This is a genomic window from Marinobacter sp. NFXS11 (assembly GCF_040148675.1).
In the GTDB taxonomy this organism is placed as follows: domain Bacteria; phylum Pseudomonadota; class Gammaproteobacteria; order Pseudomonadales; family Oleiphilaceae; genus Marinobacter.
The window spans coordinates 57272-114942 of record NZ_JAGDDV010000003.1 but is presented as its reverse complement, the minus strand read 5'-3'; the positions used below and the strand labels follow the sequence as shown (position 1 = coordinate 114942).

General features: G+C 56.4%; 50 protein-coding genes and 1 tRNA gene (1 of these 51 cut by a window edge). 36 read left to right on the top strand and 15 right to left on the bottom strand.

The window, feature by feature from the left end:
• Nucleotides 1-276, bottom strand: the 5' portion of a protein-coding gene (locus J3362_RS16220; RefSeq protein WP_349521122.1) for an ATP-dependent zinc protease family protein. The gene continues 423 nt to the left of window position 1, outside the view; only the first 276 of its 699 coding nucleotides appear in the window; its start codon is at nt 274-276; its stop codon lies off the left edge, out of view.
• 245 nt (nt 277-521) lie between these two features.
• Nucleotides 522-911, bottom strand: coding sequence for a hypothetical protein (locus J3362_RS16215; RefSeq protein WP_349521121.1), 390 nt, complete (start codon nt 909-911; stop codon nt 522-524).
• Nucleotides 912-1197: 286 nt separating this feature from the next.
• On the opposite strand from J3362_RS16215, the gene J3362_RS16210 reads away from it, so the two are divergent.
• Both J3362_RS16210 and J3362_RS16205 read left to right on the top strand, forming a co-directional pair.
• A complete protein-coding gene (locus tag J3362_RS16210) occupies nt 1198-2673 on the top strand; it encodes a DNA recombination protein RmuC (protein WP_349521120.1) in 1476 nt (491 codons plus the stop codon).
• Nucleotides 2674-2678: 5 nt separating this feature from the next.
• Entirely contained in the window at nt 2679-3533 is an 855-nt protein-coding gene (locus tag J3362_RS16205) for a hypothetical protein (RefSeq protein ID WP_349521118.1), read from the top strand.
• A 1-nt stretch (nt 3534) separates the two neighbouring features.
• On the opposite strand, the gene J3362_RS16200 is transcribed toward J3362_RS16205, so the two are convergent.
• Nucleotides 3535-4554: an AraC family transcriptional regulator gene (locus J3362_RS16200; protein ID WP_349521116.1), complete on the bottom strand. Its 1020-nt coding sequence runs from the start codon at nt 4552-4554 to the stop codon at nt 3535-3537.
• A gap of 195 nt (nt 4555-4749) precedes the next feature.
• On the opposite strand from J3362_RS16200, the gene J3362_RS16195 reads away from it, so the two are divergent.
• Together J3362_RS16195 and J3362_RS16190 are read left to right on the top strand one after the other, a co-directional pair.
• Entirely contained in the window at nt 4750-5871 is a 1122-nt protein-coding gene (locus J3362_RS16195) for a CaiB/BaiF CoA transferase family protein (protein WP_349521115.1), read from the top strand.
• A 117-nt stretch (nt 5872-5988) separates the two neighbouring features.
• A complete protein-coding gene (locus tag J3362_RS16190; RefSeq protein ID WP_349521113.1) occupies nt 5989-8661 on the top strand; it encodes a penicillin acylase family protein in 2673 nt (890 codons plus the stop codon).
• 349 nt (nt 8662-9010) lie between these two features.
• On the opposite strand, the gene J3362_RS16185 is transcribed toward J3362_RS16190, so the two are convergent.
• The gene (locus J3362_RS16185; protein WP_349521111.1) at nt 9011-11869 is read right to left on the bottom strand and encodes an MECDP-synthase; all 2859 of its coding nucleotides are present in this window, start codon (nt 11867-11869) and stop codon (nt 9011-9013) included.
• 306 nt (nt 11870-12175) lie between these two features.
• Nucleotides 12176-12949: an enoyl-CoA hydratase gene (locus J3362_RS16180; RefSeq protein ID WP_349521110.1), complete on the bottom strand. Its 774-nt coding sequence runs from the start codon at nt 12947-12949 to the stop codon at nt 12176-12178.
• Between the two features lie 183 nt (nt 12950-13132).
• Between J3362_RS16180 and J3362_RS16175 the strand changes: the two genes are divergently transcribed.
• Complete coding sequence (locus J3362_RS16175; RefSeq protein ID WP_349521109.1) at nt 13133-14647, top strand: fumarate hydratase; 1515 nt, start codon at nt 13133-13135, stop codon at nt 14645-14647.
• A gap of 70 nt (nt 14648-14717) precedes the next feature.
• Here J3362_RS16175 and J3362_RS16170 read toward each other — a convergent pair whose 3' ends face one another.
• On the bottom strand, nt 14718-16172 hold the full coding sequence (locus tag J3362_RS16170) for a protein adenylyltransferase SelO (RefSeq protein WP_349521108.1): 1455 nt from the start codon (nt 16170-16172) through the stop codon (nt 14718-14720).
• Between the two features lie 75 nt (nt 16173-16247).
• On the opposite strand from J3362_RS16170, the gene J3362_RS16165 reads away from it, so the two are divergent.
• The 5 genes from J3362_RS16165 to J3362_RS16145 all read left to right on the top strand — a co-directional run bounded on the left by J3362_RS16165 (nt 16248) and on the right by J3362_RS16145 (nt 22060).
• Nucleotides 16248-17186 (top strand): hypothetical protein, encoded by a 939-nt coding sequence (locus tag J3362_RS16165; RefSeq protein ID WP_349521107.1) that lies wholly within the window; start codon nt 16248-16250, stop codon nt 17184-17186.
• Nucleotides 17187-17198: 12 nt separating this feature from the next.
• Nucleotides 17199-18014 carry an HAD-IIB family hydrolase gene (locus tag J3362_RS16160; protein ID WP_349521105.1) on the top strand — a complete coding sequence of 272 codons (816 nt, stop codon included), beginning with the start codon at nt 17199-17201 and terminating at the stop codon, nt 18012-18014.
• A 36-nt stretch (nt 18015-18050) separates the two neighbouring features.
• Nucleotides 18051-19274 carry a glycosyltransferase family protein gene (locus J3362_RS16155; RefSeq protein WP_349521103.1) on the top strand — a complete coding sequence of 408 codons (1224 nt, stop codon included), beginning with the start codon at nt 18051-18053 and terminating at the stop codon, nt 19272-19274.
• Complete coding sequence (locus tag J3362_RS16150) at nt 19271-21010, top strand: sugar phosphorylase (protein WP_349521102.1); 1740 nt, start codon at nt 19271-19273, stop codon at nt 21008-21010. Before J3362_RS16155 ends, J3362_RS16150 begins: the two co-directional genes overlap by 4 nt.
• Nucleotides 21011-21091: 81 nt before the next feature.
• A complete protein-coding gene (locus J3362_RS16145; RefSeq protein WP_349521101.1) occupies nt 21092-22060 on the top strand; it encodes an NAD(P)H-quinone oxidoreductase in 969 nt (322 codons plus the stop codon).
• A 34-nt stretch (nt 22061-22094) separates the two neighbouring features.
• On the opposite strand, the gene J3362_RS16140 is transcribed toward J3362_RS16145, so the two are convergent.
• Nucleotides 22095-23120, bottom strand: a complete 1026-nt coding sequence (locus tag J3362_RS16140; protein ID WP_349521100.1) for an NADP-dependent oxidoreductase — start codon at nt 23118-23120, stop codon at nt 22095-22097.
• 180 nt (nt 23121-23300) lie between these two features.
• On the opposite strand from J3362_RS16140, the gene J3362_RS16135 reads away from it, so the two are divergent.
• The 6 genes from J3362_RS16135 to J3362_RS16110 all read left to right on the top strand — a co-directional run bounded on the left by J3362_RS16135 (nt 23301) and on the right by J3362_RS16110 (nt 30919).
• Nucleotides 23301-25418: a type VI secretion system Vgr family protein gene (locus J3362_RS16135; protein WP_349521099.1), complete on the top strand. Its 2118-nt coding sequence runs from the start codon at nt 23301-23303 to the stop codon at nt 25416-25418.
• Nucleotides 25415-27562, top strand: coding sequence for a hypothetical protein (locus J3362_RS16130; protein WP_349521098.1), 2148 nt, complete (start codon nt 25415-25417; stop codon nt 27560-27562). Before J3362_RS16135 ends, J3362_RS16130 begins: the two co-directional genes overlap by 4 nt.
• The gene (locus J3362_RS16125; protein WP_349521096.1) at nt 27519-28778 is read left to right on the top strand and encodes a hypothetical protein; all 1260 of its coding nucleotides are present in this window, start codon (nt 27519-27521) and stop codon (nt 28776-28778) included. Before J3362_RS16130 ends, J3362_RS16125 begins: the two co-directional genes overlap by 44 nt.
• A gap of 2 nt (nt 28779-28780) precedes the next feature.
• The gene (locus J3362_RS16120; RefSeq protein WP_349521094.1) at nt 28781-29851 is read left to right on the top strand and encodes a hypothetical protein; all 1071 of its coding nucleotides are present in this window, start codon (nt 28781-28783) and stop codon (nt 29849-29851) included.
• A 92-nt stretch (nt 29852-29943) separates the two neighbouring features.
• Nucleotides 29944-30357: a TA system antitoxin ParD family protein gene (locus tag J3362_RS16115; protein ID WP_349521093.1), complete on the top strand. Its 414-nt coding sequence runs from the start codon at nt 29944-29946 to the stop codon at nt 30355-30357.
• Nucleotides 30341-30919 (top strand): ATPase, encoded by a 579-nt coding sequence (locus J3362_RS16110; protein WP_349521091.1) that lies wholly within the window; start codon nt 30341-30343, stop codon nt 30917-30919. The genes J3362_RS16115 and J3362_RS16110 overlap by 17 nt, the downstream gene beginning before the upstream one ends.
• A gap of 4 nt (nt 30920-30923) precedes the next feature.
• Here the strand turns inward: J3362_RS16110 and J3362_RS16105 are convergent, their stop codons facing one another.
• On the bottom strand, nt 30924-31823 hold the full coding sequence (locus J3362_RS16105) for a DUF1853 family protein (protein ID WP_349521089.1): 900 nt from the start codon (nt 31821-31823) through the stop codon (nt 30924-30926).
• Between the two features lie 64 nt (nt 31824-31887).
• Here J3362_RS16105 and J3362_RS16100 point away from each other — a divergent pair, with 64 nt between their 5' ends.
• From J3362_RS16100 to J3362_RS16090, 3 genes are all read left to right on the top strand, one after another.
• On the top strand, nt 31888-32328 hold the full coding sequence (locus tag J3362_RS16100; protein ID WP_349521088.1) for a VOC family protein: 441 nt from the start codon (nt 31888-31890) through the stop codon (nt 32326-32328).
• A gap of 99 nt (nt 32329-32427) precedes the next feature.
• Nucleotides 32428-33852: a hypothetical protein gene (locus J3362_RS16095; protein WP_349521086.1), complete on the top strand. Its 1425-nt coding sequence runs from the start codon at nt 32428-32430 to the stop codon at nt 33850-33852.
• Nucleotides 33824-34198 carry a hypothetical protein gene (locus J3362_RS16090; protein ID WP_349521084.1) on the top strand — a complete coding sequence of 125 codons (375 nt, stop codon included), beginning with the start codon at nt 33824-33826 and terminating at the stop codon, nt 34196-34198. The genes J3362_RS16095 and J3362_RS16090 overlap by 29 nt, the downstream gene beginning before the upstream one ends.
• Before the next feature lie 43 nt (nt 34199-34241).
• Here J3362_RS16090 and J3362_RS16085 read toward each other — a convergent pair whose 3' ends face one another.
• A complete protein-coding gene (locus J3362_RS16085; protein ID WP_349521082.1) occupies nt 34242-34769 on the bottom strand; it encodes a cold-shock protein in 528 nt (175 codons plus the stop codon).
• A gap of 223 nt (nt 34770-34992) precedes the next feature.
• On the opposite strand from J3362_RS16085, the gene J3362_RS16080 reads away from it, so the two are divergent.
• On the top strand, nt 34993-35211 hold the full coding sequence (locus J3362_RS16080) for a SlyX family protein (RefSeq protein WP_008170396.1): 219 nt from the start codon (nt 34993-34995) through the stop codon (nt 35209-35211).
• A gap of 73 nt (nt 35212-35284) precedes the next feature.
• Here J3362_RS16080 and dapE read toward each other — a convergent pair whose 3' ends face one another.
• From dapE to map, 6 genes are all read right to left on the bottom strand, one after another.
• Nucleotides 35285-36421 carry a succinyl-diaminopimelate desuccinylase gene (gene dapE / locus J3362_RS16075; RefSeq protein ID WP_349521079.1) on the bottom strand — a complete coding sequence of 379 codons (1137 nt, stop codon included), beginning with the start codon at nt 36419-36421 and terminating at the stop codon, nt 35285-35287.
• Nucleotides 36408-37436 carry a 2,3,4,5-tetrahydropyridine-2,6-dicarboxylate N-succinyltransferase gene (gene dapD, locus J3362_RS16070; RefSeq protein ID WP_349521076.1) on the bottom strand — a complete coding sequence of 343 codons (1029 nt, stop codon included), beginning with the start codon at nt 37434-37436 and terminating at the stop codon, nt 36408-36410. The genes dapE and dapD overlap by 14 nt, the downstream gene beginning before the upstream one ends.
• Before the next feature lie 86 nt (nt 37437-37522).
• The gene (locus J3362_RS16065) at nt 37523-37864 is read right to left on the bottom strand and encodes an ArsC family reductase (RefSeq protein WP_349521075.1); all 342 of its coding nucleotides are present in this window, start codon (nt 37862-37864) and stop codon (nt 37523-37525) included.
• On the bottom strand, nt 37861-39063 hold the full coding sequence (gene dapC, locus J3362_RS16060) for a succinyldiaminopimelate transaminase (RefSeq protein WP_349521074.1): 1203 nt from the start codon (nt 39061-39063) through the stop codon (nt 37861-37863). The genes J3362_RS16065 and dapC overlap by 4 nt, the downstream gene beginning before the upstream one ends.
• Nucleotides 39060-41705 carry a [protein-PII] uridylyltransferase gene (locus J3362_RS16055; RefSeq protein WP_349521073.1) on the bottom strand — a complete coding sequence of 882 codons (2646 nt, stop codon included), beginning with the start codon at nt 41703-41705 and terminating at the stop codon, nt 39060-39062. Before J3362_RS16055 ends, dapC begins: the two co-directional genes overlap by 4 nt.
• Nucleotides 41706-42476 (bottom strand): type I methionyl aminopeptidase, encoded by a 771-nt coding sequence (gene map / locus J3362_RS16050; protein ID WP_349521072.1) that lies wholly within the window; start codon nt 42474-42476, stop codon nt 41706-41708.
• A 252-nt stretch (nt 42477-42728) separates the two neighbouring features.
• Here map and rpsB point away from each other — a divergent pair, with 252 nt between their 5' ends.
• The 16 genes from rpsB (at nt 42729) to J3362_RS15970 (ending at nt 57529) form a co-directional block, all read left to right on the top strand.
• Nucleotides 42729-43481, top strand: coding sequence for a 30S ribosomal protein S2 (gene rpsB / locus J3362_RS16045; RefSeq protein ID WP_349521071.1), 753 nt, complete (start codon nt 42729-42731; stop codon nt 43479-43481).
• Between the two features lie 92 nt (nt 43482-43573).
• Entirely contained in the window at nt 43574-44443 is an 870-nt protein-coding gene (tsf, locus tag J3362_RS16040) for a translation elongation factor Ts (RefSeq protein ID WP_349521069.1), read from the top strand.
• Nucleotides 44444-44628: 185 nt separating this feature from the next.
• Nucleotides 44629-45357, top strand: a complete 729-nt coding sequence (gene pyrH, locus J3362_RS16035) for a UMP kinase (RefSeq protein ID WP_088828826.1) — start codon at nt 44629-44631, stop codon at nt 45355-45357.
• A 74-nt stretch (nt 45358-45431) separates the two neighbouring features.
• On the top strand, nt 45432-45989 hold the full coding sequence (frr, locus tag J3362_RS16030) for a ribosome recycling factor (protein WP_349521068.1): 558 nt from the start codon (nt 45432-45434) through the stop codon (nt 45987-45989).
• Between the two features lie 71 nt (nt 45990-46060).
• The gene (gene uppS, locus J3362_RS16025) at nt 46061-46831 is read left to right on the top strand and encodes a polyprenyl diphosphate synthase (RefSeq protein ID WP_349521066.1); all 771 of its coding nucleotides are present in this window, start codon (nt 46061-46063) and stop codon (nt 46829-46831) included.
• Between the two features lie 21 nt (nt 46832-46852).
• Nucleotides 46853-47692, top strand: a complete 840-nt coding sequence (locus tag J3362_RS16020) for a phosphatidate cytidylyltransferase (RefSeq protein ID WP_349521065.1) — start codon at nt 46853-46855, stop codon at nt 47690-47692.
• Between the two features lie 2 nt (nt 47693-47694).
• Complete coding sequence (gene ispC, locus J3362_RS16015; protein WP_349521730.1) at nt 47695-48879, top strand: 1-deoxy-D-xylulose-5-phosphate reductoisomerase; 1185 nt, start codon at nt 47695-47697, stop codon at nt 48877-48879.
• Nucleotides 48880-48928: 49 nt separating this feature from the next.
• Nucleotides 48929-50278 carry an RIP metalloprotease RseP gene (gene rseP, locus J3362_RS16010; RefSeq protein ID WP_349521063.1) on the top strand — a complete coding sequence of 450 codons (1350 nt, stop codon included), beginning with the start codon at nt 48929-48931 and terminating at the stop codon, nt 50276-50278.
• A gap of 44 nt (nt 50279-50322) precedes the next feature.
• A complete protein-coding gene (bamA, locus tag J3362_RS16005; RefSeq protein ID WP_349521061.1) occupies nt 50323-52641 on the top strand; it encodes an outer membrane protein assembly factor BamA in 2319 nt (772 codons plus the stop codon).
• A 45-nt stretch (nt 52642-52686) separates the two neighbouring features.
• Nucleotides 52687-53184: an OmpH/Skp family outer membrane protein gene (locus J3362_RS16000; protein WP_349521060.1), complete on the top strand. Its 498-nt coding sequence runs from the start codon at nt 52687-52689 to the stop codon at nt 53182-53184.
• A 47-nt stretch (nt 53185-53231) separates the two neighbouring features.
• Nucleotides 53232-54257, top strand: a complete 1026-nt coding sequence (lpxD, locus tag J3362_RS15995; RefSeq protein WP_349521059.1) for a UDP-3-O-(3-hydroxymyristoyl)glucosamine N-acyltransferase — start codon at nt 53232-53234, stop codon at nt 54255-54257.
• Nucleotides 54258-54268: 11 nt separating this feature from the next.
• Nucleotides 54269-54706, top strand: a complete 438-nt coding sequence (fabZ, locus tag J3362_RS15990; protein WP_008170365.1) for a 3-hydroxyacyl-ACP dehydratase FabZ — start codon at nt 54269-54271, stop codon at nt 54704-54706.
• Nucleotides 54706-55497: an acyl-ACP--UDP-N-acetylglucosamine O-acyltransferase gene (gene lpxA, locus J3362_RS15985; protein WP_349521057.1), complete on the top strand. Its 792-nt coding sequence runs from the start codon at nt 54706-54708 to the stop codon at nt 55495-55497. Before fabZ ends, lpxA begins: the two co-directional genes overlap by 1 nt.
• 18 nt (nt 55498-55515) lie before the next feature.
• Nucleotides 55516-56697: a lipid-A-disaccharide synthase gene (gene lpxB / locus J3362_RS15980; protein ID WP_349521056.1), complete on the top strand. Its 1182-nt coding sequence runs from the start codon at nt 55516-55518 to the stop codon at nt 56695-56697.
• Nucleotides 56697-57383, top strand: a complete 687-nt coding sequence (rnhB, locus tag J3362_RS15975; RefSeq protein ID WP_349521054.1) for a ribonuclease HII — start codon at nt 56697-56699, stop codon at nt 57381-57383. Before lpxB ends, rnhB begins: the two co-directional genes overlap by 1 nt.
• A gap of 69 nt (nt 57384-57452) precedes the next feature.
• Nucleotides 57453-57529, top strand: a tRNA-Met gene (locus J3362_RS15970).
• Nucleotides 57530-57671 lie beyond the last annotated feature (142 nt).

Sequence of the window (57671 nt, the reverse complement as noted above, 5' to 3'; positions counted from 1 at the left end):
ATTCTCTACCTCGCCGACAATGACTTTCCCCTTGAGGCGATCTGCGCGGCCTTTCGAGTTGTCTGTTGCGGGACACTGCTTCTGGACCTGAACGGGCGGACATTCGGGCTTTTCTACCTGGGTAGCGATCGCGTCCAGGATGGTTTGAGTCGATGAGCGAGTCTGTGCAACGGCTTGCTCGTGTCGAGTCGCTGCATTTTCTTCCATGGTAACGAGAGTCGCACGCTGGCTCTTGACGGATCCCTGAACCTCATTGAGGTCTGCTTTGGGAACCATGAAATAACGGTCTGCCGAACATCCCGTTAGCGTGAGAATGCCTGCGAGTGCGATGAAGGAAGGTTTAGGCAGTCCAGCCCGAAAACATTTCAAACCCATGAATAACCCCTGAGCTGGCAGCCTGTCACACCCGAGTAGGAACGGTGAGGACGGTCTGTGCATGTGAAACCGGATACAAACGGAACGGAAGTATACAACATCCAACCTGTGTGGTTGATTTACAGATGGTTAAGGGGCAGTAGTGTTTACCGTGACAGGAGATGTCCCTCACCCAGCACGGTTTCAGCACGCAGGTATTCCTGAATTACGGGGGAGCAATTGAGGTAGAAAAGCAGCAGTTCGCGCTGCACATCCTGATCCTGAATTCGGGTGGCAAAACTGATCAGCTCCCGGATGTTCTCGTCGCTTTCGGCGCTGCTGGAAGGCATACCGAAACTCTTTCCGTACCGGGTTTTGAGCAGGCTGGTGAGGCGCTCGAGGTGAAACTCGCCAGTGTGGGTAATGTGCGGCAGGATTCTGAATGCTTCCTTGTTGCTGGACGCGCCTGTGCCGAACAATCCGGATTGGCTGTCCTGACTGGAGCCGTCATCGTGGAGAAACTCCGCCCCCAGCTTTCGCCACAATTCTTTCAGCATGATCTGTTATCCATTTCTTATCCCGTTCTTGCCCGTCATACGGTTACCAAAGGGTAATAACCACTCTGCGGGTGAACATTTTACCCTTTTAGACGATATTACGTTGGGCGTCCAGAGGTAGATGCCCGGGCTTCAAATTATTGCCAAACAGTCGTGGTCCTTACCGGCAGCATCAGGCAGATTGACGGTGCGCCGGGCAAAAGGTTCCCTGCGTGGGTTAGACTGTATTCAAGAAGAATCGTACCGATCATTCATCTGAAAAGAGTTTTAACAGGAGTATTGCCAGGTGCCTGAAGCCATCATGGAACAGATGTTGTCCCGTCCTGATCTGATGGCGGCGCTGATGGTTGTTTTGATTCTTTTGGTCATTCTGAAAGGGCTTCGGGGCAGGAATGGTCGACTTGAGCAGGACGTCGAACATTGGAGGCAGCATGCCGCAAGCCTCGAGAACCGACTGGCCGGGCTTGAGTCGGAGCTAGAGAGTCGGAAAGAGCGCTTTGCTCAGGTGGAGAGTGAACGTCAGACCTTAAGGGCAAAGGCGGATGAGCTTTCCGAAGCGCTGGGTGAAGCCCGTATGTCGCTCCGGGAGCAGGAAGTGACCATTGATAAAGAGCGCCGTTCCGCCAATGAAAAACTGGAACTGCTTGAGCGCAACCGCGACACTCTGAAGCAGGAGTTCGAGAATCTTGCCAACAAGATTTTCGAGCAGAAGAGCGAGCGCTTCAGCCAGCAGACCCGCACCAGTCTCGACACTCTTCTCAACCCGTTCAGGGACCAGCTACAGGATTTCCGCAAACGGGTTGAGGATGTGTACACCACCGAAACCCGGGACCGTCAGGCCCTGCGCAGTGAGATCAAATCACTACAGGACCTGAACCGACAGATTACCGAAGAAGCCGCCAATCTGACCAGGGCACTGAAAGGCGACAAGAAAATCCAGGGCAACTGGGGTGAGCTGATTCTTGAGCGTGTACTGGAAAAGTCCGGCCTCCGTAAGGGCGTTGAATACGACACCCAGGGCAGTTATCGGGACAGTGATCATCAGCTTTATCGGCCGGATGTCATCGTGCATCTGCCAGACAACCGTAACCTGATCATTGATTCCAAGGTGTCGTTGGTGGCTTACCAGCAGTGGGTCACGGAAGACGAAGATTCCGTGGTCAGGGAAGAGTCTTTGAAGCAGCATGTTGAGGCCGTTCGAAATCACATCCGTACGTTGAGTGAAAAGGACTACAGCCAACTGCATGGCCTTCATTCGCCGGATTTCGTGCTTTTGTTTATGCCAATCGAGCCTGCCTTTGTGGCGGCGTTTCAACAGGACGAGAACCTTTTCGCAGAAGCCTTTGAGCGAAAGATTATTGTGGTAACTCCAACAACCTTGTTGGCAACATTGAGAACAATCGAAAATATCTGGCGTTATGAACGCCAGAGCCAGAATGCCCGACGAATCGCCGAGCGGGCAGGCGCGGTTTATGACAAACTCAGGGTGTTCGTGGAAGCGATGGAACGCCTAGGCACCCAGTTGCATACCGCCCAGGGAACCTACGACTCGGCCATGAACACCCTGACCCGCGGGCGGGGTAACCTGATCTCGCAGGCCAATCGCTTTGTTGAGCTGGGTGTTCGGGTCAAGAAAGAATTGCCCAAGGGAATCATGGATCAGGCGGAAGTGGACGATTCCGACGAATTCCCTCATTCCCAGGACGACGACCGGCCTGATTCTGAGGAGCAGGCGATTGGTGCAGATAACGAGCAGGAGTAGATGCCATGGCAGTATTATTTGGAACAGGTCGCTGTTTTGTTCTGGGGGCCGCTTTGGCTTCCGTGCTCCTGGCGGGGCCGGCGCGGGCGCTGGCGCCCGAACATGAAACCCGCAGGCTGATGCTTGCTACGGAAGAGGCCGTTGTTGCGGAGAACTGGGGGGAGGCTGCGGAATACCTCAACCGGTTGCAGCAACTGGAGGGGGAAAAGCCGGAAGACTACTATTTTTATCGGGGCCGGGTGATGCTCCAGTCCTCTCATTTGAACGAGGCCCAGTCGGCCCTTGAGACCTACGTAAGCCGGGCGGGTGCGGAGGGTGCCCACTATCAGGAGTCTCTTCAGCTGATCACCTCTATCGAGAAGACCAGGCGGCAGAACGCCATTGCACCACAGGCTGCTGGCGAAAGTGAACCGGTTGCGGTTATTGAACCGGCGGGTGAGGGCAGGGTTGAGTCCCTGCGCAAGCTCTATCTGGCGGATTCAGATCGTGAAGCCTTGACCCTCCATATCAACAGCCTTCTTGATCTCGCAGGCTGGCGCCGGGATCAGGCAGTGGTGCGCCTGGACCGACCAGCAGATGTGGAGTATCGCCTGGGAACCCAGGGAGATGAGATTCAGGTGCAGGAAATCAGGCGGGCCGAAGATGGCCGTATACTGAGGAGCACCGAGCCGATGTCGGTGTTTGGCATTAATCCCCAGGTTGAATGGCGTTGTGAAGCGGCTGTTTCGACCTGCTGGGTTTACGATCCGAGGGACGGTTCCCGCCTGCTTCAACTGGCCGCGAACCGTGAGCGGGTTCAGGAGATTGCTGAGACGTTGGGGCAGTTGATCCGGACACTTCAGTTACCGTCCGGATCCTGATTCAGTCGGGGAGGTTGCCTCGTTCGCCCTCCCGGTATGCGCCGGGCGTTACCCCCGTCCACTTCTTGAAAGCCCTGTGGAAGGTTGAGGGCTCGGTGAAGCCAACCTTGGCCGCGATGTCGTTGATGGGTAGGTCCTGCCGGCTCAGGTAGTAAATCGCCATATCCCGTCGTAGCAGATCCTTGATTTCCTGAAACGAGGTATTTTCCTGCTTCAGCCGGCGACGCAGCGTTTGCGGGCTGGTGTGCAGTTCTGCGGCAATCCATTCGAAATCCGGTAACGGCTTTGAGAAATCTCGCCCGATCAGCGCGCGGATGCGTCCCGTGAAGGTATTGCTTTCATCTGGCCGGGATAGCAGGTCTGCCGGGGAGGTCTTCAGGAATTGCCGCATCTCCGGCTTGTCCCGTATCACTGGCGCCGACAGGAAGCGCTTGTCGAAGGTGAGGGCGATTTTGTCGGACTCGAACGCCAATGGGCAGTGGAATATGTGTCGATACTCGTCGCCGTGGGCCGGTCGCGGGTAATCGAATTCGGCTTTCTCCAGCTCGACAGGCTGCCCGATCAGCCAACTTCCCAGCCGGTGCCAGATTACCAGGATGCTTTCGCGCAGAAAAAAGCTGGGATCGTTAATGTCGCCTTCCATTCGCGCAACCAACTGAGCTTTGTCCTCGCCGATCTCAAGTTCCATCGACACCATGGGCTCAAACAGCCGGGAAAACTGGAAAGCCTGCCGATACACCGATTCCAGGTTGGGGCAATCGATCACCAGCGCGCACATGGTTGCAAAGGTACCGGTCCGGGCACGTCTTGGCCCCAGCCCCATGAACTCGTCGCCCATCCGATTCCACAGTACCTGCATAAGATGGCTGAATTGGTCACTGCTTACCCGGGCCATTTCAATACGCAGAAGATCGGGAGAGATTTCTGCTTCCCTGAGCATTTCGCGGGTATCAAAACCAAGTCTCTCGGCACCCTCAAGGGCTGCCTGAACAAAGTGCTTTGAAACCGTCAGATTGGACATCACGCTCGCCATTCCATAAAAACGAAACCCATCATAAAACCCCCGCAGAACAATGCAACCGAAGCCGAATGGCGGATCTGGTAGAAACGGCCAATTGGAATGACGGAACCGGCAGTTGGCCAAACTGGCAAAACCGGGCAGCATGAAGGAAACGAACGATGTTCGGACAACTCTGACAATAAAAAGGAGATCATCATGGCGGGTCCTCTGACTTCGCTGAAAGTCCTGGATTTCAGTACCTTGTTGCCCGGCCCCTACGCCACCATGCTGCTGGCAGACATGGGGGCAGATGTATTGCGTGTGGAAGCACCGGACCGGGTGGATCTGACCCGCGTGATGCCCCCCCATGATGCGGGGGTTAGCACGGCTCATGGTTTTCTGAATCGAGGCAAGAAGTCGCTCGGTCTCAACCTCAAAGAGCAGGGGAGTCGGGAGAAAGTCCTGGAGCTGGTCAAAGATCACGACATTGTTGTCGAGCAGTTTCGCCCGGGAGTCATGGACCGGCTGGGCATTGGCTACGAGGCCCTCAAGGCGGTAAACCCTCGTCTCATCTATTGCTCCATTACCGGTTATGGCCAGACCGGCCCCTACAAGGACCGCGCGGGCCATGACATCAATTATCTCTCTCTTGCGGGCGTCAGCAGCCACTGCGGCCGAGCCGACAGCGGCCCGCCACCCATGGGTATACAGATTGCGGATGTAGCTGGTGGTTCTCACCATGCCGTGATGGGCATCCTGGCTGCGGTAATTCACCGGCAGGAAACCGGAGAAGGGCAGTTTGTTGATATCAGCATGACCGATGCCGCGTTCGCGCTGAACGCCATGGCCGGGGCGGCCTGCCTCGCCGGTGGCCAGGAGCAGAAGCCGGAACGCGCGCTGCTGAACGGTGGCTCCTTTTACGACTACTACCAGACCCGCGACGGTCGCTGGCTTTCGGTTGGCAGTCTCGAGCCCCAGTTCGCCTCCCGTCTGTTCCACACCCTGGGGATCTCTGAGGTAACCAGCCTCGCCATGAGCCAGAATCCTGAGCATCAGCAACACCTGAAAGCGGTTCTGAAAGAAAAGATTGCTGAGAAACCCTTGGCGGAGTGGCAGGAGATTTTTGCCGACGAGGATGCCTGTGTGGAGCCGGTTCTGACCATTTCGGAGGCCGCCGAGCACCCACAGCTGAAGGCCAGGGACATGGTGATTGGTGTTGATAGGGGGGATGGCACTCAACAACCGCAGATCGGATTCCCGATCAAGTTCGAGAAAACGCCATCGGAAACGTCCCGGATCGGGAAAATGCTCGGAGCTGATAACGATCAGTTTCTTTAGAAGAAAATAACGTGAATAAGTGTTCAGTTTTGTCTGGCTGAAAAGGAGGGCTCTGCTAGTTTTATAAATGTCACCGGAAACGGTGAAACCGTAGTGAACAATTACAAGGAAAACACTATGAACCTCAGGAAAACCCCGAGTGGCAGACATGCCCTCAGTCTCACCGTCGCCCTGCTTGGCAGTACGTTGCTGGCGGGCTGTTTTGATAGCGACAACGACTCTTCCGGCCCCTCACAGGCTGAGGTGGATCCCAATCTTTTTCCGTCTGATGGTCAGCTAGAGGCGACCATTCGTCGAACTACGGGCGGTGTTCCTCACATCGTCGCTGACGACCTGAAATCTGCGGCTTTCGGGCATGGCTATGCGCAAGCGCAGGACAATGTTTGTATGCTGGCCGAGGCGGTTGTGAAGGCTCGGAGCGAACGGGCGAAGTATTTTGGGCCGGGACCCGATGGGGGATTTGGCGTTGGTATCAATGTCGTTAATGACTTCAGCTACAAAGCCCAAAAGATTTATTCTGGCGCTGAAGCCGAGTTTCCTAATCTGAGCCCTGAGAGTCGAGCGCTAATTGAAGGCTTTACAGAGGGTTATAACCGCTACGTCAATGAAACTGATGCCTCTCAGTTCCCTGTAGAATGTGCGGATCAGGATTGGGTTAAACCGATAACGCCGGTTGATCTGCTGGCTCACTATCGCATTGTTGGTCAGTACGCTAGCGGTGCGCTGTTCGCCACAGGGGCGGTTTTCCTCGCAGTTCCTCCTGGAGAGACTCCGGCACCGACACCGGTGAGTTCGGTAACCAATGCTGACGAGGTCAATCAGCTTCTCAAAAGCGTTGTGGCAACTGCAGAGGCTGGCGCGAAATCACAGACCAATTTCGCGGATATGGGTCTCGCCAGTAACGCCTGGGGTATTGGTAGCGAGTTGACTCAGCAGGGCCGTGGTGCACTCTTGGCAAACCCGCACTTCCCGTACACAGGGCATCGGCGTCTCTATGAGGTTCAGATGACCGTGCCAGGCTACCTTAACGTCCACGGTGCTGGGCTGCTTGGAACGGCGATTCCTCTGATTAATTTCAACGAAAACCTGGCCTGGTCCCACACGGTGACCACCAGTCGCCGATTTACCTGGTATGAGCTGGTGCTCAAGGATGGAGATAATCTCACCTACGTCAAAGATGGAGTTGAGAAGCCGATTACAACCGAGACCTATCAAATCGAGGTCGATTTGGGGCCCCAGACAGTTGTACTGGAAAGAACCTTCTATTTCTCCGAGTATGGCCCGATGATCGCCGCGAACGCTGTGAGTAGTCAGCTGCCGGCCTGGGGCGACAATGGTGCGCTGAACACTTCCTCGATGGTGGCTCACACCTATCGTGATGCCAATGCCAATACTGGGGGGCTTCTGGACACCTGGTTGGGCATGAGTAGAGCCAGCAACCTTGAAGAGTTCCAGGGTGTCTTCCAGAACTGCGGCTCAACCCTTTGGACCAACACCACCTACGCGGATGACCAAGGTAACGCGTTCTACATCGACAGCAGTTCGGTACCGAACCTCTCCGAGAAAGCCATCGCGCTTGTGAACTTCAGAAGGGCAGGCAGCGCAGCCTATGCCGGCCTCTTTGACCAGGGCGTAACCCTGCTTGATGGCAGACTGTCCCAAGAAGACTGGGTCGAGACCGCATGTGGTCCGCTGACGACTTATGATCAGAAGCCAAAACTTGTGAGATCGGATTGGGTGCAAAACTCCAACAGCAGTTACTGGTCCACGAATCCGGATCAGTTTCTGACCGGTTTCTCGCCGCTTTTCGGTGATGAAAAGGCGCCCATTAATGCCCGAACCCGTCTTGGAATCAAGATGCTTCAGAATCTGATGGATCCTGGCGTCCCGGGTGCGCCGCTGCCGGCTGGCGACGATGGGCTGTTTACTGCGAAAGAACTGATCGGTGTGATCTGGAACAATCGTGCCTGGTACGCCGAACAGTTCCTGCCGGAGCTTCAGCAGCGCTGTACCGCCATTGGTAGCACCGAAGTGAACGGCATTGATCTATCGTCCTGGTGTCAATCCCTGAGCAACTGGGATGCCCTCTACAATCGGGATAGCGTGGGCGCCCATATCTTCAGGGTGTTCATGGCCAACTATATTGAAGACCTTGAGTCTGACCTCACCACTCCGTTCAGTCCAGCAGATCCCGTTGGCACGCCTGCGAATCCATCCGACGAGAATGCAGGTACAGCGAGCGACACGATGCTCCTGGCGCTTGCCGATGGTGTGGCCGCGTTGCAGTCTCAAAGCATTTTGCCGACCGATGCGCTCGGAACCCTGCAGTATTACCGTGCTTCAGGCGGTGTTGTTCCTGGTTCTGGTGGGACGCCAACCTTCTACAACAATCAGCCAGCAATCCCCTGGCACGGTGGTGATGGCAGTATCGATGGGGCGTTCAATGCGATCGGTGTTGTAACGGACCCGTTCCTTGAAGATACCCGTTTTCCGAGGATTGCACCGTCAACTATCGATAACACTGCTGGGCTATCAGACGGCTCTGATGGCATCGACGGTTGGCTCATGGCCAGGGGTACTAGCTGGCACTTCGGGCTGGAATTTACGGACAATGGGCCGGAGGCTTATGGCCTCGTGAGTTATTCGCAGTCTACCGATGCCATGTCGCCATTCTTTAGTGATCAGAGCGAGCAGTATTCCAATAAGGAGTACCGCCAGTTGTTCTTTACTGAGGAAGATATTCAGGCAAACCTGTTGCCGCAGGGCGAGACTGTTATTTCTTCAGATTAATACTCAAACCAGTATGAAAACGCCGCGCTCTAACGAGTGCGGCGTTTTTTGTTGCTATTGGTTATGCCGTTGAGCTCAAATAAAAACGCCATCTAGCCACTTGTAAAGCGGGAAAGTCCCTGCTTTTTAGCCACCTTTCCTCGCTACACGCCTGTCCCTTTGGCTATCTGAGCGCCGTCAAACATCTTCATAATTTATGGTTGTCCCAATAATGTGTGCGGCTGCATTGCTGCAAGAGTCCTGGGGTTTGGAGGCTCTTCGATATGTTAATTGTTCGTCTCTGACCCAGGTCGGGCTCGCCAAAAAAAAGCCCCGGCGATGCCGGGGCTTGGTAGGCAGAAGCTAGTCCTTAAGGAGCAGCTTGCTCATCCTGGTCAAGCGCGTTCGCCAGAGTTGGACTGGTTCCCAGAGCATCAATGTTGCTCGGAGTTGCCGGCACCGACAGACCGCTTAAGGCCCGGGCGGTCTGGGTCACCATCACGCTGAAGGCGGCGCTGGTGTTTGCTACACCTCCGCACGCTTCGTTGGGAACGATTGGCGCAACAAAGGTTCCGTGATTGGCAGTTGTGCAAGGGTTGCTGCCATCGAAGAACACAGCCACTGGGGTGGGTGATCCTGAGGTGTCACCCGCTTGCAGCAGGTTCAGGTCATTACCATCAGCGAGGTTGCTGCCGCCAGCGCCCAGATCAAGTAGCGCCATCAGAGGCTCAGTGCCTGTCAGCGGTGCAGAGAACGCCGGGCTGAGCGGATTGACGTTGGCTTCGTTGGGAACCGTGGTGTCGCCAACAACTTCTGTGACCAAAATGTTTTCGGTAGAAGCACCAAGGCCTTTCGCAAAGTTCACCGGATCGCCGGCATCTGAGATTGACTGAAAGACGTAGAAGAAGCTCTCGAAATCAGAGGTTCCCTGAGTGACACCGGCATTAGCCAGCCCACCAAGAACTTGGCCGGAGAAGGCCGGAGAGTTCTCGATCAGGCGAGTAACTTGGCCGCTGGTGTTGTGCAGAACGACCGAGTTAAGCGTCGGGAATGTGAAGTTTGAAAGAGGAACTCCGGCTTGCGCATACGTGCCGTTGAGAGTGCCGTTCAAGGTCGCGTCGTTTGCCAGAGAGGCAAAGACAGTTCCGGAGATGCCTCCAAGAGAGTGGCCAATAAAGTTCACCGGTACATCAGCCAGGTCGCCCGGTGCGAAGTCCTTATTGATGTCAAAGGTTTGAATTGATGCCGCAACGTTAAGCAGATCGACAACGCCCTGACGCAGGTTGTCGCGACTGTTCATCATATTGAGCGGGTTGATAAACAGACTACCTGATGAGATATCGGCCAACGGCGCCTGAACTGGCTGTAGGGAGGCATTAGCGGTGTATCCGAAATGACGCTCACCAATGTAGTCAGCCGAAATCAGTGCGTTGAGCTGGGCAATAACTGCTGCTTGGTTTGGGTTATTGGGATCAAGCAGATTGATAGCAGCTTCTACATCTGTGGTAAGTGCGTCCGCATCAAGAGCAGATAGTCCTGCTACAGTGCCCGTTGAAGCACCTGCGAGGCCATGAAGTGGCTGGTCGATCGCCACGACAGTCTGACATGCACTTTGTGCCAGAAGGATAGCGGGTAGCATGGAAACACTGCGATCTACCGTGATGCCATGTTGGAAAATGGTTACCCCTTCGGGTTTTCCGGCTCCATTGGTTCCCATGCACGCCGCCGGCTGAGCTGGGCTTCCATCGAGAACCGGGCTGAACACCACCACAGGGACAGTCGTGGTTGCGTTCTGCTCTGGGAATGGGAAATACCCGTTCACGTTCAGCGTGCCGTCAATGTCGCGAAGGAATGAGAAAATGGTCTGGCCAGGTGCCAGGTTCTCATTCAGATCCTCTTCCAGGCTTGTGCTTCCGCTCCAACTACCAGTCACTATGCCAGCTCCGGTTTCACCCGGGAGTGACTGGAAGTACGGCAGAGCAATTGCGCCCTCAGAAACCTGCACCTGCTGTGCCGCCTGGGCAATGCTGTTGCTCGGATCTAGGTTGTCGATGGTAGTTAGGAGGGTCGCTGACTCTGCTGGGCCAAAGAAGGATGGGCGCGGAACCGGCAGATGAAGCGTGTCACCAATTTCTGCGCCGATTGCTGCTTGCAGATCACTCGGCTCTGTAAGAGGGCCGACAGTAGCTAGAGCGGTTATTGCTGCCAGCTCTTGGGCATCCAGGTCGCTAGGATCTATGTCGCCCGCTTGCAGGTCCGCAGCAAGCTGTGCAATTTCACCGAGCTTGGTGGTCAACTGAGAGAAATTCAGCGTCGGATAATTGTCTCTGACCGCTTTCAACTGAGCTGTAAAGCCAATTTTCTGGCCCAGCGCGCTTCCGAATGCAGCCGGCGCCATCATTGCACGCAACACGTCGGTATCAGAATTGGTGGTGAAGGTGTACGCAAGCGCGGATTCGGGCGTGTCCTGCGGAATAGCCTGTGCCAGGAAACCGTTCGCCAAAGCATCTGAGGCCTGGAGAATTGACTTTACGTTGGCGAGGGCCGGGTTGCCCAAAACCCCGTCCGCCAGGTTTACGTCCTGCACAGATCTTTCAATGGGCTGGCCGTCAGCGCCAACGATGTTATTGGTTGCAATCACCAGATACTTCTGGCCCTCGGCGAGTGGCTCAAGCGGTACGATTCGAATTGCGTTATCGCTGCCGCCGTCAACGCTCACCACATCGGCGCGGAAGTTGGGGATTGCAGCAAGATCAAACGGGTTTGCTTGGATAATGCCGGATGGATTGGTATTCGGCAGGGCCTCAGGAACGCCCTCTACGGCGTCTGCCACATTGACTGGCAGCAGGAATACCGTGGCGCCGGCCTGAACGGATACAGGGTTCAGGGACCCGTCAAACTTCAGTGTGAATGCGCCGGAGGTAGAGAAGCCGGAAAGATCGTTAACCGCATCGTCGGCAGGAGAAGTGCCGCCAGAGAGCCCTGTAAAGTCATAGTTGGCGCTCTGGGTGGCACCCAGCAACAGAATCAGGTCCGCATTGATCGGGAACTTCGGCTCTGCGGCAATCGGGTTGGGATCGTAGATGGGGCGCACGATTGATGTATCAATCGTCGTATCAGTAATCTGGTAGTCCGGATTAGCATTCGCCCCCGTCTCGCCGCTATCAAAGCAGCCTGTAAGTCCAACGGAAGACGCCACGGCAAGACTTATTAGAGTTTTCTTGAACATGGGTGGAACCTTTTCCTGTTGTTGTGTCGTTATGTTCGGCAGCTGACGGGGCCGGTCTGATCCGGTAAGCCCGTTGTCAGTGGCCTGTTCTGCTTAAACTGTTGTCTGAAATTGTAGCCAGCGCTGTAAGCCAATTTCTGTATCTCTGACTATAGCGACAGTATGGCAAGTGTTGATCAGCCAAAAGTGTGATTCTTCGGGATTGAATCCTCCCCGCACAGTTGGAGTTCGGCCTTTGAGAAAAATAGTTGCCGGATAACGGTTTGTCGAGGTCCGGCAACAGGGAAATTGAGGCGCAGTCGAGGTTTATTCGAAGCGCGAGAAATCCGGTGCGCGTTTTTCCATGAAGGCCCGGAAGGCTTCGGCGGCTTCGGGAGATTTCAGGCGCTCGGCAAACAACTCCCCCTCTTCGAGCATGGTTTCACGAAGCGCATCCATGGTTGGCCGATTCAACATGGCCTTTGTGGCCCGAATGGCTGCCGGGGCCTTCTCAGTCAGCCGCTGGCAAGCTTCGAAGGCATTGGCTTCGGTCTGCTCGGGCTCGCAAACCCGATTGATCAGGCCAAGTCTAAAGGCTTCATCTGCTGAGAAGGCGCCGCCAAGCATCAGGAGCTCCGCGGTGCGCACCCGGCCAATCCAGGAGGGAAGTAGCAGGCTGGAGCCGCCTTCGGGGCACAGGCCGAGACTGGCAAAGGGCATCTGGAACGCCGTGTTGTTGCCGGCGAACACCAGATCGCAGTGGAGCAACATGGTGGTACCAATGCCAACGGCCGCGCCATTGACCGAGGCCACCACAGGCTTGGTGGCATTGGCCAGTAGTAAAAGGAAGCGACCAACAGGCGTTTGTTCAAAATCACCGGGCAAGCCGGCGGCAAATTCGCCCAGGTCGTTGCCTGCGGTGAAACACTCGCTGTTGCCGGTGAAGAGTACGCACCGGATGTTGGTATCATCCCTGGCTTGTTCCAGAGCATCGCCCATGGCGGTGTACATGGCGTGGGTGAGGGCGTTCTTGCGCTCTGGCCGGTTAAGCCGAACGATGAGAGTTCTGGCTTTGATTTCGGTGAGGACGAGGTCAGTCACGGTGTCTCCTGCGATGTTATTCTAGTTTGATTAGGATGATACCTTTTTCTCGTGGCGTTTTTCACGGGTTTTAATCCTTGCTTCGCCATCTGTCGAATCACTCGCCAAACCGATTTTCTGGTAAACTCTGCCCTCCCGATTTTCGATGACACGACATAACGATACCAAGCTGATGAGGCGCCTATGACCACCGTAATCCGCCAGGACGATCTGATTGAAAGCGTAGCGGACGCGCTGCAGTTCATTTCCTATTACCACCCGAAAGATTTCATTGATGGTGTGTATGAGGCCTACCAGAGGGAAGAATCCCAGGCGGCCAAGGATGCCATGGCCCAGATCCTGATCAATTCGCGCATGTGTGCGGAAGGGCATCGGCCACTCTGTCAGGACACTGGCATTGTGACGGTATTCGTCAACATCGGTATGAACGTCCAGTGGGATTGCGAGCTGGCCCTGGATGATGTGATCAACGAAGGGGTGCGTCGCGCCTATACCCATCCAGACAACGTGCTGCGCGCCTCTATCCTGGATGACCCGGACGGCAAGCGTAAGAACACCGGTGATAACACGCCGGCCATCATCCACTACAAGATGGTTCCGGGCGATACGGTTGAAGTGCACGTTGCTGCCAAGGGCGGCGGTTCAGAGGCCAAGTCCAAATTTGCCATGCTGAATCCGTCCGATTCGGTTGTAGACTGGGTTCTAAAGATGGTCCCGCAGATGGGGGCTGGCTGGTGCCCACCTGGAATGCTGGGCATTGGTATTGGCGGTACCGCCGAAAAGGCGATGGAAATGGCCAAGGAATCCCTGCTGGATCCGATCGACATCCATGACCTGAAAGAGCGCGGTGCGTCGAACAGAGCCGAGGAACTGCGTCTTGAGCTGTTCGACAAGGTGAACGATCTGGGTATCGGAGCCCAGGGGCTGGGCGGTCTGACCACCGTTCTGGACGTCAAGGTCAAGGATTATCCGACCCACGCAGCCAATAAGCCGGTTGCCATCATTCCGAACTGCGCTGCCACCCGTCACGCGCATTTCACCCTGGATGGCACAGGACCGTCCCTGCAGACGCCGCCGCGCCTGGAAGACTGGCCGGAAATCACCTGGGAAGTGGGTGAGAACGTGCGTCGTGTGAATCTGGATACCGTCACCCCGGAAGACGTGAAGGACTGGCAGCCGGGCGAAACCGTTCTGCTCTCCGGCAAGATGCTGACCGGCCGCGACGCTGCCCACAAAAAGATGGTCGACATGATCGAGAGAGGTGAGGAGTTGCCGGTCGATCTGAAGGGGCGCTTCATTTACTACGTGGGTCCGGTTGATCCGGTGCGTGAAGAGGTTGTTGGTCCTGCTGGCCCAACGACCGCCACTCGAATGGACAAGTTTACCCACACTATGCTGGAGAAGACCGGCCTTACCGGCATGATTGGTAAAGCCGAGCGCGGTCAGGTGGCCATCGATGCTATCAGGGAATTCGGTGCCGTGTACCTGATGGCCGTGGGCGGTTCCGCCTACCTGGTGTCCAAAGCCATCAAGCATGCGGAAGTGGTCGCCTTCCCGGAACTGGGTATGGAAGCCATTTACGAATTCGAGGTGGAAGATATGCCGGTCACAGTCGCCGTTGATTCACGCGGCTCATCTGTGCACCAGACAGGTCCTGCCGAATGGCACGAGAAGATCATTGCTGCCAAGGCGGTCTGAAGATCTGAACTAGGGGTCGGATGAAAATTTCATCTGACCCCGACTTTAATCTTGCTCCCTTTCCATCCCGTCAGCTTGAACAGCTGATATTCAGGTGCTTGCCCCAATCCGGCGGCAATGCAGCATAAGCCTCATTCTCCGGTTGCTCGTCATAGGGCCGTTCCAGAACCTCAAGCAACCCTTTCATCGGTTCGTAATCCCCGTTCTGGGCTTCCTGGATGACCTGCTGGGCCAGGTAATTCCTCAGCACATACTTCGGATTCACGCGGCGCATGGCGTACTCCCGCTCGTCGTGAGCTCGCGTCTCGTTCAGGAGTCTTTCCTCATAGCGCTCCAGCCACTGGTCCGCCACGCTGCGATCCACAAACAGATCCCGCACCGGCCCATGCCCATGGCTGTGCAGGTTCGACAGCGCCCGGAAGAAGGCCGTGTAGTCGACATGGTGCTCGTGCATCATGCTGAAGGTATCCATGATCAGGCTCAGGTCCGCTTCATCCTCGATGATCAGGCCAAGCTTGTCTCGCATGTTCTGGAGGAAGCGTTCGTTGTAGGCCACTTCATAGCGGCGAAGCCCCCGGCGCACGTCGTCTTCCTCCATGACCGGTAGCAGGGCTGTGGCCAGGTAGCGGCAATTCTCAAACCCGACTTGCGGCTGACGGTTGTAGGCGTAGCGCCCGCCCTGGTCGGTATGGTTGCTTATATAGCCGGCATCGAAATCATCGAGGAATGCGAAGGGGCCATAATCAAAGGTGTCGCCGATGATGGACATGTTGTCGCTGTTCATCACGCCATGGCAGAAGCCGACTGCCTGCCAGTCCGCAATCGTTCTTGCCGTGCGTTCGACGACTTCCTCGAACCAGCGGCTGTATCGCTCGTCATCGGGCAGGTTGATCAAGTGGGGGAAGTGCAGCGAGATCACATGCTCGAGCAGAGTCTTGATGGTTTCAGGCCCTTCGTGATGGGCGGCGAACTCGAAGTGTCCGAAGCGAATATGGCTTTGGGCCACGCGCACCAGTGCCGCGGCTGTTTCGATGGATTCCCGTCGCACCGGGTTTTTGGCGCTCACCATGAACAGTGCCCGGGTGGTCGGGATACCAAGGCCATGCATGGCTTCGCTGCACAGGTATTCGCGAATGGTGGAGCGAAGCACGGCCCGGCCATCCCCAAAGCGGGAGTAGGGAGTTATACCGGCCCCCTTGAGGTGCCAGTCCCAGCGCCGTCCATCGGGACCAACCGTGTCCCACAGCAGCAGGCCACGACCGTCGCCCAGGTCGGGATTGTAGGCGCCAAACTGGTGGCCGGTGTATTTCATGGCAACAGGGTCCATACCCTCGAGTAACTCCGATCCCGCACCCACGCCGGTCCAGTCGGATTCGGAATCGGCCCGAAAGCCCATCTGTTCCGCGAGCTTGTGGTTGAAGCAAACCATTTTTGCGTCTTTCATAGGAGAGGGCTGAACCCGGGTATAAAAACTGTCCGGGAGCTCCAGGTAGCGATGCTCTATTCGAAAATCGTTGCCACTCATAAAACGCCTATACTCCCATTGGTATGAATTCTGCTGCCGTCTCTCTCAAGTCATCCATTGAACTGGAAACCCAACGTGTCTGATCGCTCGCTAGAACAAACCATCAGTGCCCTGATTCAGCAAGAAGGCCTGCCCGATGCCTACGCCGAAACGGTAGAAAATACCATTCTGCCGCTCGCAGACCGAATCTGTGCGCTCCATGATACGGAAAAGCAACCCATTGTGGTTGGTATTCACGGAGCTCAGGGTACGGGCAAGTCTACGTTGACGCTCTTTTTACGGGAAATTCTACTCCGGCACCGCAACCGGTCTGCGGCCAATTTTTCCCTGGATGACATTTACTTTACCAGAGCCGAGCGCCAGGACCTCGCCCAACGGGTGCACCCGTTGTTCATAACCCGTGGTGTGCCTGGAACACACGACGTTGCGCTCGGGCAACAGGTCTTGCACCGCTTGCGCAGTGCAGCGCCTGTAGATGCCACACCGGTTCCTGCCTTCGACAAATCCCGGGACGACCGGGTTCCCCGGGATCAGTGGCCTGTCTTCGGGGGAAGGGCGGAGGTCATTCTTCTGGAGGGGTGGTGCCTGGATTCGCGACCGGAGCAAGACAGTGCGCTTGCCCAGCCGATGAATCCTCTGGAGGAGAACGAGGACCCGGACGGCGTCTGGCGCAGCTATGTCAACGATCAGTTGAAAGGGGAATACCGGAAGTTTTTTGATGAAATCGATTTTCTGATCATGTTGAAGGCTCCCTCCATGGAGTGTGTTCTTGAGTGGCGTCGACTCCAGGAGCAAAAGCTGGCAAATAAAATCCGCAATGCACCAAAAAGTGGCGGGCCCCATGATGGTGCACAGGAGTTGCGCATTATGACCGACGAAGAAGTCGGCCGTTTCGTGATGCACTACGAACGGGTTACTCGTGCCTGCCTCGCAGAAATGCCTGGGCGGGCTGATGTTCTGATCAACGTGGCCGAGGACCATTCCCTCGGCCTTCCGCAGTTTCGCGAGGCCTAGCGGAGACCGGCCATGGCCAGACCCCATTTGATCCTCTTCTCAGATCTGGACGGCACCCTGCTGGACCACGACGACTACCGCTGGCACGCGGCGGGCCCCGCCCTGGAAAGGCTGAAGGCAGCCAATATTCCCCTGGTGCTTAACTCCAGCAAAACCATGCCGGAGATCCGGGCTTTGAGGGAAGAACTTGGAAATAACGATCCGTTCATTGTCGAAAACGGTGCAGCCGTGGTTATTCCGCCCCACGCCCTGGGCAATGCGGAAGAAGAAGTGGTGAATTTTGGTGCAACCCGGGAACGCGTCCTTGAGGTGCTGGGCGCGCAACGGAAGAAGGGCGCGCGATTCAGGGGGTTTGCCGACATGTCTGCCGATGAACTGGCAGCGCAGACCGGCCTGGATCCGTCAGCGGCTGGGCGGGCCAAAGAACGGCTGGGAACTGAACCATTGATCTGGCAGGGCTCGGAGCAGGAGCTGGCGGAGTTTGAAGCGGCTCTGAGTGCCGAGGATCTCCGCCTGGTAGCGGGCGGACGTTTCCTCCATGCCATGGGTATATTTGATAAAGCCGATGGGGCCCGGTTCTTGCTAAACAAATACAAAGAGCAATACCGGGAGCAGTATGGCGATGGGCCAGTGTTGGCCATTGCCCTGGGTGATAGCCCCAACGATCAGCAGATGCTGGAATCGGCGGATATACCGGTAGTGATCCGGGGCGTAAAGAGCGAAGAGGTTCGGTTGCCTTCGGCAAAGCACGCCATGCGCTCCCTCAAGCCCGGCCCCGAAGGCTGGAATGAGTGCGTACTCAATCTCCTGTTTGAGTACGGGTACTGACCCGTTCGAGTCCGGGTATAAAAAAGGAGAGCCGCCATGGGCGACTTTTACCAGAATGGCATTATCACAACCCTTCATAACCTGGTTCGGCGTCCGGTAGAGGAACTCGAAGCGGAGCTGATGAGTTTTCGCAAGACCCGGCCCATGTCCCTGGTGTTGCCCTCCCTGTACTCGGAGCTGGAAGGGCCGGCCCTGAAAAATATCGTGCATGAGCTGGGCAAGGTGCCTTATCTGGACCAGGTGGTCATTGGCCTGGACCGAGCCAACGAGGAACAATACCGCCACGCCCTGGAGTACTTCTCCGAACTGCCACAGAACTTCAAGGTGCTCTGGAACGACGGGCCCCGGCTCAGGAACATTGACCTGAAACTTCGTGAGCAGAACCTGGCACCGACGGAAATGGGCAAAGGGCGAAACGTCTGGTATTGCTTTGGCTATGTACTGGCTTCGGGTGTCAGCAAATCCGTTGCCTTGCACGACTGCGACATCCTCACGTATTCCCGGGACCTGGTGGCCCGCCTTATCTATCCCGTGGCTAATCCTGGCTTCAACTACATGTTCTGCAAAGGCTATTACGCTCGGGTGGCGGATAGCAAAATGAACGGACGGGTGAGCCGCCTGTTGGTGACACCGTTGATACGATCCCTGAAGAAGGTCTGCGGGCCCAACGATTTCCTGGATTACCTGGACAGTTACCGGTACCCACTGGCCGGGGAATTCTCGTTTCGCACGGATGTGATCAATGACCTGCGTATTCCCAGCGACTGGGGACTGGAGATCGGTGTGCTGTCGGAGATGAAGCGCAACTACGCCACCAACCGCTTGTGCCAGGTGGATATTGCCGATGTCTATGATCACAAGCATCAGGAGCTCTCACCGGAAGATGCCAGCAAGGGCCTGTCCAAAATGAGCATGGATATCGCCAAGGCTCTGTTCCGAAAGTTGGCGACCAACGGTGAGATTTTCTCCAATGAGAAATTCCGGACTATCAAGGCCGCGTACTTCCGCATTGCACTGGATTTTGTGGAGACCTATCAGAACGACGCCATTATCAACGGCCTGACGTTTGATCGGCACAAGGAAGAGAAGGCGGTGGAGCTGTTCGCCCAGAACGTGATGCGGGCGGGCGCCTATTTCCTCGATAACCCCATGGACACCCCCTTTATTCCCAGCTGGAACCGGGCCACAAGCGCGATTCCTGATATCAAGGAGCAGTTGCTGGAGGCCGTGGAGCTGGATAATGAGGAATTCCGGCCATGACCCAGGCTCTGAAAGCGAAACTGGTTTCCATGCTGGATGTCGTCTATCCGGAGCTGGACTGTGACTTTCTGGCCGAACAGTTGCTGACCACCACGGGTCTGGAGCCGAACCAGGCCCCGCCGCCTGCGCACCAGAATAACTGGGATGAATCGGATGTGGTGCTGATTACCTATGCGGACACGGTTCAGCGGGCGGAAGAAAAACCACTGCAGACATTGCATCGGTTCCTCGCGGATTGCCTGTCAGATTCAATTTCGTCAGTGCACATTCTGCCGTTTTTCCCCTACAGCTCCGACGACGGTTTCTCGGTCATGGATTATCTGGCCGTGAACGAATCCCACGGAAACTGGGAGGATATCGAGGGCATTGCCCGGGATTACAAGCTGATGGCGGACCTGGTGATTAACCATATGTCGGCCCGCAGCCGCTGGTTCGAGAATTTCCGCAAACGGGTAGACCCAGGCAAGGATTATTTCTTCGAGGGCAATCCGAGGGATGATCTGAGTGCCGTTGTGCGGCCCCGAACCTCGCCACTTCTGAATCCGGTTCAGACCGATGATGGCGAGCGTTATGTCTGGTGCACGTTCAGTGAGGATCAGGTCGATCTGAATTTTGCCAACCCGAAGGTGCTCATAGAGTTCGCGGCCATCATCAGGCGCTATCTGGAGCGCGGCATTATCATTTTCCGGCTCGATGCCGTCGCTTTTCTCTGGAAAGAGCCGGGCACACCCTGCATCCATCTGCAGCAAACCCATGAGCTGATCAAGATCCTGCGACTGCTGATTGAGCATCACAGCCCGGATGCGGTGGTGATTACCGAGACCAACGTGCCCAACCGCGAAAACCTCACCTATTTTGGCAACGCCAACGAAGCCCATGTAATCTATAACTTTTCCCTGCCGCCCCTGCTGATCAATACCCTGGTTACCGGCGACTGCAAGCACCTGAAAACCTGGCTGATGAGCATGCCGCCGGCGCAGATGGGCACCACCTATCTGAATTTTATTGCGTCCCACGATGGCGTGGGTATGCGGCCGACGGATGGTCTGCTGACTGAGGAAGAGAAGCGGCGCCTGATCAACACCATGGATTCCTTCGGCGGCAAGGTCTCGTACCGGCGCACGCCGGATGGCCGCGACCAGCCCTACGAAATCAACATCGCCCTGTACGATGCGCTGCAGGGCACGGCGGAGTCGGGCCGGGATCACTGGCAATTGCAGCGCTTCGTCTGCGCCCACACCGTAATGCTGGCGCTGGAGGGGATTCCCGCGATCTACATCCACAGTCTGCTGGCCACCGAGAACGATGTGGAGCGGGTGGAACATACCGGTCGTCTGAGGTCCATTAACCGCAGTCAGTGGCAACTGGATGATCTGGAGCAGAAGCTCGCGGACCCCCTGAGCCACCACAGCAAGGCGTTCCAGGAGCTGAAACGCCTGATCGCCATTCGGCGTAAACAGCCGGCGTTTCATCCGAACGCGACCCAGTTCACCCTGCATCTCGGGCTTCAGCTGTTTGGTTTCTGGCGCCAGAGTATGCGCAGGGATCAGTCCATCTTCTGCATTCATAACATCAGCAACGAAGTACAGCAGGTAGCCCTGAGCGACATCAATCTGATTGGTACCGATCATTGGCAGGACCTGATTTCCGGAATGACCATTGATGACCTGTCCGGCTCGATTACCCTGAAACCCTACCAGAGCGTATGGCTGTCCAACCTGGAAGTTACCGTCTGATCATCTGACAACGTGATTTGTGCAATGCTCGAAAAACATAGGGTATCCTGTGCCCATATGAGCAAGGCCGAGACGTCATACATGATCAAAGCAATCAAGGTAACCGGGGGCAATCTGAGCTGGGAGCCCTGGGAAGGGCCGGGTGAACCGCCCGCAGACCACGTCGAAATCGAGGTTGTCTGGACAGCCATTAACCGGGCTGATTTGATGCAGCGCGCCGGTGTTTACCCACCGCCGCCGGGGGCGTCCGATATTCTCGGGCTGGAAGTGAGTGGCCGGATTGCCTCGGTAGGTTCCGGGGTAACCAGATTCAAGCCCGGCGACGAAGTCTGCGCCCTGCTGACCGGGGGCGGTTACGCGACCCGGGTGGTAGTGCCGGAGGTTCAGGTCCTGCCCATACCAAAAGGCTTTTCGCTGGAGAAAGCGGCGGCCATTCCGGAGGTCTTGGCCACCGCCTGGCTGAATCTGTATCACGAAGCCGCGCTGAAACCGGGCGAACGGGTGCTTTTGCACGCCGGGGCCAGTGGTCTGGGAACGGCCGTTATCCAGCTAGCCACTGCCTTTGGCAATCCGGTATTTGCCACTGCCGGCGATGAAGCCAAGCTGGAGGTTTGCCGCAATCTGGGAGCCAGTGGCGTTTGGAACCGGAACGAGGGTTCCTTTATTGATGCCGTCACTGCGTGGGGCGGCGTGGATATGGTTCTGGATCCGGTCGGAGGCAAATATGTTGCGGAGGATCAGCGGGTTTTGAATGTTGATGGGCGCATCGTGCTGATTGGGCTGATGGGCGGCCGGATGGCCGAAGTGGATCTGGGCCTGATGCTGGTTAAACGCCAGCGCCTGATCGGTTCCACCCTCCGTTCACGTACGGTCGAGGATAAGGGGGAGGTGATGCAGGCGCTCTACCGGCACGTCTGGCCACTGCTAGCAGCCGGCCAGATTGAGCCTCTGATTGACAGCACCTGGTCAATAGAAAAGGTGGAAGACGCGATGGCCTATGTGGCCGAGAACAGGAACACCGGCAAGGTGCTCCTGAAGATCTCCGACTGATTCACAAAGTCCACACGCGTCTCAGGTATTGCAGTCAGTCTGCGATGTGAACCAGCTGTTTACCGAAGTTCTTGCCTTTGAGCATGCCTTTAAAGGCTTCAACAGCATTATCCAGGCCTTCGGCAACGGTTTCCCGGTACTTCAGCTCACCAGAGGCAATCCGTGAGGCCAGGATGTCCGTGATTTCCTGGTGCTGGTCCTGCCACTCGGTCACGAGGAAAAAACGATGTTCGGGGGCCGGATCAAGCGCCCCGAGCACGTGGAAGGGAGTTTCCACGCTGGCCATATCTTTTGCATTGTAGGCAGAGACAAAACCGCAGATGGGCACCCGGGCTCCCTCATTCAACAGTGGGGCAACGGCGCGCGTAACGGCACCACCCACGTTTTCAAAGTAGATGTCGATGCCGTCGGGGCAGGCCGCTTTGAGATCCGCTTCCAGGTTGCCCGCCTTGTAGTCGACGCAGGCGTCAAAGCCCAGCTCATTGACCACGAAATCGCACTTCTCAGGCCCGCCGGCAACGCCAACTACGCGGCAGCCCTCTGTTTTTGCGGTCTGGCCAACGACAGTGCCGACAGGGCCGGAGGCTGCCGAGACAACCACGGTTTCGCCGGCTTTCGGTTTGCCGACGTACATAAGGCCGCAATAACCGGTGCGCCCTGGCATGCCTGCAACACCAAGGTAGGTTTGCAGGGGCACATTGTCCCGTTGCTGAATTTTGTAAACCATCGGCGCGTCCGCCGGGAAGGTGACGTATTCCTGCCAGCCGGAGTAGCAGGTAACCAGGTCGCCGACTTTCAGGTCCTCCGAGCGGGATTCCACCACCCGTGCAACACTCTCGCCGACGATAGGCTCATCGATGCCAATGGGATCCATGTAACCCTTGGCATCGTTCATGCGTGGACGCATGTAAGGGTCCAGTGAAAGCCAGAGCACTTGAGCAACAACTTCGCCCTCGTTAGGGGAGCGGACAGGACGCTCTTCCAAAACGAGATCGCCTTGTTGGATTTCGCCCTGTGGGCGTTGCTTGAGCACTACCGCTCGGTTCTTGTATTCGCTCACTTGTTCTCTCCGGTTGCATAATGAAACCAGATTAGGGTGCAGCAGAATGGATTTCCGGTCAACCTCTCATCATGCCGACACAAGACTGGCCCCGGGGTTTTATTCTCCGGCTTGATGGCTATAATCGGAGACCTGCTCAGGACGAGCTTAAAAACCGATTGCTCTTCAAGGAATGAAGATATGCCCCAGGCAAGTGGATTGCAGTTTACCGCCCGTGTTGGCGCACTCCCCTCCGATCTATTTTCAGTGGTTGGCTTCACACTGACCGAGCGCCTTTCCGAGGTGTTTCAGGGTCGTCTTGAGCTGGCCAATACCGACCCATCGATTCAGGCAGCGGAGATCCTGGAGCAACCGGTTGATCTCGTTATCTGGCAGGACAGCGTGCCGCTAAGGCGTTTCACGGGTGTGGTCAACGAGTTCGTTCGAGGCGATGCTGGTCATCGGCGCACCCGTTATGAACTGAATATCGAGTCGCCGCTCTGGCGTCTGGGACTGATGCACAACAGCCGGATTTTCCAGACCCAAAGCAGCGATACCATCGTGCGTACCTTGCTGGAAGAGCGCGGCATTATCGACTCGGTTTTCGATCTGAAACGCACTCCGGAGCAGCGGGAGTATTGTGTTCAGCATCGAGAAAGCGACCTGGCCTTCCTCGAACGCCTCGCGGCTGAAGAGGGCTGGCATTACAGGTATGAACACGGGAGCGTGGACGCAGACACACAGCCGGCGCTTGTAATCGCCGACCATCATGGCGATGCGCCGAAGCTGGAGCCGGCAGAATATAACGCCAAAGCCGGCGGCAGCAGGCGCCCGGTCGTGTACCGGTTTCGATATGAAGAGCGGGTGCGGGTGGCCTCTGTGGCCATGAAGGATTATACCTTTAAGAATCCCGCCTATGCTCTGATGCATGAGCAAGCCAGCGGCGATCTGAAACACCGGGAGGACTATCAGCACTACGATTACCCCGGCCGTTTCAAGGCCGATGCCAGTGGCCAGCCGTTTACCGAAGCCAGACTGCAATCCCTCCGCAATGATGCCAGCACCGCATCCGGTGAGAGCAATCGCCCGGACTTCAGCGCCGGCGCCAAGGTTGAACTGAAGGAGCACGACAGCGACGCCCTGAATCGGGAATGGCTGCTGACCGCAGTCACTCACACCGGCACCCAGCCCCAGGCCCTGGAAGAGGAGGGCGGCAGCGAACCCACCACCTATCACAACCGGTTCAATGCCATACCTGCAGACCTGACCTGGCGTCCCCGAACGCCCCATCGTCCTCTGATGGACGGCCCGCAAATTGCGATTGTCACAGGCCCGGAAGGCGAAGAGATCCACTGCGATGAACATGGCCGGGTCAAAGTCCGTTTCCCTTGGGATCGCTACTCGAAAAATGACGAACACAGTAGCGCTTGGCTCCGAGTCAGTCAGGGCTGGGCCGGTGGCCAGTATGGCTTCATGGCCTTGCCACGAATCGGCCACGAGGTAATTGTCTCCTTCCTGGACGGCGACCCGGACCAGCCTATCATCACCGGGCGAACCCATCACATCACCAACACGCCACCCTATGGGCTGCCGGAGCACAAAACTCGCACCACCCTGAAAACCAAGACCCACAAGGGCGAGGGCAGCAACGAACTGCGGTTTGAGGATGAGGCGGACCAGGAACAGATCTACGTCCACGCCCAGAAAGACCTGGACCTGCTCACCGAGAACAACCGCACGGAAGTGATTCGGAACGACAGTCACCGCACGGTCGAAAACAACGATTTCAGTCACGTCAAAGGCAATGAGCACCGCATTGTCGATGGCGAGCAGCGGGAATCCATCGGAGGCGATTGCAGCCAGAACATAGGCGGCACATTCCACCAGAAATCCTCCCAGGGAACATTTAGCGAAGCGGGCACTGAAGTACACCACAAGGCGGGAACCAAAGTGGTGCTGGATGCCGGCGCTGAAATCACCATTTCGGCGGGTGGCAGTTTTTTGAAACTGGACCCAAGCGGCGTGACGCTATCCGGGCCTGGCATCAAGATCAATTCCGGTGGTTCGCCGGGAAGCGGAAGTGGGCAAGGGGTGCTCGCTCCAAAGCTGCCTGCCTTGCTAGATAAAGAAGGAATGGCCAAACCCCAGTCCACTGAACTGGCGACAGTCGATCAGCGCAAGCCTGCAAAACCTGATGAGCTGAAAGCAGGGCGGCTGCCTGGCTCTGATCGGAAGCTCATCGTTGATGTGATTGGCGGGAATCTGCATCGGGATACGGTTGCGGCAGTCAAGGACTCTTCGGAGGAGGAAAAGGCATGACTGATGGCGTGACGTTTTCAGACGAATCCAGGCAACGGTCAATCCTCCGAAAAGCTGAATATGATGAATCGGAGCTCAGGGATCTCGTGCTCAACATTCCGAAGCGAAACGGTGGGCAGATTACAGTCCCGTTGTTGAAAAAAGCACGAGCGAATATCGAGCGAGAGGACTACCAGGAGAATACTTTGCTCAGGGTTAAGCCCCTGGCGGAGATTGAGAGTGCCCTTCCCGTTTCGGCTGGGCATGGCGCACCGGTCAATCAGGCCAAGGCGGTTGCCCTGCTTCGGCCAGGTTATCTCTATGTGTTTCGTCGTGGCAGGATCTGGCGGGAACTGGAAATCGGTTCTGACTCCAAACTGAGTGATGTCGATTTGGGTGCTATTAAGACCGACCTGCAATCCCCCGAGAGTCAAATGCGAGTTGAGCGCTCTGCTGTGGGTGAATGGCTGGATGACCTTCTTGTTCCAGTGTTTCTTCAGGGGCAGGCCGTCATGCACGAGTTTCGTATGGCCTATAGCGAAGTCCAGTGGGATTGGGGCTATGTCGAGAAGCTTGAAAGCGATGAGCAAGCCCTGGCCGCCCGAACGACAGGGATTGGCCATGCCTGGGCAGTGATAACCCTAGATTCCCTGAGCTTTCAGTCAGGGTTCCCGGCATCTCGCGTCGAAGACCTGCCAGAACTCCGGGAACGGGATCTTGGAATCGAGCTGATGTTGGAGAATCCACGGGATTTCTCACCGGGCTTTGAGCGACCCTCGGATACAGAGCTGTGCGCGAAACTCGCCAAACGGTTAAAGAGTAATCATGAAGGCGACGATGAACCGATCGAAGTAAATATTGAATGCGAGCCCGGCCAAGACGTTCTCGCTGGTCTTAGAGGTCAAAAAGGGTTGGCCTGTGTAGCATTGCCCGATCCTCTCTTCAGATTGCGCCACTCATTGGCTCAGTTGCAGATGGCACTGCATTATCTCGATGCCGTGGATGTGTCGATCAAGAAAAATCCGATGGCCCACTCAGCAATGCTGATCCGACAGGCCGTGTTCGATCCTTCACCAAACGGAAATCCTGGCGCTCTTGCGAAGTACGCCGAGGCTATTAAACGGCAAAAGCTGGATGACGTACTGCAAGCCTCGGAAAAAGACCATGCGGTTCGGGTTATCGAAGGTCATGTTGACGAACTTCTGGAGTCAATGCGGGGGAGAAAACTTGATCCATTCTTTGAGGACTATCGTGAATGCAGCGATGTTGCGATCTCCGAGGCTTACTTGCTGATTGCGGACAAACTGAATGTTCTGCAGCAGATTCCGGGTGTTTTGAACGCACACGGTGTTCAGAGTCGAAGCGATGCATTAACCGGATTGCGACAATGGATACTAAATGGCAGTTTTCTGACGGACTGGGCGCCGGAGTCGGGATCCACCGAAGAAACTGCCGACGGTGCAATATCACTCTTTCACCGATTGGAACAGCTTACTCAGGATCAAACTGAGATTGATGGAGAGTTGCAAAATCGACTCAACATCCAGTCATTGATTTATTTGGAGAAACAGGTCAAAGAGCGTCAGGGAAGTGAAGACGGCATAGCCCGTGATCTCTCCGATGCAGGAAAGGTTGGCGGGTTGGTTTCCGGGGTCCTGGGGGAATGGAGCTCTGCACTGCTCACCGTCTGTAAACGTCTCATTGAAGAGGGTGCGGTTCAGCAGGTTGAGATTCAGCGAATCATGCAGGCCGCATCTTCCAATATTGTCCTGACCAGTCCTGATCTGAGAGGAATCGAAGTGATGGATCGGGCCGGTGCTGTCAGCAGAGGATCAATCGTTGGCATGCTCGGTAACGGCCTTAACCGGGGGTTAACGGATTTTGATCGTTCTGAAGGGATTTTGACTCGAAAAAATGACTACCTCTATGCAGATTTGTTCGACGAATCGGATGATTTGGTGGTCTCAAGCAGTCCGACCCGTGCTGCTGCAGCGGTTGAGGAAGCAGTAAACAAGGTTGCTGGCGGGACTCTGGTGTTCTTCGCCCCGGCCGATCATCCCGAGGCCCGAAAACTGGGGTTGATAAAAGTGGATCTTGCGAAGCGGGTCGGCAAAGTTGTGGATGGTCCTGGTTTCCCGTGGGTTGGTGGTTTTGGCGGCGTTTAATGCTTTTTTGGAGTTCCATGTTTTCTTACAAGCTTATGGCTCAGAGCGCGAGAACGCTGGCCTATCCTTCGCGAAGACATTTGGGGGAGCCGGCGCTGATTTGATTGCTGCATCATTTAAATTAAGTGCTGTGCTGGGAGAGCAGGCAACCGAAAAAACTCGGCTCTATAAGTTTGCAACCCGCCCACTTTTTGACGTCAAAAATTGGCCGATGGTCGGTAGCAGATTACGGGCATTGCAAGCCAATACTCTAGTACGAACTGTAGGTTTGGCGAGCTTCGTTGCGGGAACTGTAGGCGTTGGATTAAGTTTTTGGGAAATGCGCATCAGCCTCTCTAATAAGGATTTTGATGCGGCGACTGGGCATGCAATAGCGATGGCCGGTGGGTTGGTTTTTCTGGCATCTCCCCTATTGGCGACCACGTTGGCAATCCCGGGCTGGGGATGGGCAATTTTGGGTATGGCTTTCATCGTTGGAGGAGGGTTATATGCGGGGGCATCAAAGGACGATTCTTTTGAACAGTTGCTGAAGCGAGGTCCTTGGGGCACCCACCCTGAGGACATGCCAACGAACCGGGACGATCATGCATATTACAGCCAGTTACTCTCTCTACTTTCGCCAATTCAAGTGAATGTGCAAAAGTACGCCGATGTTGATCCAGACCCAGCATTATCACATCCAAATTATGCCCCTAATCCGCAGGATTACGTCATTACGGTAACGTTCCCGCTTATTAGTCGAATGCAGCTCTATCGGGGCCCAATGTGTAGAGGAGATTTGCCCGCTAGGTCGTTTAATCTTGTGGTTCAGGAATTGGCATACCAGTCTTCAAATACAAACCTCGTGGCCCCGGGCTCAGTCGCTCCGGTGAGTACTACTCAGTTGGTTAAAAGCACGCCGCTCACCAAGGTTACCGCAAGGCAATCAATACCGCATGAGTCAGCCGTTCGATTTTTGGTTAAACGAGAGTTCGATGACAGCGAGTACCGAAGTTTGTTTTATCAGGAATCAGTGACAACCAAAGTTAGAGTCGGGATACAGGCCATTTTGGATACAGAACTGGGACCGGTAATATTCCCAACGCCCATATACGAAAATTACACAGTATTCGATGTGTCCCAACATAGCTCTCCTCCGAGTAAGGAAATGGTGATTTTCGACCCGTACTCCCAGCCCGACTCACCTTATTGGTATTTCACTGAGGTTTCCGCTTGAGCATGGATAAGGAACAGTTTCAACTGTCGAAGGGCGCTTTCAGTGCCGAATCATTAGATCCTTTGCCGGATTGCCAGGCTAACCGCACGCGTATTGGCGAGGAGCTTCAGCCCATGGGCACTTACGCCGGAGTCATTCCCTATCACGCCACGGTTCAAGATGTTGAAGCGATTCAGGATCATGAGAAATCTGATTCGGGGTTCAGCGATAAGGACTGGTGGTGGAATCATCAAAGGATCCGGTTTCTGAATGGAAAAATTGGGCTGAAATTTTTAATCTTTGTTGTCCCATTTACGTGGATTCTCACGCTAGTGATTGGGGGAATGGCGACCGTCGGATGGGGAGTGTTGTCGGTAGGGCGACATTACGATTTGTCTGGCATTTTGGTCGGCGGGTTAGGCTTTATTCTCGTACCTGGATGGATGCTATTTGCCTTCTGGATAGCACGCCCCACAACAAACTGGATAATGAGTACGGGGATAGGTTTTATCCTCAAGCCCTTCGAGAAAACTATCAATCAAAGACTGGATGTCACCCTTGAAGACGGCTGTAGCGAATTCAACCGCGTTGATGGTCAGGTTCGCATTGCCTTGGGCCGGGGGCGTTTTTTTGAGGCGCCTTTCGTGGAGTTTGATGCTTATGTGGAGCGTGTTGTCCAGCACGGCGGTATCTTTTACCGGCTGATGCTGGTGCACCGCTACACCCAGAAAACCTTTAACAAAACCGGCTTCAGTACCATTGAGTCGGAAAAGTCAGAAGTATTGGCGTTGTGGGATATGTTGCAACGCTATATGGATGTGACCCAGCCACTGCCGGATACGCCGCGACTAGAGCCCTTCCGTCATCTGGACCCGGTAACGGCTGAGCATGACAGAAAGACCGGGCGGAACCCGAGGTATTGGCGGGACCTGGATCTTGAATCCTGGAAGGACGGGGAAGGCTGGACAGAGGTCCACCAGCGCCAGAGCAGGTTTCCTTGGGGAAGCCGAACCTGCAAACTTACCCCGCAATTGGGCAAGATCTCGATGGAGGAGTATCGGAAGCTGCGACCGCCTGGTGCGTGGCCAATCTAAAGCCATGTTGATGAACAAAAACTCAATTGTTGCATGATGCAACGCATGTGGTAGCCTGTTACAAGCTTTTAGTAATACTTCAGGAGACCACCATGACAACCGCCGTCCGTCTCGACGACACTCTGGTCCGCCACGCCGCCGCTGAAGGCGCAGTTCATCGGCGCTCGACACCCAAGCAGATTGAGTATTGGGCCGAGATAGGCCGTGCCGTTGCAGGGGACGTGAGTGCTGAAGATCTGATTGCCATTCTGCAGGGTATCCGCCAGGTGCGGGTTGAACCGGTGGTGGCTGAGTCTGTTTCCAGTGATGACCTCTGGGCTGAGGTGGATCAGGCCCGAGAAAGCGGTGATCTGGGGCGCTCAATTGCCAGAGGTCGTACGGTGTATCAGGCGTCTGGAGACAAGCCCGGCTATCTGGAGGCTATTTATCCGGATGGCACCCGGCAAGTCGGTCAGTTTCGCAACGGGCGTTTTGAAGCACTGAGTGACCGTGACAACGCAGCCTGAACTCTGGCTGCTGGTTGGCGGCAACGGTGCGGGCAAGACAACCTTCTATGAGCGGTTCCTGGCCCGCCGGAAGATTCCGCTGGTGAATGCCGATAACATCGCCCGCAGTGTGTGGCCGGACGCGCCAGAGAAACACAGTTATGAGGCGGCGCTGATTGCCGAAAGGGAACGGTTCCGGCTGCTTGAGGAGCGCCAGAGTTTCTGTTTTGAAACTGTCTTTTCTCATTCCTCCAAGTTGGATTTTGTCGGGGCTGCCAAGGCTGCCGGGTTTCGCATTCGGCTGTTTTATTTCCACCTGGAATTCACTGCATTGAACAAGGCCCGGGTCGCTTCCCGGGTAAAATCCGGCGGCCATCATGTGCCCGAGTCCAAGGTTGAGTCCAGAATCCCAAGGACCCTGACCAATCTACGCGAATGTATCGGGCTGGCGGACGAACTGCACCTTGTGGATAACTCCAGTCTTGATCAACCCTACGTGCGCATTGCGGTCTGGGAGGCGGGGCAGTGGCGTACCTGTCAGGAGGCCTTGCCTCAGTGGGCAGCCGATCTGATTGATACATGATATGTCACTTTGGCCAGCTGTCCGGCACTATGAAAAAGCGGTTGGTTTCCTGCCAGAGGCCGCTCATGGAGTCCCGCTCGAGTTTCGCGAACAGGAGCGGGATGTTGTAGCGTTCGATGGTGTTCAACGCAGCAGTCACTGCATCGGGTGCCGGTGGCTCGCTCTGTTGCCATGAGCCGATCCAGTGGGGTTTGTTTAATACCGTCCAGCCGGGGAGGTGCGATGTCTCAATCTGTGAGAGATAGCGCCACTGGCCGCGCAGGTGACTGGCTGGCACGGACTCAGGAGCGATAACCTGTGTTCCGGCCGGGTAAAACAGGTATCCCGGCATGAATATCCGGGGAATGACAGGCTCTGCGATTCCAGCGTCTGCCAGCAATGTTTGGGCCTCGGGTAGCTGGGTTCGCTGGCTTTGCTGGTGCAGCAGTCGATCGGTTTTCAGGTCCAGCCGGTCCCGCGCGTTCGGGCCGTACCACAGATCTTTCCCTTCAGGCTCCGGAACCCCCAAATAGTACTTGATGGCAATTTCATGGTGCTCGATTCGATCTTCAGACCGATTATGCACCACGAAATCCAGCTCGCCGATGGTTCGGCCGTGGGACTGGATTTGTCGATTTTGAAGCAGAACATTCCAGCCCAGAAGGTCTTCCAGTAATACCCGGTAAAGCCGCTCGAAATAGAAGCCGAGCCGCTTCTGGGGTGTCTCTCTGAGCAGCGCAGGCGCCAGTTCCGGGTTTTGATCCCAGGCCTGAAGTTGTTCTGTAATACCGTCAGGGAGATAACGGCCCGGCTCAAATGTCAGTGGTGACTGCAGCAGTTGGGGCGCCCGGCACAGCCAGGCAAGGTGCCTGATCGCCGGCGTGGTCAGCTCTGGAGTTGAGTAGGGGGTTGTTTTTGAATCCATATGGCCAGAATACCGTAAACTGTTCGCAAGGCACGATGATCAATACAGTTCTGAAGGAGGCTTCATGCAATATCTTCACACCATGATCCGGGTGAGTAACCTGGACGAGACCCTGCATTTCTTCTGTGATTTGCTGGGAATGATTGAGATCAGTCGCAAAAGCAGCGACAAAGGCCGATTCACCCTGGTGTTCCTGGCCGCGCCGGAAGACGAAGCCCGTGCCCGTGAAGACCGGGCACCGATGATTGAGCTGACCTACAACTGGGATCCGGAAGAATATACCGGCGGACGCAATTTTGGCCATCTCGCCTATCGGGTGGATGATATTTATGCCCTTTGTGAGCATCTCAAGGCCAATGGCGTGACGATCAATCGTCCGCCCCGTGATGGCCATATGGCCTTTATCCGTACCCCGGATAATATTTCGATCGAACTGCTCCAGAAGGGTGAGTCTCTGCCACCGAAAGAACCCTGGGCCAGCATGGAAAATACCGGAACCTGGTGATGCCGGAGGCGGGCCGCTGATGGTCCGAAAGTGGTATAATGCCGCTCCGCAGCACAGCTTTCGCATCAGGATGATGCATTCAGAACATGGAGATGTTTGATGGACGATTGGCAAGGATGCCTGGATCCCCAGTGCCAGACCGCATTATTACGAGCCCGGGAGAGCGTTGAGCGCAGGGGTGGCTCGGTGATTACCGTTGAAGACTACCTGCTTGCTCTGCTGGACTCAGCACCCTCCATAAGCCGCTTCCTGCGCAGTTGCGGCGTGGATATGGACGAACTCATCCGCACTATTCAGTGCGAACAGCCCATCGTGACGGAAGTGGGCGGGGAAGGGCAGTTGTCCTCCCAGTTGATGTACTGGTTTGCCTCAGCCCGGGAGGCCAGTGGCGCGCCATGGCTCGGCTGGTCGCAACTGCTGGAGACCCTGGTTCACCATGCCGAGCGACTGCAGGAAAAAGCCTACGTCGCGGTGTTTGAACTGGTCCCCCGCTGGCCTGACTCTTCCGAGGAGAGGGAGCCTGCGCCGATTGACGAATTTCAGAGAGCACCTGTGGTAGTGACCGACTCCGCCTGGGTTGAGTTGGCCGAGGATGTTTCGATCAGTCTGGCGGCGTCTGTGTCAGCCATGATCTGGGTGCGTGGCGAGCGTGGGTCGGGCAAGACGGCCTGGCTGCAATCGTTGCTTCCGGCACTGGAGCAGGATTACGTCGAGTTGGATCTCAGGCGTGAAGCGGAGATTATGGCCAGTGATCTTCCCGTCCTGCCCGAGCGCACTTTGGAAAGTGCTCCAGGAGAGGGCGGCTCGCGCTGGCCAGTTCTTGTGCTGGACAATGTCTCGCCTGCAGACCTGGTTGCGCTGATGGATCTCCCAGATGGGCTGGCGTCAGCGCTCGTACTGCAATGGGCGGGCCCAATACTTTTGCTGGGTCCTGACGAGCCCACAGAAAGCCGTTCAGCTGTCTCACTTCAGCACCGCCTGGGCCGGAGCCTCGACATCTTTGACATGCCTGTTACGAGCGTGGTCCAGCGTCAGGCCGTTTTAACGGCACATCAGGCCGCCATCGAGAAGCAATGGAATATCCAGATTCCCCGCTCAGTGATCCGGTTTGTCGCCTCTCGCCAAAGCCGTTGCGTCAGCACGCCGGGGGGAATGCTTCAGTGGCTTGAGCGGGCGGCTGCAAGGCTCAATCTCTTTGCCCGCAGAGGTCCAACCGATGCGGTCGCCCTTGCAGGACAGGCGGACACACTGAGACGCCAGTCCCTGGTGGCGCTTGCGCGCAAGGAGCCGCTCGAAGATATTGAGACGTCGCTGAGAGAGATACAGCTCCACCGAGTGGCAGCGGAAGTGGCCTGGCACGAACGACAAGCGGCCGGCACGTTACGTCAGCTTTGTAATGGAGATTTACGCCGGGAACTGGAGCGGCGGGTTGCAGCGCGACCCGGGCCGGTTCACTATGTGCTGCATTGTAATCAGCAGGATGGAGATTCAGCGGGTGCAGGATCTGGAAATATACATTCGTGATCTGGAGCCGGGGGCGGTTTCCGGGTGGCTTGAAAACCATGTGGACCAACTTGAACTGAATGATAGTGACGTGGCGAGCGTGATCAAGGGATTTGCGCGTTATGAAGGCGACAGGATCCGAATATCGCTCTATCCCGGCGCGTTCGGCAAGCGGTTTACCTCTCTGGTGATTGAGGGGCCTAGGGTGCCTTGGAACAGTGATCTGGACTGTGCCCGAAGCGCCTGGCGTGCCATGGATACCGAAATTCGCTGCAGTCCGGGAGACTGGATAGAGGGCGAGCCGGTAGAGGATGAGAAATGGTGGCGTCTGGACCACCGGGGCGAGCAACAGGTCGCCTGGAACTGAAAGAGGCAGCCCTTGGGCTGCCTCTTTGTTTTCAGTGGGCGATTCAATCGCTCAGTATGGATACGTTGTCGGCCTGAAGGCCCTTGTCTGCCTCCACAACATTGAAGCGAACCAATTGACCCTGTCGCAGCACTCGGCGTCCGCGGCCACGAATCGCACGGAAGTGAACAAACACCTCGTCACCGCTGTCGCGCACGATAAAGCCGAAGCCTTTCTTGACGTTGAACCACTTTACGGTGCCTTCTTCATCACCCTCAGGGCTGCTTTCGTCATAGCCATCATCGTCATTGTGGTTCTGGCTGGGGGCACGGTTGCTCGGCCGGGATAGGCTTTTCTGTTCGGCCGGTTTCTTGACTGAAAGCGCAATGGCGAGGAAGCCTGCAATGCCGAAAACGATCAGCGTAATAATGTAGGCGGCGATGCCGCGAGTGCTACCGAGGGCCTCGATAAGCTGACCTGCAGCGATCAGGCGAAGTGGCTCTGGTGTAAAAGACAGCAGCAGGGCAAGCACCAGCGGTGCGGGGATGGCGATCAGGAGAGAAAAAAGGATCGCTTTGGATGGATTACGCATTGACTGAAATTTCTCCATTCTTGTAACGCTAACGATAAAAACCGGATATCGGGTAAAATCGCACATCCGGCCGGTGAAAACCGACAGTACCCCGAAAAACGGGAGTGCTGGCGGGCAAAAGCGGCATGATACCAGATTATCCCGAGCGCTGACCAAGCAACGGAATAAGCAGTGTCATCGATCACATTCTAGAGAGAACTACCCAGGGGAGTACCAATACCCGATGAGCCAGAACGATCTGGAAACCCGACTGGACGAGCTGGAAACGCGGCTGGCCTTTCAGGACGACGTTATCAATACCCTGAGCGAACAGGTCGCCAAGCAGGAAATGGATATCCGTGAGTTGTGGGAGGCCAAGCGGTTGCTGCACAAGCAGTTGAAAGATGTTTCACCGTCCAATATCAAGTCAGAGCAGGACGAAACACCTCCCCCTCATTATTGATAATGGTGCATTAAAAAAGGGATCAGGTGAAAGTTTCATCTGATCCCTTTTCGTTGGATTCCGGTTCCCGCTTTTATGCCAGCAGTTCGATCAGAATCTGTTCGTAGATTTCAGACAGGGTATTCAAATCGTCGGCCTTTACGCACTCATCCACTTTGTGAATAGTCGCATTGATGGGGCCAAGTTCGACCACCTGCGCGCCGGTAGGCGCAATGAAGCGGCCATCCGAGGTGCCGCCGGAGGTTGAAAGTTCGGTTTCGCGGCCTGTCACCGTGCGAATGGCGCTCTGGCTGGCAGACACGAGTGCGCCCTTGTCCGTCAGGAACGGACGGCCACTGAGGTGCCACTGCAGATCGTATTTCAGGTTGTGGCGGTCCAGGATGGCTACCACCCGTTCCTCCAGACTTTCTGCCGTGTTTTCCGTGCAGTAGCGGAAGTTGAAGTGCACCAGGCATTCACCGGGAATGATGTTGCTGCCCGTACCGGCCTCCAGCTTGGTGATCTGGAACGTGGTTGGCGGGAAGAAATCGTTGCCGTTATCCCAGAACTCCTTTGCCAGCGCATCGAGGGCCGGAGACACGGAGTGCACCGGGTTCTCGGCCAGATGCGGATAGGCTACATGGCCCTGAACGCCGTGAACCGTCAGATAGCCATGCAGAGAGCCTCTGCGGCCGTTCTTGATCACGTCGCCCACTTCGTGGGTGCTCGAGGGCTCGCCAATCAGGCACCAGTCGATTTTTTCGTTCCTGGCCTCGAGAGTTTCAACCACTTTGACCGTGCCATGCTGGGCCGGCCCCTCTTCGTCGCTGGTGATCAGCAGGGCAATGGAACCCCGGTGGTCAGGGTATTTTGCAACGAAGCGCTCGCAGGCGGTTACGAAGGCTGCCAGGCTGCCCTTCATGTCCGCGGCGCCACGGCCGAGGAGGTAGCCATCCCTGATCACAGGATCAAAGGGTGGGTGCGACCAGTTCTTTTCCGGCCCGGTTGGTACCACATCGGTATGGCCGGCAAAGGCCAGCACCGGCCCCTCGGAGCCTTTTCGGGCCCAGAGGTTATCGGTATCGCCAAAGCGCAGGTTCTCGCCGGTGAAGCCCAGAGGCGCCAGGCGCGACATCATCAGTTCCTGACAGCCGGCATCGTCTGGAGTGACAGACGGCCGGCGGATCAGATCAACGGCAAGTTCGAGGGTCGGGGAATCAGTTGTTTGCATGCAGCTCTTCATTCAGCTCGATGGCAGACTTGTTGGTTTTGCACTCCACCGCGCCAGTCTGGCTGTTACGGCGGAAAAGCAGGTCTGTCTGGTTGGCCAGATCGCGGGCCTTGATCACCTCAACCAGCTCGTTGTTGTCGTCGAGCAGGGCAACCTTGGTGCCGGCGGTGATGTACAGCCCGGCCTCGACCTTGCAACGGTCGCCCAGCGGGATGCCGATACCGGCGTTGGCGCCGATCAGGCAGTTCTCGCCAACGGCAATGATGATGTTGCCACCACCGGAAAGGGTGCCCATGGTGGAGCAGCCACCGCCCAGATCAGACCCTTTGCCAACCATGACGCCGGCGGAAATACGGCCCTCGATCATGCTGGTGCCTTCGGTGCCGGCGTTGAAGTTGATAAACCCTTCGTGCATGACCGTGGTGCCTTCACCCACATAGGCGCCAAGACGAACCCGCGCGGTATCGGCAATGCGGACACCTTTCGGTACCACGTAATCGGTCATCTGCGGGAATTTATCCACGGATTTGACTTCCAGCGTGCGGCCTTCCAGGCGAGCCTGAAGCTGGCGGTCGGTCAGTTCGTTCAGGTCGATCGCGCCTTCGCTGGTCCAGGCCAGATTCGGCAGCAGGCCAAAAATGCCGTCCAGCTTTAATCCGTGGGGTTTCGCCATGCGATGTGAAATCAGATGAAGCTTGAGGTAAACCTCCGGGGTGCTGGACGCCGTGTCATCTGTTTCGAGTACTGTGACAACCACCGGGCGCTTGCTGGCGGCCGCTTTGTCCGCCAGTGATGCCTGGGCTGTCTGGCCGATCTGACGCAGGGCGTTGGCCAGCTGGCTGAGCTGCTCGGCGGTCGCGCTGATCGCCTGGTTGCCACCCTTGTAATCAAGGGCGTTGGAGATGACGTCCATCAGGGTGTTATCGGGTGTCATGACCGGCTGCTGGTAAAACACTTCCAGCCACTCGCCCTGGTTGTTCTGGGTGCCGATACCGATACCGAATGCAAAGCTCATCTGATGGTTGCTCCTGTTATGAATGTGGGGCCAGGGCAATGCCTCAAGACCCCGAAATTAAAGTTTGGATCTGGTTTGCCCGAGATTCAGGCCAGCCATGCGGACCATTCGTCTGCACTGAAACCCACGCGCACATGACTGCCGTTCTCGACAACGGGGCGCTTAATAATGGATGGGTTCTCCAACATGATCTCGTGAGCGCTTTGGGCGTCAATGGTATCACGAACGTCCTCGGGAAGTTTGCGCCAGGTGGTGCCACGGCGGTTCAGAAGGGTTTCCCATCCGACCGCCTGTTCCCAGCTGAACAGCAACTCACTCTGCAGGCCATCCTTCTTGAAGTCGTGGAATTCGTAGTCGATACCTTGTTCGTCCAGCCACTTCCGGGCCTTCTTTACGGTGTCGCAGTTTTTGATGCCGTACAGTTTCATGGCTTGTTCGCCTTAACAAATTCAACAATGCGTTCTGCTGCCTCCACGCACTCTTCCAGCGGGGCAACCAGGGCCATCCGGACACGGTTCTCTCCGGGGTTATGGCCATCCACGGTTCGGGAAAGATATCGGCCGGGCAACACATGCACGTTCTGTTGTGCCGAGAGCTCCCGGGCAAAGGTTTCATCGTCCATCGGAGTTATCGGCCACAGGTAAAATCCGGCATCCGGAAAATCGACATCCATGACTTCCCGGAGGATCGGGATCACTGCCTCAAATTTGGCGCGGTAAGCTGCACGATTCTCCCGAACGTGGTCCTCGTCGCTCCAGGCGGCGATGCTCGCCAGCTGATTGTGGATGGGCATGGCGCAGCCGTGATAGGTGCGGTACTTCAGGTAGCCATCAAGAATGCTTGCATCCCCGGCTACGAAGCCCGATCGCAGGCCGGGCAGGTTGCTGCGCTTGGACAGGCTGTGGAACACCACGCAGCGGGCGTAGTCATCCCGGCCAATGGCGGCGCAGGTTTGCAGAAGGCCTTCCGGCGCGTTGTCTTCCTCCGGATACAGTTCGGAGTAGCATTCGTCGGAAGCAACAATAAAGTCGTGTTTGTCGGCCAGGGCTATCACCCTGGTCAGCGTCTCCCTGGAGATAACAGCACCACTGGGATTGCCCGGGGAGCACAGGAACAGTACCTGGCAGTCCTGCCAGGTGGATTCGGGCACCGAATCGAAATCGGGAATGAAACCGTTTGAGCCATCGCAGGGGAGGTATACGGGCGTCGCGCCAGCAAGGAAGGCGGCTCCCTCGTAAACCTGATAAAAAGGATTGGGACTGACTACGGTGGCAGGCTTGGTGGCGTCCACGACAGCCTGAACCAGGGAAAAGATGGCCTCGCGTGTGCCGTTTACCGGTACGATGTTGTTTGCCGCGCTGAGACTGCCGGCCTTCAGATTGAATCGGCGGGTTGCCCAGCCACTGATGGCCTTGCGGAGTTCATCCGTACCCCGGGTGGTGGGGTAATTGGCAAGCTTGTCCAGATTGTTCGCAATGACCTGTTTGACGAAATCGGGCGAAGGGTGCTTCGGCTCACCAATCCCCAGGGAAATCGGCCGAAGATGATCGGGCACGCTGATGCCTGCCTTCAGTTTGGCAAGCTTTTCAAAAGGGTAGGGGTGAAGTCTGTCCAGGTTCGGATTCATTGAATGTCGTCCAGCATTTTACAGAGATCTTGCTGCAGGGCCTGGCATACCGCCGGCTCCCGGATGGGCTCGCCCTGTTCGTCCGTCACGAAGAAAACGTCCTCTACGCGCTCGCCCAGGGTGGCAATCTTGGCGTTGCTCAGGCGCACCCGGTGCTCCAGCAGCACCTGACCGATGCGGGCCAGAAGCCCCGGGCGGTCGGGTGTGATCACTTCCATTACGGTGCGTTGGTTGATGGTGTCATTGGAGAACGTCACTTCCGTCGGGAAGGCGAAATGCTTGAGCTGGCGTGGAGTGCGCCGGTGGATGATGTCCGGGTAGTCATCCGGGTCGTCCAGCTCTTCAATCAGGCGCAAACGCACCCGTTCTTTTCTCGCAGGGTCGATGCCCAGAGGCTGTCCCTTTTCATCAAGCACCACATAGGAACTGATCGAGTAGGGCCCCTCGCTTGAGCTGATGCGCGCGTCCACGATGTTCAGGTTCAGCTGTTCAAGGACCGCCGTTGTCGCAGCGAACAGGGCAACCCGGTCCTTCATATAGATAATGATCTGGGAGTAGCCGTCCGTGGGGCCGCCTCGGGTATCTCGAATCAGCACCAGCGGGTCCGTATTGTCGCCGTGTCGGATGATGGCTGCAGTCTGCCAGGCGATATCCACGGTCGAGTCCTGGAGAAAATAGTCTTCGTCCACGGTGTCCCAGATGGCGTCGATCTGTTCATCGGTCATGTTCTGGGCATGCAGGATTTCACGGGCTTCCGACTGGGTAGCGCGAACCCATTCCTGGCGGTCGATGGGGGTTTCTGTGCCCCGACGCAAAGCCCGTTTGGCCTCAATGTAGAGTTGGCGCAACAGCGACGCCCGCCACGTGTTCCATAGCTTGGGATTGGTAGCGCTGATGTCGCACACGGTTAGCACGTACAGGTAATCCAGGTGCGCCTGGCTCGGCACTGCCCTGGCAAACCCGTGGATAATGTCCGGATCGGAGATGTCTTTGCGCTGGGCTGTCATGGACATCAGCAGGTGGTTTTCTACCAGCCAGGAAATCAGTTGGGTGTCCCGCTCGCTCAGGTGATGCCGCTGGCAGAAGGCTTCGGCATCGATGGCGCCCAGTTCCGAATGATCGCCACCCCGGCCTTTGGCCACATCATGGTAAATGCCTGCAATATAGAGGGTTTCCAGTTTCGGCAGCCTGTGAATCAGGCGCGATGCCAGCGGATACTCGGTTCGGGCTTCCGCGCCGCCAAGCCTTACCATGTTGCGGATGACTCGCATGGTATGGGCATCCACGGTGTAAATGTGGAAAAGGTCATGCTGCATCTGACCAATGATCTGGCCAAACTCCGGGAGATACCGCCCGAGGACGTTGTACTTCTTCATGGCAGACAGGGTCTGATCCAGGGCGTGGGGCGTTCTGAGCAGCTCCATGAAGAGGGTGGTCACGGCCAGATCAGACCGGAACGCGTCATCAATCAAATGCCGGTGGGCCCGAAGCGACCGGATCGTCGTGGCCCGGATGCCCTTGATCTCTGGATGCTGAGCCATCAGAACAAAGATTTCCATGATGGCATAGGGCGCGTAGGCGAAGACCTGGTTGTTGACCGCCTCAATATAGTAGTTGCGAATCTGAAATCGCTTGTTGATAGGCTGGATGGCGTCTTCCGATGGGCTACCCAGAATCGCTTCGTCGTAATACTGCAGAATTACATCCGCCAGTTCGGCGAGGGCCAGGACGGTGCGATAGTAGGCCTGCATCATCAATTCGACGCCGAGCCGCTTACCTTCATCTCTATAGCCGAGCATCTGGGCCAGGGCTCGCTGATGATCGAACAGCAGCCGGTTTTCATTCCGGTCAGCGAGCAACTGCAGGCCGTATCGCAGTTGCCAGAGGAAGGTTTCACCCTGGAACAGAATCTGATGCTCTTCCTCGGTAAGAATGCTGAAGCGGGTCAGATCAGCGATGTTCTGCAGCCCGAAATGTCGCTTGGTAATCCAGCCAATCGTCTGTATGTCCCGCAAGGCGCCCGGGGAGCCCTTTACGTTTGGCTCGAGGTTGTATTCGGTATCGCCGTATTTCTGATGCCGTTGCTGCTGCTCCTCACGCTTTGCAATGAAGTAGTCACGGTCGGTGCTGACATCATCGGAATAGACTTGCTCGCTCAGATCTGATCGGAGTTCATCCGGGCCGGCAATCGTGCGCGTTTCCAGCAGGTTGGTCAGTATGGTGATGTCTTCGCGGGCGGCCGTCTTGCTTTCCTCGATGCTGCGAACACTGTGGCCGATATCCAGCCTTAGGTCCCACAGCAGGGTAACAAAGGCGCCAAGGTCTTCGTGCCAGCTGTCTTCGATACCGTTACGGGTGAGAATGAGCAGGTCGATGTCCGAATGCGGGTGCAGCTCACCTCGTCCATAGCCGCCAACGGCGATCAGGGCAATGTCCGGTGAATCGGAAAAGGGATAGCGGTTCCAGATCAATCTGAGAACCGTATCGACCGTGTCAGCCCTTGAGCGCACAAGGGCGCGCACATCGGCGCCCTGTCGAAAGGCCTCGGCATCGGCGTTATACCTGCCCTTTAACAGTTCCCGGGCCGCCGTAACCGGAGAAGGGTCATTGCTGATGCGGGATTCCAGCTCGCTTTGGTCCACTTAGAAGGACTCTTCCTTTCGCTTGGTCAAGACCTCGTGGCCGTCCGCCGTCACAAGGATGGTGTGCTCCCATTGTGCAGAGAGTTTGTGGTCCTTGGTAACGACGGTCCAGCCATCCGGCAGAAGCTTTGTCTGGTACTTGCCCTGGTTGATCATTGGCTCAATGGTAAACGTCATGCCTTCCTGCAGCTCCAGACCGGTGCCGGGTTTGCCGTAATGCATTACCTGAGGCTCCTCGTGGAATACTGCGCCGATGCCATGGCCACAATAATCGCGAACCACGGAATAACGGTGTTTCTCGGCGTGCTGCTGAATCACATGCCCGATATCGCCCAGACGGGTTCCTGGCTTGACCAGCTCAATGCCTTTATAGAGGCACTCCTGTGTGATCTGGATCAGCCGCTCGGTGCCAGGTTTCGGCTTGCCGACGATCCACATCTTGCTGGTATCGCCGTGGTAGCCATCCTTTATTACGGTGACATCGATGTTAAGGATGTCTCCATCTTTGAGGATTTTCTTCTCAGACGGGATGCCGTGGCAGATAACATGGTTGACCGACGTGCAGATGGACTTCGGAAACCCCTTGTAGTTGAGTGGTGCCGGAATGCACTTTTGGTCGTTGACAATATAGTCGTGGCAAATCCGGTCGAGCTCTTCGGTGGAAACGCCGGGCTTGACGTGATCGCCGATCATCTCGAGCACTTCGGCCGCCAGGCGGCCAGCGACGCGCATCTTTTCAATTTCTTCCGGTGTCTTGATCGATACCTGCATTGGGCTTCCCGTTGTTTGTGCCAAACCGGCATTTTAAGGGGCCTGCTGCCCGGGTACAAGGAAGCTCGCCGTCAAAAATAATGGCGTTTGTCGGGCCGAATATGGTATAAACGCGCCCGCTGGAAACGAATCCAGCAAATTCACACACGTGTCGGCACGTTATCCCAGGGTGCCTGCTCCTGCTTTTCAAGGAGCGAGGTTGGGATAATCGGATACGTGGAGGACTAACCCGAAGCTAAAAAGGTAACTATCATGGCTCAGGTAAATATGCGTGACCTGCTGAAGGCAGGTGCTCACTTCGGTCACCAGACCCGCTACTGGAACCCGAAAATGTCGAAGTTCATCTTCGGCGCCCGTAACAAGATTCATATCATCAACCTTGAGCAGACTGTTCCTGCTATGAACGACGCGCTGAAATTCGTTCAGCAGCTGGCAGAGAACAAGAACAAGATCATGTTCGTTGGTACCAAGCGTGCCGCGGCCAAGATCATCAAGGAAGAAGCCGAGCGTGCCGGTCAGCCGTTTGTTAACCATCGCTGGCTCGGTGGCATGCTGACCAACTACAAGACCATCCGTCAGTCTATCCGTCGCTACCGTGATCTGGAAACCCAGAGCCAGGACGGTACCTTTGACAAGCTGACCAAGAAAGAAGCACTGGATCGCACCCGTGAAATGGACCGCCTCGAGCGCTCCATTGGTGGTATCAAGGACATGGGCGGCCTTCCGGACGCGATGTTCGTGATCGACGTTGACCATGAGCGTATCGCCATCAAGGAAGCCAACAAACTGGGCATTCCTGTTATCGGAGTTGTGGATACCAACAGTGATCCGGACGGTGTGGATTACGTGATCCCTGGTAACGATGACGCCATTCGCGCGATCCAGATTTACGTGAAAGCCGTTGCTGACACCTGCATCGAAGCAGCCCAGTCTGCCGGTGCCGGCGCTGACGAGTTTGTTGAAGTCAGCGAAGACGCTGAAGGCGCTGCTCCAGCCGCTGAGTAACGTTTTACCTTCACGTTTTAGATGTAAGGTGTGCCCGCTGTTTGCCGAGGCACACCGCCCCACCGAATTCGGAACAGTTGAGAGGATTGAACATGGCTGCAATTACCGCTGCAATGGTCAAAGAGCTGCGTGAGCGTACCGGCCTTGGCATGATGGAATGCAAGAAGGCACTTGTTGAAGCCGAAGGTAGCGTTGACGCTGCGATCGAAGAGCTGCGCAAGTCGTCCGGTCTGAAAGCTGCCAAGAAAGCCGGCCGTACTGCCGCTGAAGGCGCTTCACTCATCAAGATCTCTGACGACAACACCGTTGCCTTTATTCTGGAAGTGAACTCCGAGACCGACTTCGTTGCTCGCGATGACAACTTCCTGAACTTTGCCAACGACGTGCTGAACGTTGCGTTTGAAAATGGCGAAACCGACGTAGCCAAACTGATGGAAGGCGATCTGGAATCCAAGCGTGAAGCGCTGGTTCAGAAAATCGGCGAGAACATTACTGTGCGTCGCATCGTCAAGGTTGAAGGCCCGGTTGTTGGTGGGTACGTCCATAGCAACAACAAGATCGCTTCGGTTGTCGCCCTGACTGCCGGTGATTCTGAAGTTGCCCGTGACATCGCCATGCACGCAGCTGCCGTTAACCCGCGTGTCGGCAAGCCGGAAGATATGCCGGCTGAAGAGCTTGAGCGAGAGAAGGATGTGATCAAGGCCCAGCCGGATATGGAAGGCAAGCCTGCCGAGATCGTCGAAAAGATGATGGGTGGCCGCATCAAGAAGTTCCTCAAGGAGAACAGCCTTGTTGAGCAGCCTTTCGTCAAGAACCCGGACCAGACCGTGGGCGAGCTGATCAAGTCCAACGGCGGCGAGCTGGTTGGCTTCGTTCGTCTGGAAGTGGGTGAAGGCATTGAGAAGGAAGAAGTGGACTTTGCTGCCGAGGTTGCTGCTGCAGCCGGCACAGGCAAGGCCTGATCCTTCGTTCGATGCAGCGGGCTTTTAGCCACTGTATCACCTGAGTCTGCCACGTTAGCCGGGAATTTCCGGCTCTCGTGGCGGGCTTGTATCTGAGATACCCCTTTTTATGAGGAGTATGTCAGATACAAGCCTGCAACGGGTACCACGCCGGATAGCAGCCAACAGACGACAAGGGGATCATCATGCCGACATCATCGAAAACCCAGCCCAGATACAAGCGTGTTCTGCTCAAACTCAGTGGCGAGGCCCTGATGGGAGAGCACGATTTCGGTATTGATCCCAAAGTTCTTGACCGCATGGCACTGGAAATCGGTGCGCTGATTGGCATCGGCGTGCAGGTTGGTCTGGTTATCGGCGGCGGCAACCTGTTCCGTGGTGCAGCCCTGAATGCGGCCGGCATGGATCGGGTGACCGGTGATCATATGGGTATGCTGGCCACCGTGATGAACGGTCTGGCCATGCGTGATGCCCTGGAACGTTCGAATATCCGGACCCGAGTGATGTCCGCGATCCCCATGAGCGGCATCGTGGAGCACTACGACCGCCGTCGCGCGGTGCGGGATCTGAAGGATGGCGATGTCGTGATCTTCTGCGCCGGTACCGGTAACCCTTTCTTCACGACCGATTCCGCTGCATGTCTGCGTGGCATTGAGATCGAGGCCGACGCGGTGCTGAAGGCTACGAAAGTGGATGGCGTATACTCAGCGGATCCGCACCTCGACAGCAGTGCAGAGAAATACGACCACCTCACCTATGATGAGGTTCTGGACAAGAAGCTGGGCGTGATGGATTTGACAGCCATCTGTCTCGCCCGTGACCACGGCATGCCGCTGCGGGTGTTCGATATGAACCGTGCCGGCGCCCTTACTCGCATCGTAACTGGCGAGAAAGAAGGTACACTGATCGAATGAATCGCTGTCCCGGAACCACAGGATCGTGGTGCCAGATTACAGAATGACATGACGAACGAATTGAGGATGCTGAAGTGATCAACGACATCAAAGCAGAAGCCGAAAAGAAAATGAAAAAGAGCCTTGAGTCCCTGAACTCGGCTTTTAACAAGATCCGTACCGGCCGTGCCCACCCCTCTATCCTGGATAGTGTCACGGTCAACTACTACGGTCAGGAGACACCGCTGAAGCAGGTGGCAAGCGTCAACGTCGAGGACAACCGCACGCTGACGGTCTCTCCCTGGGAGAAAAACCTGATGCCGACCATCGAGAAGGCTATCATGGCGTCAGACCTTGGCCTGAACCCGGCGACCAGCGGCGATATCATCCGTATCCCGATGCCCATGCTGACAGAAGAAACCCGTAAGGAAATGGTCAAGCAGGCAAAAGCAGACGCCGAGCACGGTCGTGTTTCCATCCGTAATGCGCGTCGCGACGCGAACAGCATGATCAAGGATCTGCTCAAGGAAAAGGAAATCACCGAAGACGACGAACGCAAGGGCGAGGACGATATCCAGAAGCTGACCGACCGCTACATTGCAGAAGTCGAGAAAATGCTCAAGGCCAAAGAAGAGGATCTGATGGCGGTTTAACCGTCCGGACCTACTTGCAAGCGAATTGAAAGGCCGAAGCACCGAGGCGCTCCGGTCGCACAGGGGATTTCATGACGGGAACTGTATCCGCAGAGATTCCGGTGTCGGCAGACAGTCGGCCCCGGCATGTGGCCATCATCATGGACGGGAACAATCGATGGGCCAAGGCCCGTCGTCTCAAGGGAGTGGCTGGGCACAAGGCCGGTGTCGATGCGGTCAGGGCAGTGGTGGAAACCTGTGCCCGTGAAGGCGTGGAAGTGCTCACGCTGTTTGCCTTTTCCAGCGAGAACTGGCGTCGACCCAAGGACGAAGTGTCCGCGCTCATGAAATTGTTTCTGTTCGCCCTTGAGCGCGAGGTTCGCAAACTTCACCGGAACGATATCCGCCTTCGCATTATCGGTGATCGGTCCGCGTTCAGCGCTGCACTGCGTGAACACATGGAGGCGGCTGAAGAGCTGACCCGCAACAACTCCCGGATGACCCTGGTAATCGCCGCCAACTATGGCGGTCACTGGGATATCACGCAGGCCACACGCAAGGTGGCCGAGCAGGTGCGCTCCGGACAGTTGGCACCCTCTGACATTACCGATGACCTGATTCAGCAGCACCTCAGCATCGGTGACCTGCCAATGCCGGACCTGATGATTCGTACCGCCGGTGAGCAAAGAATCAGCAATTTCATGCTTTGGCACCTGGCTTACACAGAGCTTTACTTTTCACCGGTGTATTGGCCTGATTTTCAGCAGGAAGAGATGCTCAAGGCCCTGCATGCGTATGCCGGTCGACAGCGTCGTTTTGGCCAGACGGATGATCAGATAGTGGCCAAGGCTGTACAACAATAACGAACGATAGCGACGTTAACCGTGTTAAAAACCCGAATTATCACCGCACTGATCCTCGCTCCTATCGCCATTGGCGGGATCTTTTTCCTCCCGCCCCTGGGGTTTGCGCTCTTTACCGGCGCCATCATTACCCTGGGCGCCTGGGAGTGGGCAAATATGTCCGGCATTGAGAGTCCTGCCGGCCGGGTTGGCTACGCACTGGCCACCGCTATCATTCTCTACGGTCTGCTGAACGTTCCGTTTGTGGCGGTCCTCTGGTTGGCGCTGCTCTGGTGGGGCGTATGCTTTCTTATGGTTCGCAGTTATCCTGCCGGCTCCGACAAGTGGGGCAGTCTCCCCGTAAGAGCCTTGATGGGACTGTTCGTTCTGGTGCCGGCGTGGGTGGGCCTTAATCACCTGCGAACCGGCGGTTTCCAGTTTGGTGACAGTACCAATAACCTGTTGCTCATTCTCTACGTATTCTGTGTGGTCTGGGTTGCCGATATTGGTGCGTACTTCGCCGGTCGGGCGTTTGGTAAGGCAAAGTTGGCGCCCCGTGTCAGTCCGGGCAAATCGTGGGCGGGCGTCTGGGGTGGCCTGATGGCCGTCGGAGTTTTTGCCCTGGTTGTCAGCGCGCTGGCTTCGGCGGGAACGGTTCAGACCTTGCTGTTAATTGTTGCCAGCCTCGCCACCGGTCTTGTTTCAGTGCTGGGGGATCTGCTGGAAAGCATGCTCAAAAGGCACCGTGGTATCAAGGACAGTAGTCAGCTGTTACCCGGTCACGGTGGCATCATGGACCGGATCGACAGCCTGACGGCGGCCATTCCGGTATTTGCGTTGATTATTACCCAACTTGGTTGGCTGACAACCGGGCACTGGTGACTATGGTAACCCGCTCTATCAGTGTTCTCGGGGCGACCGGCTCCATCGGTCTCAGCACCCTGGACGTTGTTCGGCGCCACCCTGACCGCTTCTCGATCTATGCGCTCACGGCCAGTAGCCGTGCTGAAGAGCTCGCGGTACTCTGTCGTGAATTCCGTCCGAAAGTGGCGGTCATGGCTGATCCTGAAGCAGCCAAGATCCTCTCAAAGTTGCTGGCAGACCTGCCTGAAACCCGCGTGCTTGGCGGCCTTGATGGATTGTGCGAGGTGGCCTCCACCCCCGATGCCGACACGGTGATGGCGGCTATCGTCGGGGCAGCGGGTCTTTCGCCGACACTGTCGGCGGTGCGGGCGGGAAAGCGGGTACTGCTTGCCAACAAAGAAGCGCTTGTGATGTCCGGCAAACTGTTTATGGATGCCGTGGCCGAAGCGGGGGCGGAATTGCTGCCGATCGACTCGGAGCACAATGCGATTTTCCAGTGTATGCCGGCAGACAAGGTCCGGGACCCTGCCGGTGCCGGCATCACTCGTATACTTCTGACGGCCTCCGGTGGCCCGTTCAGGGAACATTCTGCCGAGGATCTTCGATCGGTAACGCCCGCCCAGGCCTGTGCCCATCCGAATTGGTCCATGGGACAGAAGATTTCCGTGGACTCGGCGACCCTGATGAACAAAGGCCTGGAGCTCATTGAAGCCTGCTGGCTGTTCAACACCACGCCCCAGAAAGTTGAGGTGCATGTCCACCCTGAGAGTATTATTCACTCGATGGTTGAATATGCCGATGGCTCTGTTCTGGCCCAGCTTGGCAGTCCCGATATGAGAACGCCGATTGCCAACGGCCTGGCTTGGCCAGAGCGCATTGATGCCGGCGTTGCTCCTCTCGACCTGTTTGCGATCGGCCGCTTTCATTTCGAGCGTCCGGATCTGGGTCGTTTTCCGTGTCTGCGTCTCGCGGCGGAAGCGTTTGAGGCAGGTGGCACGGCGCCGGCGGTTCTCAATGCCGCCAATGAGGTCGCTGTTGCTGCTTTTCTCGAGGGCAGCCTGTGTTTTTCGGATATCCCCGTTATCATAGAACGAACGCTGGTTGCGACTGCTGTTGAGCCAGCGGACAGCTTTGACATTATCTTTGCAAAGGATAAAGAAGCACGGGCTCGTGCGCGGGAACAGATAGGTCTGTTAACTGTCTGATAGTCGCAGCGGAATGCTGCCCGGCTGAAGCCATTCAATCAGGAACGCTATGCAGATTATTGAAACCGTCCTAGCACTCGCACTTACCCTGGGTATCCTCGTGACCTTGCACGAATACGGTCATTTCTGGGTTGCCCGTCGTTGCGGCGTGAAAGTGCTCCGTTTCTCGGTGGGTTTCGGGAAGCCGATGTTTTCATGGTACGACAGGCATGGAACCGAGTTTGCGGTTGCCGCCATTCCATTGGGTGGCTATGTGAAAATGCTGGATGAGCGCGAAGGACCGGTGCCAGAAGAACTGAGGGACCAGGCCTTTACGTCCAAATCTCCAGGGCAGCGCATTGCCATCGCCGCAGCGGGTCCCGTGGCCAACTTCATTTTTGCTATTTTCGCATACTGGCTGTTGAGCGTGGTGGGCGTTACCCATGTCGCGCCCATTGTCGGGCAGATTGCCGATGAGAGCGTGGCCGAGCGGGTGGGTCTGCAGGAAGGTATGGAGATCCACGCGGTCGACGGCCACCGGGTCAGCTCCTGGCGCGATGTGAATATGCGCATTCTGGAGCGAACCGGGGAGCACGGCCTGATTTCCTTGGAGGTTTCGGAGGACGGCGCGCGCGGGACCATCAGCGGCGAGCTTTCCGGCTGGGGCCTGAGTGATGACACCCCCAATCCTTTGGCCGAGTTCGGTATCACGCCATGGCGCCCGGCGGTTCCCCCGGTACTGGGGCAGATTTCCGACGGTGGCCGGGCTCAGGCGGCAGGACTTCAGTCCGGTGACCGCATAGTGGCGGTCAACGGGGAATCGATCAACAGCTGGTTCGAGCTGGTTGAATTTATTCGCAGTGCCCCGGAGCAGACACTGCAGGTAACCATCGAACGCAATGGTACGGAACAGGCTGTACGTGTAACGCCTGAAGCGAGGGTCGAAGAAAGCGGGGAGTCGATCGGTTTTGTCGGTGCCGGTGTGGAAGCCATCTCCTGGCCGGAAGAGGTTTTGCGGGATGTCAGCTACGGCCCGTTTGCTGCGGTTCCGGTTGCCCTGAGCGAAACCTGGGCAGATACCCGTCTGACGCTGGTAGCCATCAAGAAGATGTTTACTGGCCTGCTGTCGCCCACGAATCTCAGTGGGCCCATCACCATTGCCCGGGTGGCTGAAGCCAGTGTCAGCTCCGGATTCGAAGACTTCGTGCGTTTTCTTGCCTATCTCAGCGTGAGTCTGGGCATTCTGAATCTTTTGCCTGTGCCGGTTCTTGATGGTGGTCATATCGTCTACTACACCATCGAAGCCCTCCGTGGAAAGCCGCTTTCCGAGCAGGCTCAGGCGTTTGGATTACGAATTGGTATGGCAATGATCCTCACATTAATGGTGTTTGCTCTTTACAACGACCTGATGCGGTTGTGAGAATTGCGGGCTCCTTACGCGCATTAACCAGGCGAAATATTTGAATGAGACGTTCTCTTCTAGGTGTAGCCGTTGGCCTCGCTGTGGCTGTGTCCGGCCTGAAGCCAGCACTTGCTGATCAGTTCACGGTTGCGGATATTGAGGTGGAAGGCTTGCAGAGGGTATCTGCAGGTACCGTGTTTTCCGCGTTCCCTGTCAATATTGGTGAACAGGTGGACGAGACTGAGCTGGCTGGTGCGATCAAATCGCTGTTCCGGACCGGTCTTTTTACCGACATTGAGGCCAGCCGGGATGCCGGCGTACTCATCCTGACGGTGCGCGAACGTCCCTCCATAAGTGACATCGAGATTGAGGGTAACAAGAACATCGAAACCGAGATGTTGATGGACGCACTTTCGGGTGCCGGGCTTCAGGAAGGGCAGGTGTTTCGGCGCGCAACCCTTGAGCGTCTTGAGCTGGAAATCCTGCGCTCCTACATTGCCCAGGGACGCTACAACGCCCGGGTAAAGGCAACGGCCGAGGAGTTGCCCAGAAACCGCGTTGCGATTCGTCTGGATATTAACGAGGGGTCGGTCGCTGCGATCCACCATATCAACCTGATCGGCAACAAGGATTTCAGCGACGAGGAGTTGCAGGAACTGTTCGAGCTGCAGTCCACGAGCTGGTGGAATTCCCTGACCAACTCGGACAAGTACGCCAGAGAGCGGCTAAGCGGCGATCTGGAATCGCTACGGTCATTCTACCTTGACCGTGGGTATCTCGATTTCAACGTGGAATCCAGTCAGGTCTCCATTTCCCCTGACAAACAAAAGGTCTTTATAGCGATTGCCCTGAATGAGGGGCCCCAATACACCATTTCCGAGATCAACCTTCGCGGTGATCTCATCGTGGGGGAAGAGGAGTTGCGTGCGTTGATTCCGGTTGAGGAAGGCGACGTGTTCTCCCGCTCCCGTATGACGGCCATTTCCGAATCCCTGGCATTCCGGCTCGGGCGTGAGGGCTATGCCTTCGCTAACGTCAATGCGGTTCCGGAGCCCGGTGAGAACAACACGGCTGCCGTCACCTTCTTTGTGGAGCCTGGCAAACGGGCCTATGTGCGCAGGATCAATTTCGACGGCAATGTGTCGACCCGTGATGATGTGCTTCGTCAGGAAATGACGCAGATGGAGGGAGGCGTGGCGTCCTCCGACCGCATCGAATTCTCCAAGACCAAGCTCGAACGTCTTGGCTTCTTCCAGACCGTGAACGTTGAAACCGTGCCGGTGCCGGGCACTGACGATCTGGTTGATGTGAACTACTCTGTCGAAGAGCAGCCCACAGGCAGCCTGTCAGCGTCTGTCGGTTTCTCCCAGGATTCCGGGGTGATCCTCGGCGCCAATGTCTCCGAGAACAACTTCTTCGGCACGGGTAAACGGGTATCCTTCGGCGTGAACGTCAGTGATTCCATCAAGAGTGCTAACATTTCCTACCTGGACCCTTACTACACCGTCGACGGAGTGAGCAGGGGCTTCAGCGTATTCGCCCGCGAGACGGACTACGAAGAGGAAGATATCTCCTCGTTCCTTCTGGATGAGTACGGCGGCCGAGTCACATTCGGCTATCCCACCGACAGCATCACCCGCCTGAACTTTGGCGCCGGTGTCACCCAGTCAAATCTGAAGGAAGGCCTGTTTACCTCTCAGGAGGTGAGTGAGTTTATCGATGAAGAGGGCGATTCGTTCACCAACTTCTTCCTGTTCGGAAGCTGGCGTCGCAGTACCCTGAACCGTGGTGTTTTGCCGACTGATGGTTACAGTCATTCGCTGTCATTGGATGTGGCGGTTCCAGGCAGTGACCTGACCTTCTATAAAGCCACCCATAAAACCGATTTCTACTACCCTGTGACTGATGACAATCGCTGGGTCTTCCGGGCGCGATCTGAGATCGGTTACGGGGATGGCTACGGTGATCGCAGCCAGATGCCATTTTACGAGCACTTTTACACGGGCGGCTATGGTTCGGTTCGTGGTTATGAGGCGAACTCGCTTGGCCTGAGGGCGACGAATAACGTAAACGACCTCTCGGATCCTGATCCGTTCGGGGGCAACCTGCTGACCGAGGGAGGCCTCGAGCTGATTTTCCCGACACCATTTGCCGGTGATACCCGCTCAATGAGAACCGCGTTCTTCCTTGATGCCGGCCAGGTCTTCGACACGGCACGGGGTTTCGATCCGCAGCTGAACGAAATCCGGATGGCGGCGGGTATTGGTTTCCAATGGATTACCGCGGTTGGTCCATTGGCATTCAGTCTTGCCTACCCCTTGAACGACAAGGCCGGCGACGACACCCAGGTGTTCCAGTTCTCGCTGGGCCAGACCTTCTAAAGCATGGATAATAACAACCTACGGATGAAAACCAGGAGAAAACCAATGTCCCGATTTGTGTTGATGTTCGCTGCCGTGATGCTGGCGTTTTCATTCCCGGCGATGGCCGAAACCCGCATTGGTGTGGTCGATCTGCGTCAGGCACTGTTTTCGTCTGACGATGCCAAGACATTCAGCGAGTCTCTTCAGAAAGACTTTGCTGGCGATGAAGCCCGGGTTCGCGAAGCGCAGGAAGAAGCTCGCAAGCTTCAGGAGCGTCTGGAAAAAGACGGTGCCATGATGAACGAGAGCGAGCGTAACAAACTGGCCGGCGAGTTCCAGGAAAAGGTAAAAGAGTTCAACTTTCTGAAGCAGCGGCTGGATTCTACAGTGAATCAGCGCAAGCAGGCGTTTCTCGAGCAGGCCCGTCCCGAGGTAGACGCAGCGGTCAAGGAGCTGCTCGACGAAAATAACCTCGATCTGATCCTGCCGAGCGAAGCGGTTGTCTATGTAAAGCCCGAAATGAATCTGACCTCTCAGCTTCTTGAAAAACTGAACCGTTAACCTGTGACGGGCACCCCGGTGCCCTGATCGTTGCCTGGGAGCTCGCAATGACAGAAAGGTCCTATCGCCTTGGGGATATTGCCAATGCCCTAGGTGCGGAGCTACGGGGTGATCCTGATGTGAAGGTGTCGGGCCTTGCGACCTTGCAGGCTGCTGGCCCCGACCAGATCAGTTTCCTTGCCAATCCGTCCTACGGCAAATACCTGGCAGATACGCGCGCCTCTGCCGTTATTGTCTCGCCGGCGTCGGCCAAAGACGCTCCGACCAACGTCCTGTTACTGGACAACCCTTATCTCGGATATGCTCAACTGAGCCACTGGTTTGATCCCGCCCCTGTTGCTACCCCCGGCGTTCACGCAACTGCAGTGGTGGATCCGTCTGCGTTCATTGCTGAAGACGCCTGTATTGGCCCCAACGTGGTAGTGGAAGCGGAAGCAGAGATCGGCGAGAAAGTCGTTGTTGGAGCAGGCTCCGTTATTGGCGCCCGCGCCAGCATCGGATCCCGCACGCTGATTCGGCCGAGGGTAACGCTGGCCCACGATGTGGTCATTGGTGAGCGTTGTCACATCCTCAGCGGCGCCGTTATTGGCTCCGACGGTTTTGGCTTCGCCAATGAGAAGGGCGTATGGCATCGTATCGCGCAACTCGGTCGGGTTGTGCTCGGAAATGATGTGGAAGTGGGTGCAAACTCCACCATTGATCGCGGTGCACTGGACGACACGGTGATTGGCAATGGTGTAAAGCTCGATAACCTGATCCAGATTGCCCATAACGTTCGCATCGGTGATCACAGCGCCATGGCGGCCATGGTTGGCATTGCTGGAAGTACTCGTATTGGTCGGCATTGCGTGTTTGGTGGCGCCTCGGGCGTGGCCGGTCATCTCGAGATTGCGGATCAGGTCCATCTGACAGGTATGACTCTGGTGACCGGGGATATCCGTGAGCCCGGAGTCTATTCATCTGGCACCAGCGCCGATACCAACCGTCAGTGGCGCAAGAATGCTGTACGCTTCCGGCAACTGGATGCGCTGGCGCGACGGGTCAAAGAACTGGAAAAGAAATTAGAGGGCTGAGGCCGATCAACATGATGAACATCGACGAAATTCTGGAATACCTGCCGCACCGATACCCGTTTTTGCTGGTGGATCGGGTAACGGAGGTCGAAAAAGGAAAATCGATCAAGGGCTACAAGAATATTTCGTTCAACGAGTCATTCTTTCAGGGCCACTTCCCGAACAACCCGATCATGCCGGGTGTCCTGATTATCGAAGCCATGGCCCAGCTCTCGGGCATTCTCGGTTTTGTGACTGTGGGCCGGAAACCTTCTGACGGCGTGGTACAATACCTCGCCGGCTCGAGCAAAGCACGGTTCAAGCGCCCGGTTTTGCCGGGAGATCAACTGTGCATGGAGTCGGAACTCATCTCCGGTAAACGGGGTATTTACAAATTCGAGTGTCGCGCCCTGGTCGACGGTGAAGTCGTCTGCGTGGCAGAGATTCTGACCGCTGAGAGAGAAGTTTGATGGCGACAAATGACTGGTCGGGTGTCCATCCTCAGGCGATTGTAGACCCGTCAGCCAAGCTCGGGAACAACGTTACTGTCGGGCCCTGGAGCTATATTGGCCCCAATGTGGAAATCGGCGAGGGTACCGAGATCCTCTCCCACGTGGTGGTCAAGGGGCCGACGGTTATCGGCCGGCATAACCGTATTTTCCAGTTTTCCAGTATCGGCGAGGAATGCCAGGACAAGAAATACGCGGGCGAGCCAACCACACTGGTGATTGGTGACAACAATGTGATTCGCGAGAATTGTACCGTCCACCGGGGTACTGTCCAGGACCGGGGTGAAACCCGTATCGGCAGCGGCAACCTTTTGATGGCGTACGTGCACGTCGCTCATGACTGTATCGTCGGTGACAACACCATTCTGGCCAATTGTGCCACCCTGGCGGGCCATGTATCTGTCGGTGATTTCGCGATTCTGGGTGGTGGCACCATGGTGCACCAGTTCTGTCATATTGGTCCCCACAGCATGGCGGCCGGTGGCAGCATCGTGCTCAAGGACATCCCGGCCTATGTGATGGCGAGCGGTCAGTCCGCCCAGCCGCACGGCATGAACGTGGAAGGCCTCAAGCGTCGTGGTTTCAGCAAGGATGTCTTGCTGGCTTTGCGCCGCGCTTACAAGGTGATCTATCGCCAGGGGCTGACAACAGAGCAGGCCGTCGAAGAGCTTGAGAAGTCTTACTCCGATGTTGCAGAAATACGTCCCCTCATTGACTCCCTGCGTGGAGCTCACCGCGGCATCATCCGCTAACCCGGCAGGAGCCTGTCGGTGACAGATCTTTCTCACGCGACTATCAGCGAGCGTAAAATCACATTCGGAATCATTGCCGGTGAGGCATCGGGGGATATCCTCGGTGCCGGCCTGATCCGTTCGCTGCGCCAACGCTATCCCCAGGCCCGGTTCGTCGGCATTGGCGGGGAGGAAATGGTTGCGGAGGGATTTCATTCCCTGGTGCCGATGGAACGTCTTTCGGTCATGGGGCTGGTGGAGGTTCTTGGACGAATTCGTGAACTGTTCAGCATCCGGGCCCGGCTCCTGCGCTATTTCTTCGCCACGCCACCGGATGTTGTGATCGGTATCGATTCTCCGGATTTTACGCTTGCGATCGAACGGCGCTGCCGCGAGGCCGGCATTCTTTCCGTGCATTATGTCAGCCCGTCGGTGTGGGCCTGGCGGCAGAAGCGGATCTTCAAAATTGCCAAATCGGTCAACCTGATGTTGACTCTGTTCCCTTTCGAAGCGAGGTTTTACGAGGAGCATCAGGTGCCTGTGGCCTTCGTGGGCCATCCGCTGGCGGATCGAATTCCCATGGTGCCGGATACCCTCAAGATGCGGGAGTCGTTGGGAATAGATGCGGATGCACCCGTGCTGGCGGTTCTTCCCGGTAGTCGTGCAGGAGAAGTGGAGAGACTTGGTACCTTGTTCCTTGAGGCCTCTCGCTGGATACAGGAAAGAAGACCTGATCTGCAGTTGGTCATCCCCTGCGTGAACCGGGACCGGGAGAAGCAGGTGCGCGATCTGGTTGATGCGTTGGAGGTGAAGCTTCCGGTTAACATCGTACGTGGGCGTTCCAGGGATGTGATGGCCGCCTCCGACGTTGTGCTCTTGGCCTCTGGAACAGCAACACTCGAAGCGATGTTTCTTAAAAAGCCGATGGTTGTAGGGTACCGCCTGAGCGGGTTCAGCTATGCTCTTCTGTCGAAGTTGGTGAAGGTGCCTCATGTCGCATTGCCCAATCTCCTCGCCAAGCGCCAGCTTGTGCCGGAACTGCTCCAGGACGACGCCACGTCCGAGAGTCTGGGTGCAGCAGTGCTTGAGCGACTGGAGAACAAAGAAGAGAGGGCGCGGCTTAAAGAAGCCTTTACCGAGCTGCACCATTCACTGAAGCAGGGGGCCGATGAAAAAGCCGCCCAGGCGATCTCAGATCTGATAGAGCAGGGTGCCCACTGATGCCCAAGAGCCCTTTGCCACCCTTCGAATGTCGTTACACCGGTTCTTTGCTTGCCGGTGTGGACGAAGTCGGTCGGGGGCCGCTCATCGGGGCCGTTGTGACTGCCGCAGTCATTCTGGATCCGGATCGGCCGATCGCAGGCCTGGCTGACTCAAAGAAGCTGACCGAGAAGCGTCGCAATGTTCTCTACGATCAGATTATCGAGCATGCCAAAGCCTGGAGCATTGGCCGGTGCGAGTCCCACGAAATTGACCGGCTGAATATCTACCAGGCCACAATGCTGGCTATGGATCGTGCAGTGTCGGGGCTGGCCGTGGTGCCTGAGTATGTTCTGGTGGATGGCAATCGCTGTCCCAAGTGGCGCTGGCCGTCGGAACCGGTCATCAAAGGCGATAGTCGGGTGGCAGCCATCAGCGCCGCTTCTATTATTGCCAAAGTAACCCGTGATCGGGAAATGGAAGCGCTGGAAGTAAGTTTCCCCGGGTTCGGTCTGGCGCAGCATAAAGGTTATCCGACGCCGGTCCACCTGGAAGCCCTGCGCCGCCTCGGAGCAACCCCTGAACACCGCCGCTCCTTTCGACCTGTTCAGGAGGTGATTGAGACAGTAGGATTTTATCGAGATCAAGTGGCCCCAGAGCCCGAGGAGCTCCAATATCGGGCAGACCTTTTTGAAGATATTGATTGACAGTCTCTCGGCCAATCCTTACTATACGCGCACGTTGATCGGGGTAGCCCGGTAAACAACCAGTTTTGATGCGGGGTGGAGCAGTCTGGTAGCTCGTCGGGCTCATAACCCGAAGGTCGTAGGTTCGAATCCTGCCCCCGCTACCACTATTGAAATAAAGCCCGCTTTCTGCGGGCTTTATTGTTTCTATTCGACGTTTTTGAGCGTACCCACCACGATTAAACGGCCCGTATTTGCGGACCTCTTTCGCGCTTCAGCATACGCATTTTGTTCTCCTCTGACCCCTGC

What these genes read in the sequence shown, in the direction of transcription:
- lpxA (WP_349521057.1), top strand. Translation starts at nt 54,706, where the DNA reads ATGGCGACAAATGACTGGTCGGGTGTCCATCCTCAGGCGATTGTAGAC.
- J3362_RS16065 (WP_349521075.1), bottom strand. Translation starts at nt 37,864, where the DNA reads ATGAAACTGTACGGCATCAAAAACTGCGACACCGTAAAGAAGGCCCGG.
- J3362_RS16000 (WP_349521060.1), top strand. Translation starts at nt 52,687, where the DNA reads ATGTCCCGATTTGTGTTGATGTTCGCTGCCGTGATGCTGGCGTTTTCA.
- dapC (WP_349521074.1), bottom strand. Translation starts at nt 39,063, where the DNA reads ATGAATCCGAACCTGGACAGACTTCACCCCTACCCTTTTGAAAAGCTT.
- J3362_RS16190 (WP_349521113.1), top strand. Translation starts at nt 5,989, where the DNA reads ATGAACCTCAGGAAAACCCCGAGTGGCAGACATGCCCTCAGTCTCACC.
- J3362_RS16215 (WP_349521121.1), bottom strand. Translation starts at nt 911, where the DNA reads ATGCTGAAAGAATTGTGGCGAAAGCTGGGGGCGGAGTTTCTCCACGAT.
- J3362_RS16120 (WP_349521094.1), top strand. Translation starts at nt 28,781, where the DNA reads ATGGATAAGGAACAGTTTCAACTGTCGAAGGGCGCTTTCAGTGCCGAA.
- J3362_RS16195 (WP_349521115.1), top strand. Translation starts at nt 4,750, where the DNA reads ATGGCGGGTCCTCTGACTTCGCTGAAAGTCCTGGATTTCAGTACCTTG.
- ispC (WP_349521730.1), top strand. Translation starts at nt 47,695, where the DNA reads ATGGTAACCCGCTCTATCAGTGTTCTCGGGGCGACCGGCTCCATCGGT.
- J3362_RS16130 (WP_349521098.1), top strand. Translation starts at nt 25,415, where the DNA reads ATGACTGATGGCGTGACGTTTTCAGACGAATCCAGGCAACGGTCAATC.
- J3362_RS16205 (WP_349521118.1), top strand. Translation starts at nt 2,679, where the DNA reads ATGGCAGTATTATTTGGAACAGGTCGCTGTTTTGTTCTGGGGGCCGCT.
- J3362_RS16160 (WP_349521105.1), top strand. Translation starts at nt 17,199, where the DNA reads ATGGCCAGACCCCATTTGATCCTCTTCTCAGATCTGGACGGCACCCTG.
- dapE (WP_349521079.1), bottom strand. Translation starts at nt 36,421, where the DNA reads ATGCAAACAACTGATTCCCCGACCCTCGAACTTGCCGTTGATCTGATC.
- map (WP_349521072.1), bottom strand. Translation starts at nt 42,476, where the DNA reads ATGCAGGTATCGATCAAGACACCGGAAGAAATTGAAAAGATGCGCGTC.
- rseP (WP_349521063.1), top strand. Translation starts at nt 48,929, where the DNA reads ATGCAGATTATTGAAACCGTCCTAGCACTCGCACTTACCCTGGGTATC.
- tsf (WP_349521069.1), top strand. Translation starts at nt 43,574, where the DNA reads ATGGCTGCAATTACCGCTGCAATGGTCAAAGAGCTGCGTGAGCGTACC.
- bamA (WP_349521061.1), top strand. Translation starts at nt 50,323, where the DNA reads ATGAGACGTTCTCTTCTAGGTGTAGCCGTTGGCCTCGCTGTGGCTGTG.
- J3362_RS16175 (WP_349521109.1), top strand. Translation starts at nt 13,133, where the DNA reads ATGACCACCGTAATCCGCCAGGACGATCTGATTGAAAGCGTAGCGGAC.
- J3362_RS16100 (WP_349521088.1), top strand. Translation starts at nt 31,888, where the DNA reads ATGCAATATCTTCACACCATGATCCGGGTGAGTAACCTGGACGAGACC.
- J3362_RS16085 (WP_349521082.1), bottom strand. Translation starts at nt 34,769, where the DNA reads ATGCGTAATCCATCCAAAGCGATCCTTTTTTCTCTCCTGATCGCCATC.
- J3362_RS16125 (WP_349521096.1), top strand. Translation starts at nt 27,519, where the DNA reads ATGGTCCTGGTTTCCCGTGGGTTGGTGGTTTTGGCGGCGTTTAATGCT.
- rnhB (WP_349521054.1), top strand. Translation starts at nt 56,697, where the DNA reads ATGCCCAAGAGCCCTTTGCCACCCTTCGAATGTCGTTACACCGGTTCT.
- J3362_RS16135 (WP_349521099.1), top strand. Translation starts at nt 23,301, where the DNA reads ATGCCCCAGGCAAGTGGATTGCAGTTTACCGCCCGTGTTGGCGCACTC.
- J3362_RS16170 (WP_349521108.1), bottom strand. Translation starts at nt 16,172, where the DNA reads ATGAGTGGCAACGATTTTCGAATAGAGCATCGCTACCTGGAGCTCCCG.
- lpxD (WP_349521059.1), top strand. Translation starts at nt 53,232, where the DNA reads ATGACAGAAAGGTCCTATCGCCTTGGGGATATTGCCAATGCCCTAGGT.
- J3362_RS16095 (WP_349521086.1), top strand. Translation starts at nt 32,428, where the DNA reads ATGGACGATTGGCAAGGATGCCTGGATCCCCAGTGCCAGACCGCATTA.
- fabZ (WP_008170365.1), top strand. Translation starts at nt 54,269, where the DNA reads ATGATGAACATCGACGAAATTCTGGAATACCTGCCGCACCGATACCCG.
- dapD (WP_349521076.1), bottom strand. Translation starts at nt 37,436, where the DNA reads ATGAGCTTTGCATTCGGTATCGGTATCGGCACCCAGAACAACCAGGGC.
- uppS (WP_349521066.1), top strand. Translation starts at nt 46,061, where the DNA reads ATGACGGGAACTGTATCCGCAGAGATTCCGGTGTCGGCAGACAGTCGG.
- J3362_RS16200 (WP_349521116.1), bottom strand. Translation starts at nt 4,554, where the DNA reads ATGTCCAATCTGACGGTTTCAAAGCACTTTGTTCAGGCAGCCCTTGAG.
- J3362_RS16115 (WP_349521093.1), top strand. Translation starts at nt 29,944, where the DNA reads ATGACAACCGCCGTCCGTCTCGACGACACTCTGGTCCGCCACGCCGCC.
- rpsB (WP_349521071.1), top strand. Translation starts at nt 42,729, where the DNA reads ATGGCTCAGGTAAATATGCGTGACCTGCTGAAGGCAGGTGCTCACTTC.
- J3362_RS16080 (WP_008170396.1), top strand. Translation starts at nt 34,993, where the DNA reads ATGAGCCAGAACGATCTGGAAACCCGACTGGACGAGCTGGAAACGCGG.
- J3362_RS16185 (WP_349521111.1), bottom strand. Translation starts at nt 11,869, where the DNA reads ATGTTCAAGAAAACTCTAATAAGTCTTGCCGTGGCGTCTTCCGTTGGA.
- pyrH (WP_088828826.1), top strand. Translation starts at nt 44,629, where the DNA reads ATGCCGACATCATCGAAAACCCAGCCCAGATACAAGCGTGTTCTGCTC.
- J3362_RS16150 (WP_349521102.1), top strand. Translation starts at nt 19,271, where the DNA reads ATGACCCAGGCTCTGAAAGCGAAACTGGTTTCCATGCTGGATGTCGTC.
- J3362_RS16105 (WP_349521089.1), bottom strand. Translation starts at nt 31,823, where the DNA reads ATGGATTCAAAAACAACCCCCTACTCAACTCCAGAGCTGACCACGCCG.
- J3362_RS16155 (WP_349521103.1), top strand. Translation starts at nt 18,051, where the DNA reads ATGGGCGACTTTTACCAGAATGGCATTATCACAACCCTTCATAACCTG.
- J3362_RS16145 (WP_349521101.1), top strand. Translation starts at nt 21,092, where the DNA reads ATGATCAAAGCAATCAAGGTAACCGGGGGCAATCTGAGCTGGGAGCCC.